24 protein-coding genes, 4 tRNA genes and 2 pseudogenes (1 of these 30 cut by a window edge) are annotated in these 41,295 nt (G+C 41.3%); 10 read left to right on the top strand and 20 right to left on the bottom strand.

Annotated elements, in window-relative coordinates; genetic code table 11:
• Positions 1–1,366, bottom strand: partial view of an NADPH-dependent 2,4-dienoyl-CoA reductase gene (locus tag BCU94_RS15080; protein WP_102476844.1) — the 5' portion only. The gene continues 650 nt to the left of window position 1, outside the view; the window shows 1,366 of its 2,016 coding nt (coding positions 1–1,366); its start codon is at positions 1,364–1,366; its stop codon lies beyond the left edge, outside the window.
• Positions 1,367–1,529: 163 nt separating this feature from the next.
• On the opposite strand from BCU94_RS15080, the gene sppA reads away from it, so the two are divergent.
• The gene (gene sppA, locus BCU94_RS15085) at positions 1,530–3,371 is read left to right on the top strand and encodes a signal peptide peptidase SppA (protein ID WP_102476845.1); all 1,842 of its coding nucleotides are present in this window, start codon (positions 1,530–1,532) and stop codon (positions 3,369–3,371) included.
• Between the two features lie 162 nt (positions 3,372–3,533).
• Positions 3,534–4,544 carry an asparaginase gene (gene ansA / locus BCU94_RS15090; protein WP_102435808.1) on the top strand — a complete coding sequence of 337 codons (1,011 nt, stop codon included), beginning with the start codon at positions 3,534–3,536 and terminating at the stop codon, positions 4,542–4,544.
• A 104-nt stretch (positions 4,545–4,648) separates the two neighbouring features.
• Here the strand turns inward: ansA and BCU94_RS15095 are convergent, their stop codons facing one another.
• The 7 genes and pseudogenes from BCU94_RS15095 to BCU94_RS15130 all read right to left on the bottom strand — a co-directional run bounded on the left by BCU94_RS15095 (position 4,649) and on the right by BCU94_RS15130 (position 9,722).
• Complete coding sequence (locus tag BCU94_RS15095) at positions 4,649–4,930, bottom strand: DUF1315 family protein (RefSeq protein WP_102436222.1); 282 nt, start codon at positions 4,928–4,930, stop codon at positions 4,649–4,651.
• A complete protein-coding gene (locus tag BCU94_RS15100; protein ID WP_102476846.1) occupies positions 4,927–5,244 on the bottom strand; it encodes a zinc ribbon domain-containing protein in 318 nt (105 codons plus the stop codon). The genes BCU94_RS15095 and BCU94_RS15100 overlap by 4 nt, the downstream gene beginning before the upstream one ends.
• Before the next feature lie 8 nt (positions 5,245–5,252).
• On the bottom strand, positions 5,253–6,383 hold the full coding sequence (locus BCU94_RS15105) for a M14-type cytosolic carboxypeptidase (RefSeq protein ID WP_102476847.1): 1,131 nt from the start codon (positions 6,381–6,383) through the stop codon (positions 5,253–5,255).
• A gap of 209 nt (positions 6,384–6,592) precedes the next feature.
• Positions 6,593–7,357, bottom strand: a complete 765-nt coding sequence (locus BCU94_RS15110) for a response regulator transcription factor (RefSeq protein WP_102476848.1) — start codon at positions 7,355–7,357, stop codon at positions 6,593–6,595.
• Between the two features lie 205 nt (positions 7,358–7,562).
• Positions 7,563–7,892 (bottom strand): annotated as a pseudogene (locus BCU94_RS15115) (DUF885 family protein); the annotation flags it as partial.
• A 53-nt stretch (positions 7,893–7,945) separates the two neighbouring features.
• On the bottom strand, positions 7,946–8,293 hold the full coding sequence (locus BCU94_RS15125) for a hypothetical protein (protein WP_102436214.1): 348 nt from the start codon (positions 8,291–8,293) through the stop codon (positions 7,946–7,948).
• A gap of 429 nt (positions 8,294–8,722) precedes the next feature.
• Positions 8,723–9,722: pseudogene (locus BCU94_RS15130) on the bottom strand (transposase).
• 267 nt (positions 9,723–9,989) lie between these two features.
• On the opposite strand from BCU94_RS15130, the gene BCU94_RS15135 reads away from it, so the two are divergent.
• Positions 9,990–11,873 carry a DUF294 nucleotidyltransferase-like domain-containing protein gene (locus BCU94_RS15135; protein ID WP_102476849.1) on the top strand — a complete coding sequence of 628 codons (1,884 nt, stop codon included), beginning with the start codon at positions 9,990–9,992 and terminating at the stop codon, positions 11,871–11,873.
• A 3-nt stretch (positions 11,874–11,876) separates the two neighbouring features.
• Positions 11,877–12,593: a 3'-5' exonuclease gene (locus BCU94_RS15140; protein ID WP_102436210.1), complete on the top strand. Its 717-nt coding sequence runs from the start codon at positions 11,877–11,879 to the stop codon at positions 12,591–12,593.
• A gap of 70 nt (positions 12,594–12,663) precedes the next feature.
• Here BCU94_RS15140 and BCU94_RS15145 read toward each other — a convergent pair whose 3' ends face one another.
• The 5 genes from BCU94_RS15145 to BCU94_RS15165 all read right to left on the bottom strand — a co-directional run bounded on the left by BCU94_RS15145 (position 12,664) and on the right by BCU94_RS15165 (position 20,375).
• On the bottom strand, positions 12,664–14,250 hold the full coding sequence (locus tag BCU94_RS15145; RefSeq protein WP_102476850.1) for a BCCT family transporter: 1,587 nt from the start codon (positions 14,248–14,250) through the stop codon (positions 12,664–12,666).
• Between the two features lie 668 nt (positions 14,251–14,918).
• A tRNA-Ser gene (locus BCU94_RS15150) sits at positions 14,919–15,006 on the bottom strand.
• A 236-nt stretch (positions 15,007–15,242) separates the two neighbouring features.
• Positions 15,243–15,875, bottom strand: coding sequence for a YchE family NAAT transporter (locus tag BCU94_RS15155; protein WP_102438165.1), 633 nt, complete (start codon positions 15,873–15,875; stop codon positions 15,243–15,245).
• A 612-nt stretch (positions 15,876–16,487) separates the two neighbouring features.
• Positions 16,488–18,548 carry a S9 family peptidase gene (locus BCU94_RS15160; RefSeq protein WP_102438144.1) on the bottom strand — a complete coding sequence of 687 codons (2,061 nt, stop codon included), beginning with the start codon at positions 18,546–18,548 and terminating at the stop codon, positions 16,488–16,490.
• Between the two features lie 285 nt (positions 18,549–18,833).
• The gene (locus BCU94_RS15165) at positions 18,834–20,375 is read right to left on the bottom strand and encodes a fumarate hydratase (protein ID WP_102476851.1); all 1,542 of its coding nucleotides are present in this window, start codon (positions 20,373–20,375) and stop codon (positions 18,834–18,836) included.
• 157 nt (positions 20,376–20,532) lie between these two features.
• On the opposite strand from BCU94_RS15165, the gene pabB reads away from it, so the two are divergent.
• The gene (gene pabB / locus BCU94_RS15170) at positions 20,533–21,948 is read left to right on the top strand and encodes an aminodeoxychorismate synthase component I (protein WP_102476852.1); all 1,416 of its coding nucleotides are present in this window, start codon (positions 20,533–20,535) and stop codon (positions 21,946–21,948) included.
• Positions 21,949–22,112: 164 nt separating this feature from the next.
• Here the strand turns inward: pabB and BCU94_RS15175 are convergent, their stop codons facing one another.
• The 6 genes from BCU94_RS15175 to malQ form a co-directional block, all read right to left on the bottom strand.
• Positions 22,113–23,822 carry a glycogen/starch synthase gene (locus BCU94_RS15175; protein ID WP_241905019.1) on the bottom strand — a complete coding sequence of 570 codons (1,710 nt, stop codon included), beginning with the start codon at positions 23,820–23,822 and terminating at the stop codon, positions 22,113–22,115.
• A 145-nt stretch (positions 23,823–23,967) separates the two neighbouring features.
• A complete protein-coding gene (glgC, locus tag BCU94_RS15180) occupies positions 23,968–25,230 on the bottom strand; it encodes a glucose-1-phosphate adenylyltransferase (RefSeq protein WP_102438149.1) in 1,263 nt (420 codons plus the stop codon).
• A 55-nt stretch (positions 25,231–25,285) separates the two neighbouring features.
• On the bottom strand, positions 25,286–27,799 hold the full coding sequence (locus BCU94_RS15185; RefSeq protein WP_102476853.1) for a glycogen/starch/alpha-glucan phosphorylase: 2,514 nt from the start codon (positions 27,797–27,799) through the stop codon (positions 25,286–25,288).
• The gene (gene glgX, locus BCU94_RS15190) at positions 27,786–29,915 is read right to left on the bottom strand and encodes a glycogen debranching protein GlgX (RefSeq protein ID WP_102438153.1); all 2,130 of its coding nucleotides are present in this window, start codon (positions 29,913–29,915) and stop codon (positions 27,786–27,788) included. Before glgX ends, BCU94_RS15185 begins: the two co-directional genes overlap by 14 nt.
• Positions 29,916–29,917: 2 nt before the next feature.
• The gene (gene glgB, locus BCU94_RS15195) at positions 29,918–32,155 is read right to left on the bottom strand and encodes a 1,4-alpha-glucan branching protein GlgB (protein ID WP_102476854.1); all 2,238 of its coding nucleotides are present in this window, start codon (positions 32,153–32,155) and stop codon (positions 29,918–29,920) included.
• A gap of 54 nt (positions 32,156–32,209) precedes the next feature.
• Entirely contained in the window at positions 32,210–34,396 is a 2,187-nt protein-coding gene (gene malQ / locus BCU94_RS15200; protein ID WP_102476855.1) for a 4-alpha-glucanotransferase, read from the bottom strand.
• 404 nt (positions 34,397–34,800) lie between these two features.
• On the opposite strand from malQ, the gene BCU94_RS15205 reads away from it, so the two are divergent.
• Both BCU94_RS15205 and asnS read left to right on the top strand, forming a co-directional pair.
• Positions 34,801–35,394, top strand: a complete 594-nt coding sequence (locus tag BCU94_RS15205; protein ID WP_102438159.1) for a CoA pyrophosphatase — start codon at positions 34,801–34,803, stop codon at positions 35,392–35,394.
• Positions 35,395–35,932: 538 nt separating this feature from the next.
• Positions 35,933–37,333, top strand: a complete 1,401-nt coding sequence (gene asnS / locus BCU94_RS15210) for an asparagine--tRNA ligase (protein ID WP_102476856.1) — start codon at positions 35,933–35,935, stop codon at positions 37,331–37,333.
• Between the two features lie 167 nt (positions 37,334–37,500).
• Here the strand turns inward: asnS and uvrB are convergent, their stop codons facing one another.
• Positions 37,501–39,540: an excinuclease ABC subunit UvrB gene (gene uvrB / locus BCU94_RS15215; protein WP_102476857.1), complete on the bottom strand. Its 2,040-nt coding sequence runs from the start codon at positions 39,538–39,540 to the stop codon at positions 37,501–37,503.
• Positions 39,541–40,965: 1,425 nt separating this feature from the next.
• Here uvrB and BCU94_RS15220 point away from each other — a divergent pair.
• The 3 genes from BCU94_RS15220 to BCU94_RS15230 all read left to right on the top strand — a co-directional run bounded on the left by BCU94_RS15220 (position 40,966) and on the right by BCU94_RS15230 (position 41,255).
• Positions 40,966–41,041, top strand: a tRNA-Asn gene (locus tag BCU94_RS15220).
• Positions 41,042–41,080: 39 nt separating this feature from the next.
• A tRNA-Asn gene (locus BCU94_RS15225) sits at positions 41,081–41,156 on the top strand.
• Between the two features lie 23 nt (positions 41,157–41,179).
• Positions 41,180–41,255 (top strand) — tRNA-Asn (locus BCU94_RS15230).
• Positions 41,256–41,295: the final 40 nt, after the last annotated feature.

A 41,295-nucleotide genomic window follows, 5' to 3' on the forward strand; every position in this document is an offset into this window, starting at 1 on the left:
TGGCTAATACTGCTGCATCTAAACGGGTGTTTAATCGTAATTCGACATTATGCAGCTTCATTTGATTTTTGAAATAACGAATGGTTTCGTGAAACTCTTCTTTACCTGGAATTTTACGCGCTAAGTTAAATTGGCCGCCCACTTCGTCTTTAGCTTCAAACAATACTACTTCATGGCCACGTGAAGCGGCATATACAGAAAACGCCATTCCAGCAGGGCCTGCGCCCATAACCGCAAGACGTTTTTTACCTGTGGTTGGGGTAAAATTAATCTCAGTTTCATAACATGCACGTGGATTAACTAAACAGGTAGCACGTTTCATTGAGAAGGTATGATCTAAACACGCTTGGTTACAACCAATACAGGTATTGATTAATTCACTTTGATCAGCTGCCGCTTTATTAACAAATTCAGCATCGGCTAAGAAAGGCCGCGCCATTGATACCATGTCAGCCTGACCCGATGCGATAATTGATTCACCAATTTCAGGGGTATTAATACGGTTAGTCGCAATTAATGGCACATTAACTTCTGATTTGAGTTTTTCAGTCACCCATGCAAAAGCGCCGCGCGGCACACTGGTGGCAATGGTAGGTACACGTGCTTCATGCCAACCGATGCCGGTATTGATGATGCTCACACCAGCACTTTCTAGCCATTTAGCCAGTTGCACTACTTCATCCCAGCTTGAGCCATTGTCGACTAAATCAAGCATAGAAAGCCTGAATATTATGATAAAATCGCTACCGACTTTGGCACGAATAGCATTAACAATTTCAACGGGGAATTTAGCACGCTGAGTAAAGTCACCGCCCCACTCGTCGGTACGTTTATTGGTACGCGAACTGATAAACTGATTAATTAAATAGCCTTCTGAGCCCATTACTTCAACACCGTCATAGCCCGCTTTTTTTGCAAGCGCAGCGCTAGAGGCATAATCTTTAATGGTATTACGCACTTGTCTTGATGACATTGCTGACGGCGTAAAAGGGGTAATAGGTGATTTTATTTTGCTTGGCGCTAATGAAAATGGATGGTAGCTATAACGGCCTGCATGTAGAATTTGCATACAGATTTTGCCATCCGCTTCATGGACTGCATCGGTAACAATTTTATGTTTGCTTACTTGCCAAGGAAAACTTAATTGACATGCATGAGGCGCTAACCGACCTCTGAAATTTGGCGCTATGCCACCGGTGACAATTAAGCCACAGCCACCTGCTGCACGTTCTTTATAAAATGCAGCTAGTTTCTCAAATCCGCCCTTTTCTTCTTCTAGACCCGTATGCATTGAACCCATCAATACACGGTTTTTTAACTTGGTGAAGCCTAGATCTAAGGGTTCTAATAAATGTGGAAACGACATTCAAACATCCTTTTTAAACAAGTGATTTAAACTAGCATACAACGACATAATCATAAGCTCAATCATTTAGCGTAGCTATTGTTAAAAACCGTTACAATTCAATTTCCCAAAATCACTCAAGATCAGTTAGCATTACACTATTAGAATGTTACAGGAGTGGCTAATGTCCGCTAAACCCTCATTAATTAAAAGATTCTTTGGATTTATTTGGAAAACCATCAACGGTATTCGTAAATTAATCCTCAATATCATTTTCTTCGGCATCATTGCCATGATCATTATGGCTATGACATCTGAAGAAGAAATCACCATTGAAGATCAATCTGCCTTAGTCTTAAACCTATCTGGCAGTATTGTGGATCAAAAACGTCATGTTGACCCGATTGAAGCGATATTTAAACAAAGTAACACTGATGATCCGGAAGCAGAAATACTTTTAGCCGACATTCTTTACGTCATTGAAAATGCCACTCATGACAAACGTATTAATAGCATCGTATTGAAAATGGGCAATTTACGTAGTGGTGGGATCAGTAAAATGACCGCCATTGGTGATGCCTTAAACAAGTTTAAAGAAGCGGGTAAAACCGTGGTTGCTGTTGGCAATTCATACGAGCAAAATCAATACTTCCTGGCAAGTTATGCGAATACCATTTATCTCAACCATAAAGGTGGCGTGTCACTTGAAGGCCTTAGCAGCTACCGTATGTTCTTTAAAACCGCACTTGAGAAAATGAACATCAGCACCCATGTATTTAGAGTCGGCACTTTCAAATCAGCGGTCGAACCCTTTATCCGTGATGATATGTCAGCGCCGGCAAAAGAAGCCAGCAACGCCCTGCTTACTGACTTATGGCAAAACTTTGAAACAACCATTGCCACTAACCGTCAAATTGCGACCGAGAATATCGTATTAAACCCACAAACCTACCTAGCGGAACTTGATAGTGTTAACGGTGACTCAGCTCAATTAGCGATAAAAATGAATTGGGTTGATGAATTAGTCTCAGATGAGTCATTTAGACTCGCCATGCTTAAAACCGTAGGTCAAGAAGCCAATGGCGACTCATACAAGCAAATCTCTTTTTCTAAATATTTTAATTTAGTACAGCCAATTCCTTCACTGATAGAACAAGAATCTGTCGGCATTGTGGTCGCCAAAGGTAATATCCTCAATGGCAAACAACAAGCGGGACAAATTGGTGGCGAGAGCACTTCAGCACTATTAAAGAAAGCCCGCTTTGATAACAAAGTTAAAGCAGTCGTGCTACGTGTCGACACCCCAGGTGGGAGTGCATTTGCTTCTGAAAAAATTAGACAAGAAGTCATTGCCCTTAAACAGGCTGGTAAACCCGTAGTGGTCAGTATGGGTAGCCTAGCGGCATCTGGCGGTTATTGGATTTCAGCAAGTGCTGATTACATTTATGCCACTCCAACTACCCTCACTGGTTCTATCGGGATCTTTGGCATGTTTGCCACCTTTGAAAAAGTCTTGTCCAATTGGGGCATTAACTCAGATGGTGTGTCGACCTCGCAATGGGCTGGTATTTCGGCGACCCGTGAGTTAGACCCAAATATTTCTGCTGTCATACAACGCCATATTGAACACGGCTATCATGAATTTATCTCGTTAGTTGCCACTGAACGAAACATGTCGTTAGAACAAGTAGACCGCATTGCCCAAGGCCGTGTTTGGTCTGGCACCCGCGCCGTTGAACTGGGGTTGGTTGACGAACTTGGCGATATGGATAGCGCCATTGCTAAAGCGGCTGAAATGGCTGAAATGGTAAAGTTTGATACTAAAGTCATCGAGCAAGAGCTCACAACCGAGCAAATCTTCATGCAAAAAATGCTCGCATCTGCTGCAACATATTTACCTGTAGCAACCACACAGTCACCTATGGTTGAACAATTTATGGGTCAATGGCGCACTGTTGTTGAACAAATGACTCAGTTTGATGATCCCAATGGCCTATACATGTATTGCGAACTCTGCGATTACTAAGCTATTGTGATTGTTTAATCTTGTTAGGCATGAAGTCAGAATAAGATCAAATTGAATTATCTTCAAAAAAGCCCGTTATTCGGGCTTTTTTATTGGGTTTTATTCAGCTCAAGCCGTATAATTTGCAGATTATATAATTTAAGTGGTTGAGAATTCATTACAATGACAAAACGCTCCATATACGTTGCCTATACTGGCGGTACGATTGGTATGCGCAAAACCGATGATGGCTTTGCACCTGTGGCAGGATTTTTAACTGATTGTGTAAAGTCCATGCCAGAGTTTTACCATGAAGAAATGCCAACCTTTGTCATTAATGAATATTCACCATTGATTGATTCTTCAAACATGGCACCACCTGATTGGCAGCGCATCGCCAATGACATCAAAGCCAATTACCATAACTACGACGGCTTTGTGATCTTGCATGGCACTGACACCATGGCATACACGGCTTCTGCCTTGTCATTCATGTTACAAGGGCTATCCAAGCCTGTTATCGTAACCGGTTCGCAAATCCCATTAGCTCAGCTGCGCTCAGATGGGCAAACTAACCTGCTTAATTCACTGTATATTGCGGCGAATTATCCCGTCGCTGAAGTGTGTTTATTCTTTAATAATAAGTTGTTTAGGGGCAACCGCTCAACCAAAGCCCATGCTGATGGTTTTGATGCTTTCGCGTCACCTAACTTTCCTATATTGTTAGAAGCTGGGATCAAAATTAATTTACGTGCAGGTAAGATCACCGAGCCCACCACTAAGCCCTTAGAGGTGATTAACATCAGCCCGCAACCTGTAGGCGTGATCACCTTATACCCAGGTATTTCAACTGAGATTTTTAACAACATCTTAATGCAGCCAGTAAAAGCACTTATCTTACTGACCTTTGGTGTTGGGAATGCGCCTCAAGATAAAGCCTTATTAGATACCCTTAAACAAGCTGATGAACGTGGCATTGTAATTGTTAATCTAACCCAGTGTTTTCAAGGAAAGGTGAACATGGGGGGTTATGCGACGGGTAATGCATTAGCCAAAGCTGGAGTGATTAGCGGCTCAGATATGACCATTGAAGCAGCATTGGCTAAATTACATTATTTACTATCAAAAAATTTAACTTCAAATGAAGTAAAAATCGCAATGCAGCAAAACTTACTGGGTGAGCTAACTGAATAAATTTCTGAAAATAAACATGTAATGTACTTTAGACAATAAAAAGCCGCATCTTTGATGCGGCTTTTTTGCTGAAATAAATTCACTAGAGATAACTAAAAATCAGTTTATAGTTCTGGCTCTTTAAATTCTGCGATAGCTTCACCGCGAAATTGTTTTTTTAACTGTGATTTAGACAGCTCGTTTATCTCGCCACCAGCAGCAATTGTAAAGTGATCAGTTTGAGTTAACTTACGCGCTTGATACAACATCACTACCTGTAACGTTGACTCTTTTTGCTCGCTAGATAGCACTGTGCCATCTTCCCATTTACCCGTTTCTGCCGCTGCGCGTAAACGTTGATAAACCTCATCAGGCATTTCATCTATGACTTTATTAATATCATTCATACACTTTTCCGCTTATGGATTAGACTTATGACTCGAGTAATAATGTAGCCAACAAAGCCAAAAGCAAAACAACTACCTGCAATATATGCATCCGTTCCAGTGGCAACTTCGCCGCCCCAAAAACCATATACTGCACCTGCAATAAATAGCGTTAGAAACAACATCATTTGATTCATTAATTTATTAGACTTCTGAATGTGTGAAATTGTTCTTTTTGAATCACTATCGCCATCAGCAGAAGCCTTACAGTATTGGCACTGTTTTGCTTTGCTCGAAATTCGCTTTTGACACACAGGACATTCGATTAACGCCATAAAACTGCCTATTCTGTTAAATTATCAACCACAGCCAACATCGCAACTAGTGATGCTTCACCTAAATATTCACAGCGCGCCGGTGACCACCCAACCACAGGATCGGCTAAGTTGTCATTGTCTTTAAATGGCATTTCTAAGGTATTCGCTAGACATTTGAATGTGTTGCCGACCCAGTTAGAACCAACGGTTAAGTTCGCTTTTCCTGGCTCATCTTTGTCATAACCATATTTAGTTTGGAAATCAGCACTTGCCATACTTAACGCTGCAAGGAACTGTTCTTGTAACTTGGCCATATGTGGAGTGTAATTTGGTGCGCCTTCACAGCCAGCAACAAACACGTAAGGTAAGCCTTCATCACCATGAACATCATAGAATAAATCTACACCAGTCTCTTTCATCTTATTGGTAACATAATAAACCTCAGGGCTTCGCTCTAAACTAGGTGACTCCCACTCACGATTTAAGTTAGTTCCAACAGCATTCGTACGTAAATGGCCTCTGACGCTTCCGTCAGGATTCATGTTTGGCACGATATAGAAATTAGCTTTATCCAATAGCAGTTTCGAGGTTGGACAATCACTGTCTAATAATTGGTTTAGCAGGCCTTCAATTAACCATTCAGCCATGGTTTCACCAGGGTGCTGCCTTGCGGTAATCCAAATATTTTTCTTTGAAGGATCGTTATCACCAATAGTTAGCAGGCTCATATCACGACCATCAAGGGTTAAACCTAAATTTTCTAGTTTAACTGATGGGTGAAGTTGTACTGAGCTAATCAGATCTAAGTGACGTTCGTAACTGTAAGGCGCAAAGTAAGCAATTTGAATGGCATCGCAATCTAAATCAACTTGGATTGATAATTTACCATCTTGATATGTTGTCGGTAAGCGGGACCAATGCTGGCGATCGTAACTAGCAACGGCTTGATAATTTTCCCAACCTTTCGGGTAAGAGGAACTGCCTGCGTTAACGATATTCAATGTGTAAGTTTGACCAATTTGACCTTCCATACGGAAGTTAAACCATTGGTAAAACTCTCCACCTTCATCAGGTCTAATGGCGAGTTGAATGTCATCGTGCTTGTCTAAACTAATGGTCTCAATGTTGCCGCCATCAAAATTCGCGCTAATACGCATAGGACTTCCTTTATGTAAGGTTATAATCGACGTTATCCCTGCATCTTATCAAAAGCCGTTACGCAATAAAATCAAATCCACAGCATCTGCTCTACATCTATTCAATATGGTGGCTTAATTTTCTGCTGATGAGGGTTATTAATACCAATACAATAAAAAGCCCCTGTAAGATCACATTAGCTAGGTGTTAACGGATACGTTAAATGAGATTAGCTAAATAATGGACTAAAGCAATAGCCCTTACCTCTAACCGTATTGATGAGTTCTCTTGGTAGACTTTCTTTGGCCATTTTTCTACGGGTATTACTGATGTGCATATCAAGGTTACGGTCAAACTCGCCTAACTCTTTATGCAACACACGCATTTGCAATTCTGATTTAGTGACGATTTCTCCTTTACGCTGAAACAAATATTTGAACAAACGATACTCTGTTTGAGTAAGATTTAATTGCTGACCATTAAATGTTACCGCGTTAATATCATCATCAAACTCCACATTGGCACTTTGTTCAATATGTTGTTTTTCGGTAGTATGCTCTATTTGCCCACTGGTTAACTGTGATTCGATAACAGCAAAATCAATATTGGCAACATGAGTCATTGAATCGTGAGTTTGCTTTGTTGTGCGTCGATTAAGCACATTCACACGCAGTAAAAGTTCTTTCACATTAATAGGCTCAGGTAAATAATCATCAGCGCCCAGTTCAAATGCAGCAATACGTTCATCGACACTGGCATTGTTGGTAATAACAATCACGGGTGTTTGACAATGCTTACCCATGAGTAACCAAAAAGCATCCATTTGTGTTACTGAAGAGTCCAGTAAAATCACTTCAAACTGATTACTTTCCATTGCAACTAAGGCATTAAAGCCGTTATCAACAATGGTAATAACATAGCCTAAAAGTTGTAATTGCTGACATAAGGGCAAGCTTTTTTTTAGCTGCTGGTCAATGAGGAGGATCTTTTTCATGACGACTTAATCTAAATGGTAACTATTACCATTTAGATTAGCACTGTCATGATCAAAATACTATATGTGGAGTGTAAAGCTTCTGCACGGTTGTTGAACCTAGCTCACAAAAATGAAAAAGACCTGATTATTCAGGCCTTTTTTAGGTATTACTAATGCAGATTTGCTTAATGAAGCAACTTACATTGATGGCTTATTGCCATAATTAGTTAACCATTAATTGCTTAATATATTTTACTGGTGCACTGCCATAACTTAAAAATTGTTCATGGAAGCTCTTTAAATCGAAGTCTTCACCCTGTGTTTGTTTTAGTTCTTCACGTAAATCATAAATTTCACGATAGCCAGAGTAGTAACTGGTTAGTTGCACTTGGCTTAATGTTGCCCTGCGCCACTTTCCTTCTGCTTCAGCTTGCTGCTGGAACGCCTCGTTAGTCATTAACTCAATGGCTTGTTCTTCTGTCATGCCGTTAACGCTGCGTTAAGGGGTGAGTGCCGCCTAAACCAACTTTCCGCAGACCAATTTCACCACAAAAATCACCGCATACCAAAAATGCCACGCGGCAAGAATCCCTCTTAAACGCTTTGCTATGCGCATCTTCCACGATTGATTTCCGCTATCGCAGAGCGCAGATTATTTACTTTGAACTCTGTAAGTAACACGGTGATGAAAGAGAACATTGCTATTGAAATAAGTGCAGCGTTTGTAAATTTTAAATCATTGTCCGCTAAAACACCGAATAGGCCAAAAAATAGTAAAATAAAAGCCATTATCGCTTGAATCGAGTCATTCGTTTTCACCTTGTATTCATCGGCGGCAATATCTTTCACTATTGAAACTGGATTGGACAGCCCGTCAAGTGTAACCAAAACTTTTCCTTTTCTGACTTTGGCTTTAAAACCGATATCTTGTAATGAGTTTACTAAATCATCCATAATAATTACCTATCATTTCTACAAACGCATAACGCCCTGCTAATAAGTGGACCATATGCTGGCGGGCTATTTGCTCAGCAATGGCATGACAACCTTGGTGAACCTGGATTTAGCAGCTTGTTAGTAGCTGACAGAATAACTTTATGCGCCAGCCATCTTTACTAAAAAAAAATAAAACGAAACAAACTAGACAGCCAATGTAAATCAATAACATAACGACCTTTGCAACGATGTACAAGTGAACACGCTTCATTAAGTAGCCTGTGCCGTTTGGTGGTGGGCTTGGAAGGTTGATAATGATGATATTTGGGCGTTTTCGGCTTAATTTACCGTTTTTAAGCCGTCATTTTGCAACCATGCAAGGATGATGGTTATTGAGTGTTTAACTTTGGTGATATTAGTTATATTGAACCTATTTAACGTGCCTGCTTACTGAAAATACTGGCAGCTTGTAGCAAAGTGGCGTCGCCGCTTTTGTAAATGCTCACAGTATTGTGTTAGCTCTTGCAGTGAGCCCACTGGGCCATGAAATAGCTGACCAAATTCGGTGGTGATTTTAAGCAAGTTTTGTTTCGGAATATTAAGCCTGGTGAGTAACTTCGCACTGCTTTGACTGATTGCACCGCGTTTATCATCACGAATAATGCGCCCTGTATCATCCACTAGTTCAAGGTAATCCTTTAATGAAAATGCAATGCCTTTGGGTTGGTTAGCACGTTCATTACCAATAAATGGCAACAAGGTTTTAGGCTGCTCACCTTTTTATTGCCGCTTTTACTCGTTGTTGGATACTGGTGTAGTCTGATTGCTCTGGTGTGGCGGCCATATTGGCGCGTATAGGGTTTAAGTCCACATAGGCCATACTGGCTAAAACTGCCGCTTCATCTAAAAGCGCTTGAGATTTAAACCTGCCCTCCCAAAATCGACCCGAGCAGTTATCCTCTTGATTGGCTTGTCTGGCTATCGGTTCATTCAAGCAGCGCATAAACCAAGAGATGTCACATAAGCGGCTACGGTAAATAGCGATGCTGTGCTTTTACCTTACTACCTCGTGAGGTTCAATGAGCTGACCTTTAGCAAATTTTTGGGTTAACCCATCGCCTTTAAACAACTTATGCCATTACATCACCACATCGCGGTCACTCCAGTTATTTACTGTTTCAATATCAATGTGTAACACCACATGCAGATGATTAGACATCACCGCATAAGCCGCTACATCAATGGCAAACACGTCTGTCAGTTCAAGAATGAGTGATTCAACCCAGCCACGTCTGTGGTCATAGTTGTTACCTGTGTATTTATCACCACCACATACTCTTTACTCTAAAAGAATGCACGGCCAACCACACGGCTGCAACAATGGCAATAAGGGTTATCTCGTTGGTAATAGTTCTAGGCTAATTTGGCTTCTACGAGGGCGCGGCATCTATTTTACCCACCATTAAAAAGACCTAGAGGTGGTTTTTAGCCGCTAATGAGCAAAGACATAAAATCGACTGTATGACCATGACTAAGCTTTTACAACAGACTTGATTGAATGGTTAAATATTAACGATATTTCGCTGCTATTATTTTAAAACGATGAAAATATTTAGATATTAATACCAGTCTGCGACCCACCAAGCTGCAGATCACCTATATATGCCATATACTAGTTAACATCTATTCAAATCCCCCTAATATCGAGCGAATAATGGAAGTCGAGCTACTTGAAATTCGTAACTTCATCCGCCAGTACCCACCTTTTGATCAATTGCCAGAAGAGGCATTAATCGAAGTATCACAAAGTGTCGAGATATCCTATAGTCGTGCTAACAGTATGATCATTGATTTTAATGATAAAATACACGAACTTTATATGATCCGCAGTGGTGTCGTGGAGGTTTACCGACGTTCAGGGGAACTGTATAACCGCCTTGATCAAGGAGGCTTATTCGGCCAAATGGGGCTACTGACCAATAATAAAGTACGCTTACCTGCAAAATCCCTCAAAGACTCCCTACTCTACTGTATTCCTGAAAGTATTTTTGAAGACTTTTGCGAGCGCTATGACGCCTTTGCTGACTTTGTTGAGGTCGAAGGTAGCATTCGTTTACAGCAAGCGGTTGAGGACAATAGCGACGATGCTAACTCACTCACTACTTCGAAGGTTAAAACGCTACTGAGTCGCGAACCTGTGATGCTACCCATTACTACCACCATTCAAAACGTGGCTAAAACCATGTCTGAAGAGCATGTATCAGCGGCCATTATTAACGACCCCAATCTTGCCGATGAAGGTGGTAATAGCTTTGTGGGAATCATCACTGAGCGAGATCTATGTGCAAAGGTGCTCGCCCAAGGGTTAGATGTAGAAACCCAAGTTGCAGAGGTCATGTCCACCGAGCTTATCTCTTTAGATCATAACGCCTATATTTTTGAAGCCATGCTGCTGATGCTCAGGTATAACGTTCATCACTTACCGATATTAAAAAACAAACAACCTATTGGTTTAATTGAAGTCAGTGACATTATTCGCTATGAATCCCAAAACAGCTTATTGATTGTTAGCAGTATTTTTCAGCAAAACAGTATTGATGACTTAATTATCTTGTCACATCAGCTTAAAGATTGTTTTGTGCGTATGGTCAACGAAGATGCAAACTCACACATGGTGGGTCGCGCCATGTCTGAAATTGGTAGAAGTTTTAAGCAGCGTTTACTGGAGTTGGCTGAAGAAAGATTAGGACCGCCACCCGTGCCCTATTGTTTTTTAGCATTAGGCTCTATGGCTCGTGATGAGCAACTTATTGTAACGGATCAAGATAATGCGATTATTTTAGATAATCAATATCAAGAATCACTTCATGGTGAATACTTTAAGCAATTAGCCACCTATGTATGTGATGGTTTAGCTGCCTGTGGCTACACTTATTGCACCGGTGACATAATGGCAACAAATCCAGAGTATCGAAAAACCCAATCCCAATGGGAAGAGTGTTTTGCCGACTGGATTGATAATCCAAAGCCTCAAGCACTATTAAACTGCTCAATCTTTTTTGATCTTTATGGGGTATACGGTAGACCCAAATGGGCTGAACAGCTCAACGCCTTTATACTCAGAAAAGCAAAAAAGAATAATCGCTTTTTAGCCTGCCTTGCAAGAAACGCCATTAATCGCACCCCACCACTGGGCTTTTTTAAAGACTTTGTCATGGAAAAAGACGGTCGCCATAACAACTCAATTAATTTAAAGCGCCGTGGCACCGCGCCATTAGCTGATCTTATCCGTGTCCACGCCCTCGCCATTGGCTCACAATCGCAAAATTCATTTGATCGCTTAGAAGACATTATCGAAGCCGGAATTTTACCGCCGTCAAAAGGTAAAGATTTACAGCATGCAATGGAGTTTATCTCTTTAGTTCGCATTCGCCATCAAGCATTAGATATTCAATCGGATCAAGAACCTGATAATAATATTGAACCTGAAAACATGTCTGATTTTGAAAGACGTAATTTAAAAGATGCTTTTTTGGTACTAAGCAGTGCGCAAAACTTTTTAAAGTTCCGCTACAGTGCTAGCAGCATGCAAGGATAATTAATGCGACTTTTTACAAACCAAGAAATTTTAAACTGGAAAGCTTTTTTGCAAATCAAAGCCAAAGAAAGTAAAGATAGCAGATTAAAAAAATTCTATAATGCCAGCACTTACCACGAAGAAATCAAACTGAAAGATATTGAATTTGTCGCTGTAGATTTCGAAACAACTGGCTTAGATGCCAACCAAAACAGCATTATTAGTATAGGTTTGGTGCCGTTTACCTTAGATCGCATCGCCTGTCGAAAGGCGAAACATTGGTTTATCTCACCAGAAGATAAACTCAAAGAAGACTCCATCATCATCCATGGTATTACCCATTCAGACTTAAAAGGCGCACCTGATTTACTCCGAATTTTAGAACAACTATTAGATGAGTTGGCAGGCAAAATTGTGGTAGTGCATTATCGCAGAATAGAACGAGATTTTTTTGACGCCGCACTTCGCAGTTTAATAAACGAAGGGATTGTATTCCCTGTAGTTGATACCATGCAGCTCGAAGCTAATATTCAACAGGCAAAACCCCGAAGCTTTTTAGATTGGCTGAGAAACACTCGCCCAGCATCAATTCGACTTGCTAATAGTCGTAGCCGATACAATCTACCCACCTATCCACCACACGATGCATTAACCGATGCCATCGCAACCGCTGAATTACTGCAAGCTCAAATTCAGTACCACTTTAGCCCAGACACACCGATAAAAAAGCTATGGGTATAGATCGAATAAGCCCAGTTTCACTTGAATAATGACAAGTGAAACTGGGCTTTGGTTTTGATTTAGGTTTAGGTTAGCTCCTTAACCCAGGCCTTTTTTCAGTTCGCAGACCCATAATCAAACTGACACACATCACCAATAAAATAATGGTAAATGGTAAAGCCGTTGAAATCGCACCAGCCTGCAATGCTTCAATGGCTTGGGTGCCACCAACCCAAAGTAGACCCGCAGCAATCGCACCTTCAATAAAGGCCCAGAATACACGCTGAGGAACGGGTGCATCGACTTTACCGCCTGATGTGATGCTATCAATCACCAGTGAACCAGAATCTGATGAGGTTACAAAGAATACGAGTACCAATACAACGGCCAATAACGATAATATATTGCCCATTGGCAATGCATCAAACATCTCAAACATCGCTAAAGGCACTTCTGTTAAGCCTTTCTCACCTAAGGTACCAATCTTGTTGACCACTTGATCAATCGCAACGCCACCGAATACTGACATCCACAAGGTTGTCACCACTGTAGGTACAATCAATACAGCCATCATAAATTCACGGATGGTACGGCCACGGGAAATACGCGCTATAAACATACCTACAAAAGGAGACCATGATATCCACCAAGACCAATAAAACACGGTCCAACCATGCATCCAAGCTTCGTCATCACGACCCATTGGGTTACTTAAAGGAATGATATTTTCAATGTAGCCCATTACGGTCATGGGAATGGTACCCATAGAAACCGCAAAACTCACTAATATAACAAATAACATTAATGCCAGCGCCAACAACATATTGACATTACTGATAACTTTTACACCACCGTCAATACCGCGAACCACAGAAACCACAGCAATTAACGTCACTATCACGATAATGCCGACTTGCAGCATTAAGCCATTATCCATACCAAATACATGGTGAAAACCACTGGCAGCCTGTTGAGCCCCAAGGCCGAGGGATGTCGCCAGACCAAATAAAGTGGCAAGTACCGCTAAAATGTCAACAACGTGGCCTGGCCAACCCCAAGTTCTATCGCCCAATATTGGGTAAAAAACTGAACGCATTGAAAGTGGTAAGCCTTTATTATAAGCGAAAAAAGCAAGTGATAGTGATACTACACCGTAAATGGCCCATGGATGTAAGCCCCAATGGAACATGGTGGCACCCAGTGCTAACTTCGCAGCTTCAGGTGTGTTTGGCTCGACATTAAGTGGTGTTTCATACCAGCCAGTAAAATAAGCTACAGGCTCTGCTACCCCCCAAAACATTAAACCAATACCCATGCCTGCGGCAAACAGCATGGCTATCCATGACAACATTGAGTAATCGGCCTTGGCTTCATCACCACCTAAGCGAATTTTACCAAATGGCGAAATGATCATTGCCAAACAAAACAACACAAACAGATTGGCAGACCACATAAATAGGCCATCAAAAGTACCAATGATTTTCCATTTTATGCCGTCTAATACAGATTTTGATGTTTCTGGATCAACCAAGAGAATGGCTATTAAGAAGAGTCCAATTAAGGAGGCGCTGATCCCAAATACAGGGTTGTGGACGTCAAAGCCCCACTTTTGGATGTTATCTTGTCCGACTGTGTAATCGGTATTGTCTATACTATATTTATCGTTATTGCTATTCATTAATCCTCATTTAGAACAAACTTCATTAGTACATGAAAGGTTATTTTACTTTATTTAGCGGCAACTTGCTGTCTATTCTGGCAAAAGCTGCCCTTGATGTGACCTGACACACTATGAGTTAAACGTTCTGGCTAAAATGTCTGCTAAGGTTTAGTCGGATTAGCAACTAAGTTTAAAGTCTAGTTAACTTTAGCGCATAAATGGCCAAGCATTTGAAATTCTGCTTTTAGGGGGATGAGGACTGATTAGCGGAATAACCACCTTGTATTCCTAAAATCAAACTGGCTAAGCCTACAAAAACGATAAAAATTTATGCGAACATATAAAAATCCCCTTTATTAAATACCTAAATCCATTTAACGCCGCTAAAAACAAAATAGAAAGAATAATTAGTTTAGCTAAACCACTGAGTTAAAATAACAAAATGCTAACATACATAATGGCTATATCACTTGAATGAGTGCCGACTAACAAGGGTATAAATAACTTCAATGAGATTAAATATAGCTGCAGAACTACGCGTTGAGACTTGCAAAGTTTTTATGGAGGAGAAATTTATAGTAATGAATAATTACAGATGCCAGTAATCAAGACTAAGCAATAACAAAAAGTGGAGTTCGATTAGTAATCGTGGGAATTTATAAAGTATGAAAAGCTAGGGGAGAATTTGGCGGTGACGGAGAGATTCGAACTCTCGAAAGGTTGCCCTTTACACACTTTCCAGGCGTGCTCCTTCAGCCACTCGGACACGTCACCTAATTTGTTGCATTCATTTTAACGTGTGAGTGGCACGGTTCTATTTATCTATACTGCTATAAGTTAACACTATTGAATATAAGGTAATTATGAAAAACCTTATGTTGTAGAACGAGCGGTACTTTACGCAAATGCGTATTTGAGGTCAAGCAGAAATCGATGTTTTACAAACTCTTGAACGTTTGCTGTTCAAATCGAGCAATTCCGTTGCTCGATTGATTAAATAAAGCACGTTATTAACTCATTAGCGTTGGGAATAAACCTTTAATACCGGCAGCTATCACTTCAATACCAATTGAAAGCATTAGCAGCCCCATTAAACGCGTGATGACGTTAATGCCTGTTGTACCTAGCAACTTAAAAATAATCGGTGCCATTCTGAACAAACCAAAACTCATTAAACCAAAAATAATCACCGTAATGGACATACCTATCATGTCCACCAATGAGTTATTAGTAGAAGAAAATACAATAACTGAACTAATGGCGCCAGGACCAGCCATTAATGGCAATGCCAGTGGTACCACAGCAACCGACTCCATGCCTGATGCTTCACGGTCTTCTTCTTGGTTACGTTTCACTTGGCTCAATTTACCCTGCAGCATAGACATCGCGATGATCGCAATCAAACTGCCACCGGCAATTCTAAAGGCTGATAAAGAGATACTGAACATATTTAAAATATGCTCTCCAATAAAAATCGTGGTTAACAAAATAATCACCACGGCAAAGTTTGCCACTTTACCTGTATGGTTACGTTCTACCTCAGTTTGGTGACTGGTTAAGGTCACAAACACAGGCAATAAGCCCACAGGGTTGATAATTGCTATCAATCCTAAGAAAAACTTAACGTAAAGCATTAAATCCACGAGCTTACCCTCTATATCAATGGTTTTGTGGTCAAAAAAATAATCGCGCAACTCTACTGCTTTTTATGCATTTTACAAATGTATTTTCTTACAAATATGAGCTAGTTAATAATAAACCTAATCTGACCTTAATTTACTTTTACGACAATAGCTTTTCGGAGCCAATTAACAAAATTCAATGTCTACAAACACCACTTACGACATAAATGAAATTTAATGACATAATCGAGTAAAAAAGCGCTATAAAAATTCATCATCAAGCTTTGTACTGTTACAATAAACCTCATTATTGAATGTTAGTTACTTAATCGGCGTTATTAACGACAGTAAGTAGATTGAAATCACTATGGGTAAACACTATGAGTAAACGTACTAGGATCTGTCATAAAAATGGTCATCGAAAAATGACGGGTTCACGCAGAAGATTAACTTACCTTGTATGTATTACTAAAACGGCTCAAAAGTGCCCATCTACAGAACTCAATATAGTCGATAAAACAAGCCTCGAAACTATCTAGCTGAAAAATTACCCATTTCAGAGTAATTAATTTTTCAGCCCATAAAAAAAGAGATGCTAAATAGCATCTCTTTTTTGTTCGCCTAACCGTAAAACTATTTGTTTTCAGTCCAGCGATCCATCCAACCTAGTACGTTTTTGTACCACTGCTGTAGGTTATCTTGATTTAAGATCCAATGGTTCTCATCAGGGAACATTAATAGCTCTGATGGGATGTTATTGCGCTGCATGTATGTAAATGCCGCTAGTCCTTGCCCATAAGGCACGCGGTAGTCTTTCTCACCGTGGATCACTAACATTGGTGTGTTCCAGTTTTCAACATAGTTTACTGGATTGAACTTCTCATATAGTTCTTTATTTTCAGTGTATGTACCACCAAATTCATACTCAGGAAACCAAAGCTCTTCTGTTACGTGGTACATGCTACGCATATCAAATAAACCAGCGTGGTTTACAAGACACTTAAAGCCATCGCTCCAGTTACCTTGGATCCAGTTCATCATGTAGCCGCCATATGAGCCACCTAATGCACAGGCATTATCGGTATCTAGCCATTTTTGTTGCTGACCAACCGCTGCTAGGCCTTTTTGCAAGTCTTCAAGCGGTTTACCACCCCAATCTTGGGTGATTGAATCAGTAAAGGCTTGTCCATAACCGGTTGAGCCATGGAAGTCGACCATAACCACACCATAACCTGCGCCAGCCCAAAGTTGTGCATTCCAGCGACCACTGAATGAGTTACCAAATGAACCTTGCGGGCCACCGTGAACTAAGTATGCGATTGGGTATTTCTTACCGGCTTCATAATTAGCAGGTTTAATCCAGTAACCGTGTACTGTCTCGTTATTCCAACCTTTGAAGTTAAATTGCTGGAACTCACCAAATTGAATTTCAGCTAATTTGTCTTCATTAACATTGGTTAAACGGGTGAGGTTTTCACCTTCAAGGCTAATTTTATATAAGTCGCCCGGCTCAACTAATGATTTGTTGCTGAAAATAAGCCCTGACTCTGTCACTGCGACAAGGTTGTTACTGCCATCATTGTATATCGGACGGACATCACCAAACTGAGTGTTAACTTCAAAGATGGTCACTTGACCTACATCTTGCGCCGTGACATAAAGCGTGCGGCCATCATCACTGAAGGTCAGTGAGCTTGGGCTGCGATCCCATAACGGTGCCACTTCTTTTTCTGCGCCAGTAACTGTGTCACGCAACATAATGCGGTAACGGTCAGCTTCAAATCCAGGCTTACTCATCGCAAGATAAGCCAGTTGACGACCATCTTTAGAATAAGTCGGTTGTGCATCCCATGCTTTATTATCTGGCGTTAGGTTTTCAGCCGTGCCACCAGCAACAGACACTTTCCATAGATCATAGTTGGTCGTCCATGCTTGATCTTTGCTTGGGGCTTTGGCGCTATAAACAATGTGTTTACCATCTGCGGTAAAGGTCACCTCTTCCATGCCTGAAAAAGGCTTTGGCGGGGTTTCAGTATCTAAACCTTGGGTAACATCAACAACATCTGTTACTGGCTTGCCATTTAGCTGACCGACAAACAAATGGTTACGGGCGTGATCTTCCCATGTATCCCAATGGCGAACCATGAGTTGTTTGTATTCACGACCCGTGGTCTTTTTGTTTTCTTCAGCCTCAATACGATCAACCGTACAAGCTAAGTCTTTACAGTCAGGAAATACGCGCATGTTCATGACAACTTGTTTGCCGTCATTTGATAACTTATAGCCATTGATATCCAATGGTAAGTCAGTCACTTGCATCGCTTCGCCACCAGTTAAGGCTAAGTTAAATAACTGACTAGAACCGTTACGCGCTGCTAAGAAGTAAATTGATTTACCATCAACACTAAAAGTTACGTCATGTTCAGTGCCTTTATGTGAGGTAATTTGAACTGGCTTAGCATTTTTATCACTCAGATCCAGTAAGTATAAATCAGAGCTGCTGTCGCCCTGCTCGTCAATTAACTTAACGGCATACACTAACTTGCTGCCATCATTTGATACAGCGGCAGAATGAAGCTTATTCAACTTTACAAGTTGTTGAACATTAAAGGGGGTTTTAGCAGGCTCTGCTGCTTGTACTGACAAGGCAAAGCCTGCAGTTGCAATAGCGAGTAAAATTGACGATTTTTTCATTTGATGAAGTTCTCTTTTTAATTTTTGTTGTGTTACCAATGTCTGTGTTATTTTTTAGTGCTACATCACAGCAAAATGATTAATCGATGAAATGCTGTTATCAAACAGTTTACAGACTGAAAGTACACTGTTTCAAAAATACCAATAATAAGTACTGATAGCACACTACCCAAACAAAAACGCTCAGGCAATAGGATTTTGACACAATCCAAACCTGAGCGAGATTATTTGCGCTATTTGACGAAATTAACCACAAAAACCATAACGTGAAATTAAAATTAACGCTTATTTGTTTTTGGCATTAGCAATATTAACTTTCCAAATTGCCGGACCTGTTTCATGGGCATTAACGCCTTGAGTATCCACAGCCACGGTAACCGGCATATCTTGAACATCAAATTCATAGATAGCTTCCATACCTAAGTCTTCAAAAGCCACCACACGAGATTTCTTAATCGCTTTAGATACTAAGTAAGCAGCGCCGCCGACAGCCATTAAATAAACGGCTTTGTGTTTTTTGATTGATTCAACGGTTTGTGGCCCACGTTCAGACTTACCAATCATGCCCATTAAGCCCGTTTTATCTAACATAAGATCAGTGAACTTATCCATACGGGTTGCGGTTGTTGGGCCTGCAGGGCCCACAACTTCATCGCCTACTGGATCTACAGGCCCTACGTAGTAAATAAATTTACCAGTAAAGTCGACGCCATCAGGTAAACCTTCACCTGATTCAATCAAGGTTTGAATGCGCTTATGAGCCGCATCACGACCTGTTAGCATTTTACCGTTAAGTAATAAGGTATCTCCGCTTTTCCAGGTTTCGATTTCAGCTTGAGTGACTGTGTCTAAATTAACACGATGAGTATTCTCACCTGCTTCACGGGTAATTTCAGGCCAATCAGCTAATGATGGCGGCACTAAGTCAGCAGGGCCAGTGCCATCTAAATGGAAATGCACGTGACGTGTTGCTGCGCAGTTAGGGATCATTACCACAGGTTTTGACGCTGCGTGAGTCGGCACTGATTTAATTTTAATATCAAGTACCGTGGTCAAGCCGCCTAAGCCTTGCGCGCCAATACCCGTATTGTTGGCACGTTCAAAGATATCTAAACGAAGCTTCTCTTCAGTGGTTTCAGCGCCGCGCTCCATTAGCTCATGGATATCAACCGGGTCCATTAACGACTCTTTTGCAAGTACCGCGGCTTTTTCAGCTGTGCCACCAATACCTATGCCTAACATACCTGGCGGACACCAACCTGCGCCCATAGTCGGTAAGGTTTTTTCAACCCACGCAGCAATATCATCTGACGGGTTTAACATCACCATTTTTGATTTGTTTTCTGATCCGCCGCCTTTTGCTGCGATCATGACTTCAATATGATTACCTGGCACCATATCAATATGAACTACAGATGGCGTGTTATCGCGAGTGTTTTTGCGGGAACCTGCAGGATCGGCAACGATTGATGCACGTAAAGGGTTATCGGGATTCAGGTAAGCTTGGCGTACACCTTCATCTACCATTTCCTGAACCGTCATATCGGTTTTGTCCCACTGCACTGCCATACCAATTTTGACAAAACTGGTCACAATACCTGTGTCTTGGCATAAAGGACGTTTACCTTCTGCTGACATACGTGAGTTAATCAAAATCTGTGCGATGGCATCTTTTGCAGCCTCGCTTTCTTCACGATCGTAGGCCTTAGCCATTGCATCAACGAAATCTTTAGGATGGTAATACGAAATATACTGCAGAGAATCAGCAATGCTTTCAATAAAGTCAGCTTGCTTGATCACGACATTAGCAGATGAGTTTGTAGACATATAGGGGCGCTCCAGCAGCCATTGCGGCATAACTTGTTTTATTTTTATATGAATGCAATTTTAAAATTGCCTTCAATTAGCTATTAATCCTTTCAGGGACAATATGATACTCTTTCCAACGTTTTTGGGCTACATCACATTTTAAATAGGTTACAACATGCATTCTCGGGGCAAGCAATCGCTGGCAATTCAGCAACTGGATTGGAATATTAGTACGCACACCTTGTTTGAACATTTCTGCCACAAGCCTTGGGCTATGCTGTTAGATTCGGCCAACGCAGCCCATACTGATGCTAAATATGACATTATTGCTATTAGTCCAATAGCTTGTTTAACATATCAAAATAACCTCAGTAAACTCACTATTGTCGATGAAGCGTTAAGCCCGTTACTAGCGAGCTTTGATAGTCAGCAAGCTGTTTTTGAGAATCTAGCTCAGCTGCAGCAAACACTTTACCCGACAAAACAGCCATGCAAGTTCCCTTTTAGCGGCGGCGCATTAGGTAGCTTTAGTTATGACTTGGGTAGAGTGATAGAAAAACTGCCAGACAGCGCTATTCAAGATATTCACTTGCCTGAAATGAGCGTGGGTTTTTATGACTTTTGCTTAATCTATTGCTATCAACAGCAATGCTGGTTTGGTTTACATTATCAAGGCCAAATTGCCCTTGATACTGCATTGAATAAAATTGAGGTCGCAACTAAAAAAATAACCAAAAACAAATCCACGCAGCCAAAATTCAAACTAACCTCCCCTTGGAAAAATCAAACCACAAGCCAGCAATACCAAGAAAAATTTAATCGGGTGCAACAATATTTGCATTCTGGCGATTGCTATCAAATAAATTTAACTCAGCGGTTTTCAGCTAACTATCATGGCAATGAGTGGCAAGCTTATTGCGCGTTATCTGCAGCCAATAAAGCCCCTTTTTCAGCCTTCTTGAGGTTGGAAAATCACTGCATAATGTCAATTTCGCCAGAGCGATTTATTCAACTTTCTGGTGATAAGATTTCTACTAAGCCTATTAAGGGCACCTTGCCTCGCTCAGCAGATGCTGAAATTGATAAACAAAAAGCCCAGCAGTTACAGCACTCAGTAAAAGATCGCGCTGAAAACGTGATGATTGTGGATTTGCTGCGTAATGACATCAGTAAAGTCGCCACTGCGGGCACAGTTAATGTGCCCAAGTTATTTGATATTGAGAGCTTCCCTGCGGTGCATCATTTAGTCAGCACCATTGAAGCTACCCTCGCGGCTAATTTGTCTGCCATCGATATTATCCAGGCAGCCTTTCCGGGTGGTTCTATCACTGGCGCGCCCAAAATTAGAGCCATGCAAATTATCGAAGAATTAGAGCCATCAAGACGCAGTATTTATTGCGGCAGTATTGGTTATATCAGTCAAGATGGCACTATGGATACCAGCATTACCATTAGAACCTTGCTGACTGAAGAAGATAAGATTTATTGCTGGGCCGGTGGCGGTGTAGTGGCAGATTCTAATGCCGATGCTGAGTATCAAGAATGCTTTGATAAGGTCAGTAAGATTCTGCCTATATTAGAAAAGCTCTAAAACAAGCATATTAATTCAACCATAGTAATAGCTCTGTTAAGGGTTAAGCTGAAGCTTACGAAAGTTAACTCAGCTAAAACTTAACTTAGCTAAGGGTTGAGTTAAATCTCACAATCATCACACTGCCGCTTTACTTAACCTTTAACTTAGTAGTAAAAAGGTATTCAACTGTATAACTGCTGGCGATATTGCTTAGCCACCTGTTGCCAGCTAAAGCGTTCTTGACTGGCATTAATCTCCATTTGACGATATTGCTCAGGTTGCTCATTACTCAAGCTTAAGGCGTTAATTAACACCTGAATAAATTGTTCCGCTTGATGAGCTAAATTATGACCTTCAAATAACCAACCGGTTTGCTGATCTTTAATGGTATCGCGTAAACCACCTACCCCATGGGCAATACACACCTGACCTTGCTTCATGGCTAATAATTGGCTGATACCACAAGGCTCAAAGCTACTTGGCATGACAAACAAATCACCTAACTGATAAAGTTCATCGGATAATTGCTGATCATAGCCATTAATAAACACAAAGTTACTGTGCCTTGATGCGACCTGTTGAAACTCTTTGGCTATGACATGATCGCCACTCCCCAGTAGCATAAACACCCCTTGGGGTTTTAATCGTTTTAACTCAATCAGCATAGCGTCTAATAGGCTTTGGCCAGTACTGTTTGCCTCAACGGGATAGGGTTGACGTAACAGCAACACCTTTTGATCTGTTAACCGCCCTACTGATGTCATTAAGAAATCAATCGAGCTCGCTTGGTTGATTTGTTGCATTTGCCATTGTTGTAAACGCGCTAAAGTTATTTGATCGACACTGCGAGCAGAGTCTGTTTTACCTAACCATTTAATGACTGCATCTTGTGATTTCACTAATAGCTGATTAATCGATTTGTTAGCGGTTTTCTTATCAGGTTTTGCAGTGGTCAATTCACTTTCAGCACTATTAACATCACTATTATTAACACCACTATCATTAACACCACTGTCATCATTCTCATAAACGCAGCCATTGAGTATTCCTACAATGTCACCACGATTATGTTTATCTAACATGGACGCTTCTAAGCCTTCACCACCAAAAAAACCATTTTGATGATCGGATGCCATTAACACCTCATGAGCATAGGTCGGCGATACTAAATGCACCTTGTCACTGAGCTCAATACCCATTTTCATTGGGTTTACACAGTTAGGATATCGTGGATCGCTTAAATGAGCTTTTTGCTCATCTGTTAAAAGGTGCGTTAGCTCAGGAAACCATGCAGCAAATGATGAGACATCATCACGTATTGGTCTTATGCCCTGCAGGGCTAAATTATGAATTGAGAATACACATTGGCATTGCTTTAACATGGCATATTGTGGGTCAAATGCCCGTAACATCACCAGCATTCCGGCGTGCCAGTCATGCATATGCATCACATCAACTTCGGGGATTAAACCATCAATATAAGCTTGGGCTACCGCTAAATTAAATAAGGCAAACTTAGTGGCGTCATCAGCAAAGGGCCTATCATTACTGCCTGCACAATAAACTTGATTACCCTCGCTATTAAATAAATGATGCTCAAATAAGTATACTTGGCTGTTAAGGTTTGTATTGCCGTCAACACTGGTTCTGGGTCTTGGCATCAGCGCCACGCTGACGATTTCAATATTAGCACCAAATTTTACCGCTACAGTGCCGATGTTATTAGCATTATAAGTTTGTGCAATATAGCCATAATTAGGCATAGCCACATCCACAATAATATCTTCGCTTGCTAATGCTGGAGGCAAGTCGCGAATAACATCAGCCATACCACCGACTTTCGCGCCAGATATCGCGTCGTTCTCAGCTGCGATCATTAATACTTTTTTCACTAGTGAATACCTTTTAAATGCTATTAGGTTTTTTATTCGGTGTTACATGATGTAAAATGCTGAGCCGCCAAGTTTAACCAAAGGGTAAACCTGCAGCTCAACTAAATTGAAAAGCCGACTAAATTGAATAAGTCGACTAAATCAATTACTCATAACCCGTAGGTAAACCGAGCATTTTTCTAGTAACTAGGGTTATGCCTTTTTCTGACACCCTAAATCCACGGGCAATATCTTGGGCACGATTAAAGCCAATTTCCATACCTTCAGGAATGATACAACCGCGATCAATAATGGCATTTTGAATACGGCAATTTTTAAGTACCACTACATCAGGTAACAACACCGAGTCTTTCACTAATGAGTATGAACACACCCGCACTTCATCAAACAGCACACTACGCTTGACCTTAGCACCTGAAATAATACAACCACCAGAAACAATTGAATCTACCGCCATACCACGGCGATCATCATCATCGAAAACAAATTTAGCGGGTGGAAGTTGCTCCTGATAAGTCCAAATTGGCCATTTAGCATCATATAAATTCAGTGCTGGTGTGGGTGACAATAACTCCATATTGGCTTGAAAAAATGAATCCAAGGTGCCAACATCACGCCAGTATGCTGGCTCATCAGGTACTGCACTGGTGAACGGGAAAGCAAATATATTGGCGTGCTCGATAATGGACGGAATAATATCTTTACCAAAATCTCGGTCTGAGTTTTCGTTATTGGCATCTTTCTTTAACTGATCGAATAAAAACTTAGTGTTAAACACATAATTGCCCATCGATGCTAAACAAAACTCTTCATTACCTGGGATAGATTTAGGCACGGCAGGTTTTTCTTCAAAGCCGACCACCCGCATATCTTCATCCACTTCCATTACCCCAAACGCATTAGCAGCTTCAGGAATGGGCGTTTCTAAACAGCACACTGTCATATCAGCGCCAGATTCCGCATGAGCGGCCAGTAAACCGGCATAATCCATGCGATAAACGTGGTCCCCAGATAACACCATCACGTATTTAGGTAACTCATGACGAATAATATCGATATTTTGAAATACCGCATCAGCAGTGCCTTCATACCAGTTGCCTGAGGTTTGCTGTGATGCTGGCAAGATTTCCACTGACTCGCCCAGCTCTTTCTTAAAGTGGCCCCAACCACGACTAACATGCCGAATTAACGAGTGAGATTTGTATTGGGTGACTACCCCAACACGGCGGATCCCTGAGTTAATGCAGTTTGATAATGGAAAATCGATAATGCGGAACTTACCTCCGAAATATAACGCCGGTTTAGCACGCCAATCGGTTAACTCATGTAAGCGAGAGCCTCGACCACCAGCTAGAATTAATGCATAGGTATCACGGGTAAGATTACTAATATAACGAGCATTTGACATATATTAAGACTCCTAACTTTAAACTCAGCAACTTGCTGAAAATATAATGGCGTGATTATTTGGCAAACCAAATGTCGTCACGATACGCACTAATAGTGTTGTCACTAGAAAAACGTCCGCTGGATGCAGTATTTCTAATACTCATTTGAGTCCAGTGTTCTTGATTGGCATAGGCAGCAGCGACGTTTTCTTGTGCTACGCGATATGCATCAAAATCGGCGGCGATCATCCATTGATCATATGGGTCTTCAATGGCAGCAATAATGCTGTCAAAAATACCCGGTTCCACTAAATTGAAATGGCCACTTTTAAGCATCTCTAACACATGTTTGAGTGCGGGTGACTGTTGAATATATTGATGGGGGTTGTAGTGAGATTTAAGCTGACTAACCTCGTCAGCATTAAGACCAAATAAGAAGAAGTTGTCATCACCCACTTCTTCAAGCATTTCAACGTTTGCACCATCGAGGGTGCCTATGGTGAGAGCGCCATTCATCATAAATTTCATATTGCCGGTGCCCGATGCTTCTTTACCAGCAGTGGAGATTTGCTCAGATAAATCTGTGGCCGGGCAAATTTTTTCCATGGCGCTGACGTTATAGTTTGGCAAAAAAGCAAAACGTAAATATGGCGTTACCACAGGATCTGAGTTCACCATATGGGCCACATTATTGGCGAGTTTGATGATTTGCTTGGCCATGGCATAACCAGGCGCCGCTTTGCCGCCAATCAGCACACAACGGGGCTGCATCCCTTGGGTATCACCCGCCACAATGCGTTGATATAAATGAATAACATGCAATATATTCAGTAACTGGCGTTTGTATTCATGAATGCGCTTAACCTGTACGTCAAACATCATCTTAGGGTCAAACTCAACCTCACACTCAGCTGCCACTAATTTGGCTAAATCTACCTTGTTATCAAATTTGACGGTCTGCCACTGCTTCAAAAAGGCTTGGTCATCGGTAAAGGCATTAAGGGCTGTTAGCTGGGTTAAATCGGTCACCCAACTATCACCTAAACGGCGAGTAATTAGCTGTGCCAAGCGCGGATTACAATGGGCCAGCCAGCGCCTTGGCGTCACACCGTTGGTTTTATTATTGAATTTGTGTGGCCATAGCTGATAAAAATCATTAAACAAACCAGACTTTAATAATTGGGTATGCAGACCTGCGACGCCATTAACCGAAAAGCTAGCCACAATGGCAAGGTATGCCATTCTCACATGGGGTTCGTGGCCTTCTTCGATAATCGACATCGCCGCTAATTTGTCATTATCCCCTGGCCAATGGTGAGCAACGTCTTCGAGGTAACGGGCATTAATTTCATAAATAATGTCCAAAATGCGTGGCAACATGTGCTTTAACATGCGCACAGGCCAGCGCTCTAGCGCTTCTGGTAACAAGGTGTGATTAGTGTATGCCACGCTGCTTGAGGTAATGTCCCATGCTTGATCCCAATCCAAGCCATAGGTATCCATGAGCAAACGCATTAATTCAGGCACTGAAATACTCGGGTGAGTATCATTAAGTTGCATGGCATTAAGCTCACTAAAGCGACTAAAATCGCTGCCATGAACCGCCACATAGCGCAGTAAAATGTCCTGTAAGCTGGCCGAAGATAAAAAATACTGCTGCCTTAAACGCAGCTCTTTACCATTTTCACTGGCGTCATTGGGATACAACACCATGGTAATTTGTTCGGCCATATTTTTACGGGCCACGGCCTCGGTATAATCACCATCATTAAATTCCGCTAAATCAAAATCATCAGTGGCTTCAGCTTTCCACAGCCTTAACGTATTAATCCGACCGTTTTTATAGCCGGGTACTGGCATATCGTGTGGCACTGCGTTGACATCTTGAGTATCAATCCACACATAATGACGATGACCTTGTAGATCGACATAGGATTCTGTATGGCCAAAAAATGGCACGGTAATGGTGTGATTGGCCAATCGCACTTCCCATGGGTTACCTTCTCTTAACCAGCGATCCGGTTGCTCTATTTGATAACCATCAACCACTTTTTGCTTAAACATGCCGTATTCATAGCGAATACCATAACCGACAACCGCTAGGTCTAAACTGGCGCAGCTATCTAAAAAGCATGCGGCTAAGCGGCCTAAACCGCCGTTACCTAAACCGGCATCAAGCTCGGCTTCTTGTAAGGTTTCTAAATCTACTGCGTAGCTATTTAGCGCCTCACGAGTCTCTGTTGTTAAATCTAAACTGAGTAAAGCATTACCCAAGGTACGGCCCATTAAAAATTCCAGCGATAAATAAGCCACTTGTTTTTGCTGATATTGGTTATCCTTTAAGCGTGTTTCTCGCCATTGCTGCAGTAAATTGGCTTTAACCGCTGACGCTAACGCCCCATACATATCATTGGTGGCATTTTCATCACGGCTTAACACCCCTTGAAGCTGTCGCTTAAAGGTGGCATCTAAACTGTCACAAGGATCGCAATCTAGATGGTCATTACTTTTTGGTTCACTTTTGAGTGTCGATTTAGCCGCTTTAGTGGCCGGTTTTTTCTCGCGGGTTTTCCTTTTAGTGACTGTCATCGATTAATTCCTTATCTTGAACTAGTTGAAAATTGGCATGAAATAACATCAGGCTTCGACTTTGGAGTACTGCCTTACTTTCTTTAATCAATTCACTTTGCGCTAAATTGTCGTTATTAAGGTTTTGGGTTGACAGCAAGCATTGCCAAGGGCCGTAACAATTTAAACTCGGTAAGGTAAATGATTGATTTTCAACATCAGCATTGAGTACCAGTAATAGTGCGTGGGGTTGTTGCGCCAATTCACCGGAAGTTATCACCACCGCCAAACTGCGACAGCTTTGTTCACTCCATTGGCGTTTGGACATAGGTTCGCCATCACGCCCATACCAAACAAAGCCACTATCACGTTTATTATCAGGTACATGAATAAAGTCTTTATGACATAAAATCGGGAAGCGCTGACGTAAGTTAATTAATTGCGAGGTAAATTCAACTAATGACCAATCAATAGTTTGCCAGTCTATCCAGCTAATCTTATTGTCTTGGCAATAAGCATTGTTATTGCCTTGCTGACTGTGACCCATCTCGTCACCACACAAGATCATGGGTACCCCTTGAGACAGCAATAGCGTGGCAAGAAAGTTTCGTTGCTGACGTTGACGAGTTTGGTTAATCACAACTTTGCTGGTTTCGCCTTCTTCGCCGTAATTGGCACTGAGGTTTTCATGATGGCCGTCACGGTTTCCTTCACCATTGGCCAAGTTATGCCGTTGGTTAAAACTGACTAAGTCTTTTAAGGTGTAACCATCATGACTGGTAATGAAATTGATACTCGCCGATGGACTGCGACCATGGTGTTCAAAAAAATCATCTGAACCATGAAAGCGTCTGGCAAATTCAGGTAGCATGCCATGATCGCCGCGCCAAAAACGGCGCATAGTATCTCGGTAGCGATCGTTCCATTCACTAAAGGCAATAGGATAATTACCCAGCTGATAACCCCCAGGGCCAATATCCCAAGGCTCTGCAATCAGTTTCACCTGACACAGCACGGGATCTTGCGCTAAGGCATCAAAAAAACCGCATCCTGGATCAAAACCATAGGTTTCACGGCCTAAGCAACTGGCTAAATCAAATCTAAAACCATCGACTCCCATGACTTCAACCCAATATCGCAATGAGTCCATAATCAATTGCAACACTTGCGGATGGTTGGAATTAAAGGTGTTACCACAACCGGTATCATTGATATACAAACGCTGTTCGTTAGACACCAATCGATAATAGTTGGCGTTGTCGATGCCGCGAAAGCTTAAGGTGGGCCCCAAACGACTGCCTTCTGCGGTATGGTTATAAACCACATCTAAGATCACTTCGATACCCGCATCGTGCAGGCTATCAACCATGTCACGAAACTCAGTAATACTCTCGCCACTCATATAAGCTGCGTTGGGTGCAAAAAATCCGATGCTGTTGTAGCCCCAGTAATTACTGAGGTTCTTTTCGATTAAAAATGGCTCATTGAAAAAGCTTTGCACTGGCAGTAGTTCAACACAGTTAACCCCTAACTGGGTTAAATATTGGATACTGCTGGGGGCTGCAAGGCCAGCATAAGTGCCTTTAATATCATCATTTACTTCAGGATTTAACACACTAAAACCTTTCACATGGGTTTCATAAATGATGGTTTGCTCTAAAGGAATATTAAGCCTTTTAACCGGTCTGTTTCGTAGCGCTCTGTCATCTACTACACAGCATTTGGGCATGTATTTGGCGTTATCTTTGCTGCAAAAAGATAAATCAGAATCAGGGCTATCAATTTGATAGCCATAAGTTGCATCGTTAGCTTCAAGTTCACCAAACAGCTGCTTGGCGTAAGGGTCTAGCAATAGTTTATGATGATTAAAGCGGTGCCCAAGTAAGGGTTGATAGGGTCCATAAACCCGATAACCATATAAGGTACCCGCTTTCGCTTGTGGCAAGTAACCATGCCAAATTTGTCTGGTTTTTTGGGTTAACGGAAATTGTTGTTCGTTAAGCCCAAACTCGTCAAAAAGACATAGCACCACTTGGGTGGCGTTAGCTGAAAATAGCGCAAAGTTCACGCCATTATCATCAACGCTGGCGCCCAAGGGGTAAGGCTTTCCTGTAAGCAAAGGGTTAACCGATTCCATAGTTAATCCTCTTCAGATTCTAAACTGGTGCGGGCGGCCTTAACACTGAGCACAATCGTCGCCAATGGCGGTACAGTCACCAGACCACTGCGTGCCATCCCTTGCCAGTCAACATCGGTATTAATAATGGTGTCATTGCTTACCGCGCTACCGCCATAACACGGGCTATCACTATTGAGCACTTCGATATAATCATTTTCAGAAGGTAAACCGACCCTAAAGTCGTAATGCACTTGCGGGGTCATATTGACCACAAATATTAAATGCTGCCCACTGTCTTTGGCATAGCGAATAAAACTAAAGATACTGGCATCACCATTATCACAATCCAGCCATTGAAAACCTGATGGCTGATGGTCCAGTTCATATAAGGCTGGGCTTTCACTGTATAAGCTATTGAGATCTCTAACCCAATCTTGCATGCCTTGGTGCGGCGCGTATTGCAGTAAATGCCAATCTAGGCTTTGGTTATGATTCCACTCATCACGTTGGGCAAACTCTGTGCCCATAAACAGCAGTTTTTTACCTGGATGGCCCCACATAAAGCCTAAAAAGCTTCTTAAGGTGGCAAACTTTTGCCAATCATCACCGGGAATTTTATGCAGTAACGAGCCTTTACCGTGCACCACTTCATCGTGACTTAAGGACAAAATAAATTGCTCGGTATAGGCATACACTAAGCTAAAGGTCATTTCATGGTGGTGATGTTTACGGTAAATGGGATCGCGACTAAGGTAACTCAAGCAGTCATTCATCCAGCCCATATTCCACTTAAAGCCAAAGCCTAAGCCACCATTTTCAGTGGTGTCAGTCACTCCGCCCCAAGCGGTTGATTCTTCTGCCACCATAGTGACACCTGGGTAGGCGGCATAGATTCGCTCATTGAGCAATTTCAAAAATTCAATGGCTTGAATGTTTTCGCGTCCGCCATACTCATTAGGCAGCCATTGACCAGATTCTCGACTGTAATCGAGATATAGCATGGAAGACACGGCATCGAGCCTTAGCCCATCGAAGTGAAACTCTTCAAGCCAATAACAGGCATTACTGAGTAAAAAGCTTTGTACTTCGCCGCGGCCGTAATTAAATATTAAAGTGTCCCAGTCAGGATGCTCCCCTTGACGTGGATCTTGATGTTCATACAAACAACTGCCGTCAAACTTAGCCAGTCCATGAGGGTCTTTAGGGAAATGAGCCGGCACCCAGTCTAATAAAACCCCAATATCATGTTGATGACATTCATCTATAAAGGCTTTTAAGCCAACGGGATCACCAAAGCGGTAAGTTGCTGCATATAAACCAACAGGTTGATAACCCCAAGAGCCATCAAATGGGTATTCACTGATTGGCATCAGTTGCAGGTGGGTAAAGCCCATTTCTTTAAGATATGGAATCAATTCATCAGCTAAGTCTTGATAACTGAGGTAACTATCGCCCCACTCACCTTTACGCTTCCATGAAGCGAGATGAACTTCATAAACAGACATAGGCAATTGATGTAGTTGCTGTTTTGCGCGCTGCTTAAGCCATTTTTTGTCTTGCCATTTATAATCAGTTTTGTGTGGAACAACCGATGAATTACCCGGCGCTGCTTGCATTTGAATCGCATAAGGGTCGGCTTTTTCAGTTAAAGCGCCATCTTGTGTAGTGACACTAAATTTATAAAATTGGCCTGCATCAGCATTGGGAATAAATATTTCCCAAATGCCATTACTAGGATGAAAGCGCATGATATGGGCTCTGCCATCCCAATGATTAAAATCACCTACTACGGCAACTTTTTGAGCATTCGGCGCCCAGACACAAAAATGAACACCTTCTACACCTGCGATAGTCTTCCAGTTCGCACCTAGAAATTGGTAGCTTTTTTGCTGCTTTCCTTCAGCAAATAAGTAGATGTCATCATCATCCAGCAAGCTGCCAAACTGGTAGGGATCGATTATGGTTTCAATACTCATTGGATAAGTCACTTTTAAGCTATATAAAAATGGCTTAACCCGTCGTCCCATAGTGCCAGCAAATAAACCCTGCTCATCAACTTGGGTTAATGAAGCGACTTTTTTACCATCTTTTAGACTGATCACTTCAACTTCTATTGCACCTTTGACGAAGCATCTAACGATCAAAGATTTGCCATTGTCGGCTTTATGCATACCCAGTAATGAAAATACATCAGTAAAATTACCACTCAGTAATGCGGTATCGGTTCCATGATTAAAATAAGGGGCATTATTAGTCATTTTGCATTGCTCCATAAATGTTTGAATTAATGATTACGCTGTTCGTTATTCGCATTAGCCGTAAACAGCCCATTCAGGCTTGCCGCTGTCATCTATATATCTGCTACGTCTGGTTTTATTGATGGCATCGAGCCTGTTATTGACTGTTGAATCTGCTGAAATTTGTTCTAAAGTGCGACTTAAGCGTCGACACCAATTGGGGTATTGTTTCCAAGTACCGGGAATGTTTATCGGTTTGACTTCATCGATCAGATCGTCAATTTGAATGCTATATAGGGCTGAATTACCCGATGCCGATAACTGGAGCCAAGCAAGCATTAATTGCTCAAAATCAACTTCACCCATCACAATATTGGCTTTGATAAGATGATGCTGACTAAGTAAATCCAGTAGTTGTTGTTTCTCTATCAGCCTTAGCGATTTCGCCTCATCAAGTTGTTGCTCGTTGTCATACAGATTTAACTGATGCCGTAATTCAATATCTGCCGCAGTCCACCACGCCGTTAATGTCGGCACATCATGGTTTGCTAGCATCATCAAACTGTGAGACTTATAAAAGGCGGGGTTCATAAAGCCGTCATGATGTTTAGCAAAGTAAAATAGTTCGTTTGAAAATATTTTTGCTTTAGCTAGGTTGGCGACAATTTCTGGCGGCACTATGCCAAGGTCTTCGCCAATTAACACACATTGGGCTCGCTGACTTTCTAGGCACAAAATGGCTAATAAAGTATCCAATGGGTAATACACATATGCCCCATTGCCTAAACCTTCCTGCTTAGGCCACCACCATAAGCGTAATAAGCCCATGACATGATCGATTCGTAAACCGCCACAAGACACCATATTCGAGCGGATCAAATCAATGAAATGCTCAAATTTATGCTGGGCTAATTTGATAGGGTCAAAAGGCGTTAAACCCCAGTTTTGCCCTTGAGGGGCAAAAGGATCTGGCGGTGCACCAATATTGGCATTGGTACAAAAATTATCGATATTTGCACAGACTTCAGCCCCCGTAGGCGAGGCACCGACTGCCATATCACGAATTAGCCCTAAGGACATGCCTGCAGTTTTGGCTTTTGCCTGACACTGAAGTAATTGCTCATAAGCGATAAATTGTAAATAACACAGAAATTCTGCATCTGTAAAACACGAATTTCGCTGTTGCTGGTGGGTGACATATTGGCTTAAACCTTCACCCTGCTGTTGCTTAAAACAGGCAAAGTCTAGATAGCGTTTACTGTGGTTGTTTTTATGCTCTTTAATAAACGCGTTAAACAGCATTTGATAAATAGAAAATTTAGTTTCATGTATCTCGCAGTAATCAAGCAATCTAGACTGAGCTAATTGATATTGTTTATTTCGCCAAAGCTTAGAAGTTATAACCCCTTCAATGGCAGCGTATTCAGCCACTGACTCGATGTGAATGTATAACGGATTAAGTCGACGTCTATCTGATGGGCTATAAGGGCTGGCACTTTCTGGTAAATCCAGAGCGTGTAATGGGTTTAGTAAAATAAAATCTGCGCCTTTGGCAGCAGCTAACTCGATGAGCTTTTGTAAATCATTAAAGTCACCAATCCCCCACTGGCTTTGGCTAGTAAGGCTATAAAGTTGGGTGCTAAGCCCCCATTTGGCTGTTTTACTGTCAGCATGAACATAGGCGCTGCGCGGCGCAATCATTAATTGACCGGTATATGTTTCACTGGAGCTTGCAGATTCAACAGTGGCACTGATACCGTGATAACCAAGGCCTAGCGGGGCATTAATGTCATCATTTAATTGATACTGATATTTAAGATAACTGATACCATCAATGCCATAATCACCCACAACCCGCATTTGGCCGAGGCTGATTGGAAAATGAAATTTATCACCATGTTCAATTTCAATCTCAACTTTTATGCTGCCAGTAAAATGCTCAGGTAAATGAAACTCAACAATAGGGTCATCCACATAGCTCCATTGAAACCCATGCAGAGGCAGTAACCATGGCGCGGCATCTAATTCAAAAATCCGTTGCTGAATAAATTCATCGCTTAAAGTCGAGCTAACAAAAGAACGATTAGCAGCAATATTATTTAGCGTGTCACTCGTTGATGCACCTTTAGTTGATGCATCATTAACACACATGGATTGTAAAATTCCATTTCTATCTAGAGGCTGGATCTGTACATTGTTGCCAAAGCAATCTATAAACTCAGCGCCTACGCCTTGCAAATACAGTAACTTCCCTAGTCCCATATTTGTCGCCCTCGCGAATGTCTTAACTGATTAATAACCCAGCAGTTACCATGCCAGCACAACATCACAGTTTAACGACAGTTTAATTTCAATCAGGTTACAGAATAAAAAGATTAAATTTCAAGATCTTAAAACCAACTGATTGTAAATTAAATTTACAAACTTGTTTAAAACGAAATTAAAAGCGTAATTAAAAACAATCACTTTGGTGCATTAACGCACAGCAAACGTGCAAAAAAACCAAACCCAATTTTACTGCAGGGCCTATAAAGTAAAATAACAGCCATAAAACTTTGCTTATAAACAGCTTAAAACCGTCAAACTTACGGTTATTGTGCTAATTTAAAGGGAAGACTTGCGCCATTTTATTTTTATAAAACCAATATGATTATCTGGGACGTTTGATGAATACTACGCAGTTCAATATTCACTTTTCATTGCAAACATTAACAAACCATATTGTTTCCCCACCAAAAGAGCTTCGCTCTAGAAAAGCCGCGGTATTAGTGCCTTTACTCGAAGTAGATGGCGAGCTTCAACTGTTGCTAACCAAAAGAGCATTACATTTACGCGCCCACCCAGGTCAATTTAGTTTCCCTGGCGGTAAAGTAGATAAACAAGATAGCAGTATGATTTTTACTGCCCTTAGAGAGGCTGAAGAAGAGATTGCCTTATTACCTGAAAATGTTGATGTGATCGGTACATTTCCGCCCCATACAACCTTTACCGGATTTGAAATAACCCCAGTTATCGGCATTGTTAAACAACCTTTTGAGATAGCGCTAGATCCAGGAGAAGTCGCCGAGGCTTTTTGGGTGCCACTTAAACACTTTTTAAACCCTAAAAATCGACACAGTATTCAGTATCAACGTCATGGCAGCTTTTATGATGTCCATTATATGCCCTATCAAGGTAAATTCATTTGGGGAGTAACAGCGGCAATCATTAATTTACTCTGTTGTCATTTAAACAATTCAGCTAACGTTTTTAATGGTTAATAAAAGAAACTTAAGTTTAGTTTCACTACAAACGAGATGATACCAACCATTCAAATAAGCTAGCGAATTACAAACCCGCTACCTGTGACATATTCAAGTGTTACAGTTAAAGCAGGCTCTCAGAATAATCGGTTCTCAATCCTTTTGAGCTCGCTATATTGGAACTAGCTATAATTTAAATCGCTATAACAGCGGCTTCTATTAGCATAAGTCTCACTAAAATCCCCAAACTGGTAAACGGCTAAGCGCCAGCCACTGATAGCAGCCTAAGTAAGACTTGTATTAGCCTTGGTCATCTACATATCACCGCTAGTTAAGTTTGGCAGGTTTTAAATACATCACTTTGTCATACGCTTATAACTGAATTTTCAGATAAAAAAGTAATATTGCCGCAATATTTTTAAGCAGATTCTGCTGGGTTTGTTAAAACTTGTGAAAATATCTGCCTGCAAGCGGCTTTTACCCTTGTGAAAAGCCCATTTCAAGGTAATATAAAGCCCCTATTTATATCATTGATTCATTGGAGAACTAAGCAACAATGAGCATTACATCTGTCGCTTCTGTATTTAAAGGTGACTTTGCGATCGGTTCGCAAGTTACGGTACGTGGTTGGGTTCGCTCACGCCGCGATTCTAAAGCTGGTATTTCATTTCTAGCCGTTTATGACGGTTCATGTTTTGATCCTATTCAAGGTGTTGTACCGAATAATTTAGAAAATTATACCAATGAAGTGCTAAAGCTTACTGCTGGTTGCTCTGTGATCATGACTGGTGAAGTTGTTGAATCTCCGGGTAAAGGCCAAGCATTTGAAATGCAAATAACCAAGGTTGAAGTTGCAGGTTTAGTTGAAGACCCTGATACTTACCCTATGGCTGCTAAGCGTCACTCAATTGAGCATTTACGCGAATTAGCTCATCTTCGCCCACGCACTAACATTATTGGCGCAGTGGCCCGTGTTCGTAACTGTTTATCTCAAGCTATCCATCGCTTTTACAATGAACAAGGTTATATCTGGGTTTCTACACCACTTATCACTGCTTCTGATACTGAAGGCGCGGGTGAAATGTTCCGCGTTTCGACGTTAGATTTAGAAAATCTACCCCGTAACGATCAAGGCACAGTTGATTACAGCGAAGACTTTTTCGGTAAAGAATCATTCTTAACCGTATCAGGTCAGTTAAATGCTGAAACTTACGCTTGTGCATTATCAAAAGTGTATACCTTTGGCCCGACTTTCCGCGCTGAAAACTCAAATACTAGCCGTCATTTAGCTGAATTTTGGATGGTTGAACCTGAAGTGGCTTTTGCTGATTTAGATGATGCGGCCAAACTTGCTGAAGACATGCTGAAATTCTGTTTCAGAGCCGTTCTTGAAGAACGTCGTGATGATTTAGAATTCTTTGCTCAACGAGTAGAGAAAACTGCCATTGAGCGTTTAGAAGCATTCGTGACCAGTGACTTCGCCCAAATCGATTACACTGATGCCATTGAGATTCTTAAAGCTTGTGATAAGAAGTTTGAGTTTGATGTTGAATGGGGTATCGACTTACATTCAGAGCATGAACGCTACCTTGCTGAAGAGCATTTTAAAGCGCCTGTTGTTGTTAAAAACTACCCTAAAGACATCAAAGCATTCTACATGCGTCTTAATGATGACGGTAAAACTGTAGCAGCAATGGACGTATTAGCACCAGGTATTGGTGAAATTATTGGCGGCGCACAACGTGAAGAACGTTTAGACGTTCTTGATGCTCGTCTTGCTGAGATGAACTTAGACCAAGAAGATTACTGGTGGTACCGTGATCTACGTCGTTATGGCACTGTGCCACACGCAGGTTTTGGTTTAGGCTTTGAGCGTCTAGTATCTTATGTTACTGGCGTAAGCAATATCCGAGACGTGATCCCATTCCCACGTTCACCTAAGTCAGCCAACTTCTAAATCTAACTGGCTCACTCAATAAAAACGCGCTTAATTAGCGCGTTTTTTTATGGCTTAAATATGGCAAAATACCTTTGAATTTCATTCAATAAAAAAGGCTCTCATCAAAGTAATTATCACTTTAAGCCATTATTTAATACGTTTTTTAAGAACTGATATTTTAATCGTTAACTGTTAATAATGATTTTATCTCGCAATTGTTTTACTTCATCTCTTAAGGCTGCAGCTTGTTCAAATTCAAGGTCTCGCGCATGTTGATGCATCTGCTTTTCAAGTACATCAATCTGCTTGGCTAACTCTGCAACACTTAGCACCTTAGTGTCTTTATCGCCATATTCAGGCGATTTCTCTGCAACTTTACCGAAGGCGGTATATTGATGTTTACTGTTACCACGGTGAGGATCGCCTAAGTCCATCACATCGGTGATTTTCTTAACTACCCCTTTAGGTACTTGGCCTAATTTCAGGTTATGCTCATGTTGTTTGGTGCGGCGACGTTCGGTTTCTTCCATGGCTTTTGCCATAGAGTTGGTAATTTTGTCAGCATATAAGATCACTTTACCGTTAACATTACGTGCAGCGCGGCCAATGGTTTGGATTAAAGAGCGCTCAGAGCGCAAAAAGCCTTCTTTGTCAGCATCAAGAATACACACTAAAGACACCTCAGGCATATCGAGTCCTTCACGAAGTAAGTTAATCCCCACCAATACATCGAAAACGCCAAGCCTTAAGTCACGAATAACTTCGACTCGCTCAACGGTATCGATGTCTGAATGTAAATAGCGTACTTTCACCCCATGTTCATCGAGGTATTCTGTAAGATCTTCTGACATCCGTTTGGTTAAGGTTGTGACTAAAACCCTTTCATTGGCCGCGACACGCTTTGGAATTTCAGATAACAAATCATCTACTTGTATCGCCACTGGGCGCACTTCTAATTCAGGGTCTAATAAACCTGTCGGCCTAACCACCTGCTCTGCAATTTCGCCATCACTTTGTTCAAACTCATAATCACTGGGCGTGGCAGAGACAAAAATGGTTTGAGGCATTAATTGCTCAAACTCTTCAAACTTAAGCGGCCGGTTATCTAACGCTGACGGTAGTCTAAAGCCATATTCAACTAGGGTTGTTTTACGACTTCTATCACCTTTATACATAGCGCCAATTTGTGGCACAGTAACGTGTGATTCATCGATAATCAGCAGGCCATTTGCTGGTAGATAATCTAATAAGGTAGGCGGCCCATCGCCTTCTGTACGACCTGATAGATAGCGTGAATAGTTTTCAATACCAGAGCAATAACCCAGTTCGACCATCATTTCAATATCGTATTGCACCCGTTCGGAGATCCGCTGCGCTTCTATTAGCTTATTGTTATCCAAAAGCTCCTGACGGCGTTCTCTTAACTCTTCCTTAATATGTTCCGTTGCTTCGATAATCGTTTCACGAGGAGTGACATAGTGACTTTTAGGATAGACTGTGGTTCTTGCTAAGCGCTTAGTAACCTGCCCTGTTAATGGATCAAATTCACTGAGCTGCTCAATTTCATCATCAAATAATTCAATTCGTACTGCATCACGCTCTGATTCAGCAGGAAAGACATCAATCACTTCACCGCGAACCCTGAAAGTACCACGCTGTAAATCAATATCATTGCGAGTGTATTGCAATTCACCTAAGCGGGTAATGATGTCTCTTTGTCCCATCAGATCACCCTGACGAAGATGCAATAGCATTTTCATATAAAGTTCGGGGTCACCTAAACCATAAATTGCCGACACTGAGGCTATCAGCACCACGTCTTTGCGTTCTAATAAGGCTTTGGTTGCAGAGAGCCGCATTTGTTCAATATGCGCATTGACCGAGGCATCTTTTTCAATAAAGGTATTTGACGCCGGAACATAGGCTTCTGGCTGATAATAATCATAATAAGAAACAAAATACTCTACGGCATTATTAGGAAAAAACTCTTTCATTTCGCCGTATAACTGCGCTGCAAGGGTTTTGTTTGGCGCCATGATAATCGTTGGGCGTCCTAAGGTTTGAATAATATTAGCTACCGTAAAGGTTTTACCAGAGCCCGTAACCCCTAATAAGGTCTGCTTAGCCACGCCTGCATCTAAGCCATCAACTAATTGCTTGATTGCCGTGGGCTGATCACCAGCAGGTGTATAGTCTGATACAAGATTAAAAACCAATTCTGACACTAGGATATATCCTTCTTTGTTGAAGGTGCATTTTATACTGAAGCCATCCATCTTTGCGAATGAGATTTATAGAAAACAACACTTAGCAGTAATTTATTACATTTCAAGCTTAGAAATATGAAATATTGCTACAAACGGAGTTTTAGGCTGCATTAGGTGAACAAAGTGCCTAAATCCCTTCATGAATGCACCATTTAATACACAACATTAACTTAAGCTTGTTTACATTAAGGCTCGCTAAACAACATTCATCAGAATAAAAGCATTGCATTTCTTATCACTCTGAAATTAAACAGAATTTTATTTATGCTGAATATTGGTAGATTTTAAGTCACTACCAATGTTTATAAGGGCTTGAGGGCATATTTCAAGAGTAACACACAGGCTTATCCACAGATTTAGTGGATAAGTCACTCTAACCCAATACTGATGGGCTATTGCAATAGGTGCGGTTTAATAAAATCGTAAAAAAACTATCATGAAATAAAATTACATTTGAAAGTTAGACTTACGAACTAGAAAAAATTTACATAACAATTGCACTGTTTCGATTATTAGGTTTTAGCAAATTAAATAGCATGTGATTAACATCAAGCATTTAGCTTAAAATACCTGCTTGAGTCTATATCCTGACTTACTTTAATCAAGACGTTAGCTCAGTACACTCAAAGCTGCATATCACCCATTACTACTAGTATACTTACTCCATTTTTAACTATTCTGCCAAGAGTGAAACAAACTGCTGCGCAACCTTTATTGGTATTCCCTATTCGGTGTTGTTAAGAATGGTGAATAAGCGCTGATACCTGCGTTGTGACATAAGCAAAGCTTCAATCAATTTTAAATCCAATGAATAGCGTTACGAATAGCGCTAGCTGATGGATCAATTTGATGGCAGTTATGACTAGAGATATCAAGCCAGCAAACGCTATAACTCAAGTCGCCCTATAAATGTACAGCGAGCATCTTATATTAGCCGCTTGACCAAGCAGTGGGATACGTCTTTATTTTACTCAGCTTGCTTGAACTTAGCTAATATAGAAGCGTTTAACTGTCCTTTAGTTGCGACAAGTGGTAATGACCATAAAGCTTAAATTGACCAGGCAGGCTTATTTGCAGATTCACTTGAGCACTAAAAAGTAATCTAAAAGTGACATTAGGCGTATTGAACATTTAAATCAGCTTGTTTTAGCGCCGATATGAAAATATAAGCTTTAGAAATACCAAGCATTTATTTCTAAAAGCTGTTTTAATCAAAAAATAAGTTAACTAAAAAACACCCATAACGGCCATTTATAAGCCTCAATGTGTATTAGGTGAGCAGTTAACATCAATTTTTCACTTTTTTTTATATCTCGAGTTGACGGATTGATCAGGGCGTTTTACTATGCGCTCCGTTCTCAGCAATACATTGCTAAAGACGATTCCCCTGTAGTTCAGTTGGTAGAACGGCGGACTGTTAATCCGTATGTCACTGGTTCGAGTCCAGTCCGGGGAGCCAATTTAGTTTAGTTAGTTGAAAATAAAGATAAAATGAAATTCCCCTGTAGTTCAGTTGGTAGAACGGCGGACTGTTAATCCGTATGTCACTGGTTCGAGTCCAGTCTGGGGAGCCAATTTTATCTTAGTTTTAATCGATTCCCCTGTAGTTCAGTTGGTAGAACGGCGGACTGTTAATCCGTATGTCACTGGTTCGAGTCCAGTCCGGGGAGCCAATTAAAACAAATTTTGAAGCATCGATTCCCCTGTAGTTCA

This window comes from Shewanella sp. 10N.286.52.C2 (genome assembly GCF_002874545.1).
GTDB lineage: Bacteria > Pseudomonadota > Gammaproteobacteria > Enterobacterales > Shewanellaceae > Shewanella.

Coding starts and splice junctions, on each gene's coding strand:
- BCU94_RS15165 (WP_102476851.1), bottom strand. CDS start 20,375: ATGTCTACAAACTCATCTGCTAATGTCGTGATCAAGCAAGCTGACTTT.
- glgX (WP_102438153.1), bottom strand. CDS start 29,915: ATGGAATCGGTTAACCCTTTGCTTACAGGAAAGCCTTACCCCTTGGGC.
- BCU94_RS15205 (WP_102438159.1), top strand. CDS start 34,801: ATGAATACTACGCAGTTCAATATTCACTTTTCATTGCAAACATTAACA.
- BCU94_RS15140 (WP_102436210.1), top strand. CDS start 11,877: ATGCGACTTTTTACAAACCAAGAAATTTTAAACTGGAAAGCTTTTTTG.
- BCU94_RS15135 (WP_102476849.1), top strand. CDS start 9,990: ATGGAAGTCGAGCTACTTGAAATTCGTAACTTCATCCGCCAGTACCCA.
- BCU94_RS15100 (WP_102476846.1), bottom strand. CDS start 5,244: ATGGCGTTAATCGAATGTCCTGTGTGTCAAAAGCGAATTTCGAGCAAA.
- glgC (WP_102438149.1), bottom strand. CDS start 25,230: ATGTCAAATGCTCGTTATATTAGTAATCTTACCCGTGATACCTATGCA.
- ansA (WP_102435808.1), top strand. CDS start 3,534: ATGACAAAACGCTCCATATACGTTGCCTATACTGGCGGTACGATTGGT.
- BCU94_RS15110 (WP_102476848.1), bottom strand. CDS start 7,357: ATGAAAAAGATCCTCCTCATTGACCAGCAGCTAAAAAAAAGCTTGCCC.
- sppA (WP_102476845.1), top strand. CDS start 1,530: ATGTCCGCTAAACCCTCATTAATTAAAAGATTCTTTGGATTTATTTGG.
- asnS (WP_102476856.1), top strand. CDS start 35,933: ATGAGCATTACATCTGTCGCTTCTGTATTTAAAGGTGACTTTGCGATC.
- malQ (WP_102476855.1), bottom strand. CDS start 34,396: ATGGGACTAGGGAAGTTACTGTATTTGCAAGGCGTAGGCGCTGAGTTT.
- BCU94_RS15125 (WP_102436214.1), bottom strand. CDS start 8,293: ATGGATGATTTAGTAAACTCATTACAAGATATCGGTTTTAAAGCCAAA.
- glgB (WP_102476854.1), bottom strand. CDS start 32,155: ATGACTAATAATGCCCCTTATTTTAATCATGGAACCGATACCGCATTA.
- BCU94_RS15145 (WP_102476850.1), bottom strand. CDS start 14,250: ATGAATAGCAATAACGATAAATATAGTATAGACAATACCGATTACACA.
- BCU94_RS15160 (WP_102438144.1), bottom strand. CDS start 18,548: ATGAAAAAATCGTCAATTTTACTCGCTATTGCAACTGCAGGCTTTGCC.
- BCU94_RS15095 (WP_102436222.1), bottom strand. CDS start 4,930: ATGAATGATATTAATAAAGTCATAGATGAAATGCCTGATGAGGTTTAT.
- BCU94_RS15185 (WP_102476853.1), bottom strand. CDS start 27,799: ATGACAGTCACTAAAAGGAAAACCCGCGAGAAAAAACCGGCCACTAAA.
- pabB (WP_102476852.1), top strand. CDS start 20,533: ATGCATTCTCGGGGCAAGCAATCGCTGGCAATTCAGCAACTGGATTGG.
- BCU94_RS15105 (WP_102476847.1), bottom strand. CDS start 6,383: ATGCGTATTAGCGCGAATTTTGATGGCGGCAACATTGAGACCATTAGT.